Source organism: Paracoccus sp. NSM, from assembly GCF_052379855.1.
Taxonomy (GTDB): Bacteria; Pseudomonadota; Alphaproteobacteria; order Rhodobacterales; family Rhodobacteraceae; genus Paracoccus.
This window is the reverse complement of the sequence record NZ_JBQTCG010000009.1, coordinates 54156-110704: the sequence shown is the minus strand read 5'-3', so window position 1 is coordinate 110704 and position 56549 is coordinate 54156. Positions and strand designations below refer to the sequence as shown.

General features: G+C 68.0%; 51 protein-coding genes, 1 tRNA gene and 1 pseudogene (2 of these 53 cut by a window edge). 29 read left to right on the top strand and 24 right to left on the bottom strand.

Features of this window, described 5'->3' with window-relative positions; translation table 11 throughout:
- The 3 genes from ACTZWU_RS13205 to ACTZWU_RS13195 all read left to right on the top strand — a co-directional run.
- On the top strand, positions 1-324 hold the end of the coding sequence (locus ACTZWU_RS13205) for a Ppx/GppA family phosphatase (protein WP_444737824.1). Its footprint begins 1200 nt before the window's first position; 324 of the gene's 1524 nt are visible here — the last part of the coding sequence; its start codon lies beyond the left edge, outside the window; the stop codon is at positions 322-324.
- Positions 325-674: 350 nt separating this feature from the next.
- Positions 675-1916 (top strand): NAD(P)/FAD-dependent oxidoreductase, encoded by a 1242-nt coding sequence (locus ACTZWU_RS13200; protein ID WP_444737823.1) that lies wholly within the window; start codon positions 675-677, stop codon positions 1914-1916.
- A gap of 10 nt (positions 1917-1926) precedes the next feature.
- The gene (locus ACTZWU_RS13195) at positions 1927-2289 is read left to right on the top strand and encodes a DUF5368 domain-containing protein (RefSeq protein WP_444737822.1); all 363 of its coding nucleotides are present in this window, start codon (positions 1927-1929) and stop codon (positions 2287-2289) included.
- Positions 2290-2418: 129 nt separating this feature from the next.
- Here the strand turns inward: ACTZWU_RS13195 and groL are convergent, their stop codons facing one another.
- Positions 2419-4059, bottom strand: a complete 1641-nt coding sequence (groL, locus tag ACTZWU_RS13190; protein ID WP_444737821.1) for a chaperonin GroEL — start codon at positions 4057-4059, stop codon at positions 2419-2421.
- 41 nt (positions 4060-4100) lie between these two features.
- On the bottom strand, positions 4101-4388 hold the full coding sequence (groES, locus tag ACTZWU_RS13185) for a co-chaperone GroES (RefSeq protein ID WP_444737833.1): 288 nt from the start codon (positions 4386-4388) through the stop codon (positions 4101-4103).
- A 184-nt stretch (positions 4389-4572) separates the two neighbouring features.
- Between groES and ACTZWU_RS13180 the strand changes: the two genes are divergently transcribed.
- Entirely contained in the window at positions 4573-5598 is a 1026-nt protein-coding gene (locus ACTZWU_RS13180; RefSeq protein ID WP_444737820.1) for a TraB/GumN family protein, read from the top strand.
- A gap of 5 nt (positions 5599-5603) precedes the next feature.
- Here the strand turns inward: ACTZWU_RS13180 and ACTZWU_RS13175 are convergent, their stop codons facing one another.
- Positions 5604-8549: a hypothetical protein gene (locus tag ACTZWU_RS13175; RefSeq protein ID WP_444737819.1), complete on the bottom strand. Its 2946-nt coding sequence runs from the start codon at positions 8547-8549 to the stop codon at positions 5604-5606.
- Positions 8550-8751: 202 nt separating this feature from the next.
- Here ACTZWU_RS13175 and ACTZWU_RS13170 point away from each other — a divergent pair, with 202 nt between their 5' ends.
- Entirely contained in the window at positions 8752-9510 is a 759-nt protein-coding gene (locus ACTZWU_RS13170) for an SIMPL domain-containing protein (protein WP_444737818.1), read from the top strand.
- A 48-nt stretch (positions 9511-9558) separates the two neighbouring features.
- On the opposite strand, the gene ACTZWU_RS13165 is transcribed toward ACTZWU_RS13170, so the two are convergent.
- Both ACTZWU_RS13165 and ACTZWU_RS13160 read right to left on the bottom strand, forming a co-directional pair.
- Positions 9559-10845: an O-acetylhomoserine aminocarboxypropyltransferase/cysteine synthase family protein gene (locus ACTZWU_RS13165; protein ID WP_444737817.1), complete on the bottom strand. Its 1287-nt coding sequence runs from the start codon at positions 10843-10845 to the stop codon at positions 9559-9561.
- 127 nt (positions 10846-10972) lie between these two features.
- Entirely contained in the window at positions 10973-11815 is an 843-nt protein-coding gene (locus ACTZWU_RS13160; RefSeq protein WP_444737816.1) for an AAA family ATPase, read from the bottom strand.
- 172 nt (positions 11816-11987) lie between these two features.
- On the opposite strand from ACTZWU_RS13160, the gene dksA reads away from it, so the two are divergent.
- Positions 11988-12410, top strand: a complete 423-nt coding sequence (dksA, locus tag ACTZWU_RS13155; protein ID WP_444737815.1) for an RNA polymerase-binding protein DksA — start codon at positions 11988-11990, stop codon at positions 12408-12410.
- A gap of 43 nt (positions 12411-12453) precedes the next feature.
- Positions 12454-13581 carry an FAD-dependent oxidoreductase gene (locus ACTZWU_RS13150; protein ID WP_444737814.1) on the top strand — a complete coding sequence of 376 codons (1128 nt, stop codon included), beginning with the start codon at positions 12454-12456 and terminating at the stop codon, positions 13579-13581.
- A gap of 69 nt (positions 13582-13650) precedes the next feature.
- Here the strand turns inward: ACTZWU_RS13150 and glmM are convergent, their stop codons facing one another.
- The 7 genes from glmM to ACTZWU_RS13115 form a co-directional block, all read right to left on the bottom strand.
- Positions 13651-14994 carry a phosphoglucosamine mutase gene (glmM, locus tag ACTZWU_RS13145; protein ID WP_444737813.1) on the bottom strand — a complete coding sequence of 448 codons (1344 nt, stop codon included), beginning with the start codon at positions 14992-14994 and terminating at the stop codon, positions 13651-13653.
- Entirely contained in the window at positions 14991-15977 is a 987-nt protein-coding gene (folP, locus tag ACTZWU_RS13140) for a dihydropteroate synthase (protein ID WP_444737812.1), read from the bottom strand. The genes glmM and folP overlap by 4 nt, the downstream gene beginning before the upstream one ends.
- Positions 15978-15989: 12 nt before the next feature.
- On the bottom strand, positions 15990-16811 hold the full coding sequence (locus ACTZWU_RS13135; protein ID WP_444737811.1) for a dihydroneopterin aldolase: 822 nt from the start codon (positions 16809-16811) through the stop codon (positions 15990-15992).
- Between the two features lie 45 nt (positions 16812-16856).
- Positions 16857-17387, bottom strand: a complete 531-nt coding sequence (locus ACTZWU_RS13130; protein ID WP_444737810.1) for a cell wall hydrolase — start codon at positions 17385-17387, stop codon at positions 16857-16859.
- A gap of 414 nt (positions 17388-17801) precedes the next feature.
- Positions 17802-20345 carry a putative PEP-binding protein gene (locus tag ACTZWU_RS13125; RefSeq protein WP_444737809.1) on the bottom strand — a complete coding sequence of 848 codons (2544 nt, stop codon included), beginning with the start codon at positions 20343-20345 and terminating at the stop codon, positions 17802-17804.
- A gap of 92 nt (positions 20346-20437) precedes the next feature.
- A complete protein-coding gene (locus ACTZWU_RS13120; protein ID WP_444737808.1) occupies positions 20438-21049 on the bottom strand; it encodes a peptidylprolyl isomerase in 612 nt (203 codons plus the stop codon).
- A complete protein-coding gene (locus ACTZWU_RS13115) occupies positions 21042-21548 on the bottom strand; it encodes a peptidylprolyl isomerase (protein ID WP_444737807.1) in 507 nt (168 codons plus the stop codon). Before ACTZWU_RS13115 ends, ACTZWU_RS13120 begins: the two co-directional genes overlap by 8 nt.
- Positions 21549-21730: 182 nt before the next feature.
- On the opposite strand from ACTZWU_RS13115, the gene ACTZWU_RS13110 reads away from it, so the two are divergent.
- Complete coding sequence (locus ACTZWU_RS13110) at positions 21731-22933, top strand: phosphoglycerate kinase (RefSeq protein ID WP_444737806.1); 1203 nt, start codon at positions 21731-21733, stop codon at positions 22931-22933.
- Between the two features lie 59 nt (positions 22934-22992).
- On the opposite strand, the gene ACTZWU_RS13105 is transcribed toward ACTZWU_RS13110, so the two are convergent.
- The gene (locus ACTZWU_RS13105; protein ID WP_444737805.1) at positions 22993-23469 is read right to left on the bottom strand and encodes a hypothetical protein; all 477 of its coding nucleotides are present in this window, start codon (positions 23467-23469) and stop codon (positions 22993-22995) included.
- 226 nt (positions 23470-23695) lie between these two features.
- On the opposite strand from ACTZWU_RS13105, the gene ACTZWU_RS13100 reads away from it, so the two are divergent.
- Positions 23696-24622 carry a class I fructose-bisphosphate aldolase gene (locus tag ACTZWU_RS13100; protein ID WP_444737804.1) on the top strand — a complete coding sequence of 309 codons (927 nt, stop codon included), beginning with the start codon at positions 23696-23698 and terminating at the stop codon, positions 24620-24622.
- A 73-nt stretch (positions 24623-24695) separates the two neighbouring features.
- Here ACTZWU_RS13100 and purN read toward each other — a convergent pair whose 3' ends face one another.
- Together purN and purM are read right to left on the bottom strand one after the other, a co-directional pair.
- A complete protein-coding gene (gene purN / locus ACTZWU_RS13095) occupies positions 24696-25289 on the bottom strand; it encodes a phosphoribosylglycinamide formyltransferase (protein ID WP_444737803.1) in 594 nt (197 codons plus the stop codon).
- Positions 25286-26326 (bottom strand): phosphoribosylformylglycinamidine cyclo-ligase, encoded by a 1041-nt coding sequence (purM, locus tag ACTZWU_RS13090; protein ID WP_444737802.1) that lies wholly within the window; start codon positions 26324-26326, stop codon positions 25286-25288. The genes purN and purM overlap by 4 nt, the downstream gene beginning before the upstream one ends.
- A gap of 107 nt (positions 26327-26433) precedes the next feature.
- Here purM and ACTZWU_RS13085 point away from each other — a divergent pair.
- A tRNA-Ile gene (locus tag ACTZWU_RS13085) sits at positions 26434-26510 on the top strand.
- Between the two features lie 139 nt (positions 26511-26649).
- On the opposite strand, the gene glyS is transcribed toward ACTZWU_RS13085, so the two are convergent.
- From glyS to ACTZWU_RS13070, 3 genes are read right to left on the bottom strand one after another with little or no spacing between them, the layout of a single operon-like run.
- Entirely contained in the window at positions 26650-28881 is a 2232-nt protein-coding gene (glyS, locus tag ACTZWU_RS13080; RefSeq protein ID WP_444737801.1) for a glycine--tRNA ligase subunit beta, read from the bottom strand.
- Positions 28881-29357 carry a DUF6446 family protein gene (locus ACTZWU_RS13075; RefSeq protein WP_444737800.1) on the bottom strand — a complete coding sequence of 159 codons (477 nt, stop codon included), beginning with the start codon at positions 29355-29357 and terminating at the stop codon, positions 28881-28883. Before ACTZWU_RS13075 ends, glyS begins: the two co-directional genes overlap by 1 nt.
- Positions 29354-30274, bottom strand: a complete 921-nt coding sequence (locus ACTZWU_RS13070) for a glycine--tRNA ligase subunit alpha (protein ID WP_444737799.1) — start codon at positions 30272-30274, stop codon at positions 29354-29356. The genes ACTZWU_RS13075 and ACTZWU_RS13070 overlap by 4 nt, the downstream gene beginning before the upstream one ends.
- A 120-nt stretch (positions 30275-30394) precedes the next feature.
- Between ACTZWU_RS13070 and ACTZWU_RS13065 the strand changes: the two genes are divergently transcribed.
- On the top strand, positions 30395-31789 hold the full coding sequence (locus ACTZWU_RS13065) for a peptidoglycan-binding domain-containing protein (protein ID WP_444737798.1): 1395 nt from the start codon (positions 30395-30397) through the stop codon (positions 31787-31789).
- Between the two features lie 4 nt (positions 31790-31793).
- On the opposite strand, the gene ACTZWU_RS13060 is transcribed toward ACTZWU_RS13065, so the two are convergent.
- Complete coding sequence (locus tag ACTZWU_RS13060; protein ID WP_444737797.1) at positions 31794-33245, bottom strand: TrkH family potassium uptake protein; 1452 nt, start codon at positions 33243-33245, stop codon at positions 31794-31796.
- 121 nt (positions 33246-33366) lie between these two features.
- Between ACTZWU_RS13060 and ACTZWU_RS13055 the strand changes: the two genes are divergently transcribed.
- The 4 genes from ACTZWU_RS13055 to ACTZWU_RS13040 are packed head-to-tail and all read left to right on the top strand — an operon-like array spanning position 33367 to position 38008.
- Positions 33367-34272 (top strand): MBL fold metallo-hydrolase, encoded by a 906-nt coding sequence (locus tag ACTZWU_RS13055; RefSeq protein ID WP_444737796.1) that lies wholly within the window; start codon positions 33367-33369, stop codon positions 34270-34272.
- A 16-nt stretch (positions 34273-34288) separates the two neighbouring features.
- Complete coding sequence (locus ACTZWU_RS13050) at positions 34289-36076, top strand: SulP family inorganic anion transporter (RefSeq protein ID WP_444737795.1); 1788 nt, start codon at positions 34289-34291, stop codon at positions 36074-36076.
- Between the two features lie 55 nt (positions 36077-36131).
- A complete protein-coding gene (locus ACTZWU_RS13045; protein WP_444737794.1) occupies positions 36132-37253 on the top strand; it encodes a Ppx/GppA phosphatase family protein in 1122 nt (373 codons plus the stop codon).
- A complete protein-coding gene (locus ACTZWU_RS13040; RefSeq protein WP_444737793.1) occupies positions 37253-38008 on the top strand; it encodes an RlmE family RNA methyltransferase in 756 nt (251 codons plus the stop codon). The genes ACTZWU_RS13045 and ACTZWU_RS13040 overlap by 1 nt, the downstream gene beginning before the upstream one ends.
- Before the next feature lie 167 nt (positions 38009-38175).
- On the opposite strand, the gene ACTZWU_RS13035 is transcribed toward ACTZWU_RS13040, so the two are convergent.
- Complete coding sequence (locus ACTZWU_RS13035) at positions 38176-39267, bottom strand: AraC family transcriptional regulator (RefSeq protein ID WP_444737792.1); 1092 nt, start codon at positions 39265-39267, stop codon at positions 38176-38178.
- Between the two features lie 85 nt (positions 39268-39352).
- A complete protein-coding gene (gene miaA, locus ACTZWU_RS13030) occupies positions 39353-40258 on the bottom strand; it encodes a tRNA (adenosine(37)-N6)-dimethylallyltransferase MiaA (RefSeq protein WP_444737791.1) in 906 nt (301 codons plus the stop codon).
- An 81-nt stretch (positions 40259-40339) separates the two neighbouring features.
- Here miaA and pyrH point away from each other — a divergent pair, with 81 nt between their 5' ends.
- The 9 genes from pyrH (at position 40340) to ACTZWU_RS12985 (ending at position 49677) form a co-directional block, all read left to right on the top strand.
- Complete coding sequence (gene pyrH, locus ACTZWU_RS13025; protein ID WP_444737790.1) at positions 40340-41065, top strand: UMP kinase; 726 nt, start codon at positions 40340-40342, stop codon at positions 41063-41065.
- Between the two features lie 28 nt (positions 41066-41093).
- Positions 41094-41870, top strand: a complete 777-nt coding sequence (locus tag ACTZWU_RS13020) for an ion transporter (RefSeq protein WP_444737832.1) — start codon at positions 41094-41096, stop codon at positions 41868-41870.
- A 93-nt stretch (positions 41871-41963) separates the two neighbouring features.
- Entirely contained in the window at positions 41964-42527 is a 564-nt protein-coding gene (gene frr, locus ACTZWU_RS13015; protein WP_304615945.1) for a ribosome recycling factor, read from the top strand.
- Positions 42528-42534: 7 nt separating this feature from the next.
- Positions 42535-43272, top strand: a complete 738-nt coding sequence (gene uppS, locus ACTZWU_RS13010) for a polyprenyl diphosphate synthase (RefSeq protein WP_444737789.1) — start codon at positions 42535-42537, stop codon at positions 43270-43272.
- Positions 43269-44117: a phosphatidate cytidylyltransferase gene (locus ACTZWU_RS13005; protein WP_444737788.1), complete on the top strand. Its 849-nt coding sequence runs from the start codon at positions 43269-43271 to the stop codon at positions 44115-44117. Before uppS ends, ACTZWU_RS13005 begins: the two co-directional genes overlap by 4 nt.
- Before the next feature lies 1 nt (position 44118).
- Entirely contained in the window at positions 44119-45273 is a 1155-nt protein-coding gene (gene dxr, locus ACTZWU_RS13000) for a 1-deoxy-D-xylulose-5-phosphate reductoisomerase (RefSeq protein ID WP_444737787.1), read from the top strand.
- On the top strand, positions 45270-46601 hold the full coding sequence (rseP, locus tag ACTZWU_RS12995; RefSeq protein ID WP_444737786.1) for an RIP metalloprotease RseP: 1332 nt from the start codon (positions 45270-45272) through the stop codon (positions 46599-46601). Before dxr ends, rseP begins: the two co-directional genes overlap by 4 nt.
- 90 nt (positions 46602-46691) lie before the next feature.
- Positions 46692-48986, top strand: coding sequence for an outer membrane protein assembly factor BamA (gene bamA, locus ACTZWU_RS12990; RefSeq protein WP_444737785.1), 2295 nt, complete (start codon positions 46692-46694; stop codon positions 48984-48986).
- Between the two features lies 1 nt (position 48987).
- Entirely contained in the window at positions 48988-49677 is a 690-nt protein-coding gene (locus ACTZWU_RS12985; protein WP_444737784.1) for an OmpH family outer membrane protein, read from the top strand.
- Here the strand turns inward: ACTZWU_RS12985 and ACTZWU_RS12980 are convergent.
- Both ACTZWU_RS12980 and ACTZWU_RS12975 read right to left on the bottom strand, forming a co-directional pair.
- The gene (locus ACTZWU_RS12980) at positions 49674-50612 is read right to left on the bottom strand and encodes a nucleoside hydrolase (RefSeq protein ID WP_444737783.1); all 939 of its coding nucleotides are present in this window, start codon (positions 50610-50612) and stop codon (positions 49674-49676) included. The genes ACTZWU_RS12985 and ACTZWU_RS12980 overlap by 4 nt on opposite strands.
- 132 nt (positions 50613-50744) lie before the next feature.
- On the bottom strand, positions 50745-51743 hold the full coding sequence (locus ACTZWU_RS12975; protein ID WP_444737782.1) for a Fe(3+) ABC transporter substrate-binding protein: 999 nt from the start codon (positions 51741-51743) through the stop codon (positions 50745-50747).
- Between the two features lie 138 nt (positions 51744-51881).
- On the opposite strand from ACTZWU_RS12975, the gene ACTZWU_RS12970 reads away from it, so the two are divergent.
- Positions 51882-53702 (top strand): ABC-F family ATP-binding cassette domain-containing protein, encoded by a 1821-nt coding sequence (locus ACTZWU_RS12970; protein WP_444737781.1) that lies wholly within the window; start codon positions 51882-51884, stop codon positions 53700-53702.
- A 5-nt stretch (positions 53703-53707) separates the two neighbouring features.
- Here the strand turns inward: ACTZWU_RS12970 and ACTZWU_RS12965 are convergent, their stop codons facing one another.
- Positions 53708-54685, bottom strand: coding sequence for a zinc-binding metallopeptidase family protein (locus ACTZWU_RS12965; protein ID WP_444737780.1), 978 nt, complete (start codon positions 54683-54685; stop codon positions 53708-53710).
- Between the two features lie 300 nt (positions 54686-54985).
- Between ACTZWU_RS12965 and rplU the strand changes: the two are divergent.
- The 4 genes and pseudogenes from rplU to ACTZWU_RS12945 form a co-directional block, all read left to right on the top strand.
- Positions 54986-55345, top strand: a pseudogene (rplU, locus tag ACTZWU_RS12960) (50S ribosomal protein L21); the annotation flags it as partial.
- A gap of 21 nt (positions 55346-55366) precedes the next feature.
- Entirely contained in the window at positions 55367-55639 is a 273-nt protein-coding gene (gene rpmA / locus ACTZWU_RS12955; RefSeq protein ID WP_444737779.1) for a 50S ribosomal protein L27, read from the top strand.
- A gap of 136 nt (positions 55640-55775) precedes the next feature.
- The gene (locus ACTZWU_RS12950) at positions 55776-56330 is read left to right on the top strand and encodes a GNAT family N-acetyltransferase (RefSeq protein WP_444737778.1); all 555 of its coding nucleotides are present in this window, start codon (positions 55776-55778) and stop codon (positions 56328-56330) included.
- Positions 56331-56480: 150 nt separating this feature from the next.
- On the top strand, positions 56481-56549 hold the beginning of the coding sequence (locus ACTZWU_RS12945; protein WP_444737831.1) for an LLM class flavin-dependent oxidoreductase. It continues 930 nt past the right edge of the window; the window shows 69 of its 999 coding nt (coding positions 1-69); the start codon lies at positions 56481-56483; its stop codon lies beyond the right edge, outside the window.

The following is a 56549-nucleotide window of genomic DNA, read 5'->3' as shown; positions in this document are numbered from 1 at the left end:
CTCAGCCACCCCGAGCGGGTCTTTCTGGGCGTCGCGCTGCTGCACCGCTACAAGAACAGCCGCGCGAAATCGCCCATGGCGCCGCTGTTCGATCTGCTGGACAAGAACCACCTGCGCGAGGCCGAAATCCTGGGCAAGGCCATGCGCTTTGGCGCGATGTTCGCCATCGACGACCCCTCGGATGCGGGCAAGCTGGTCCATGTGCCGGGCAAGCGGATCGAACTGAAGCTGACCGCGACGGGCCGCGACCTGATGGGCGAGGTCGCGCGCAGCCGCTTCCGGTCGCTTGGCGAAGCGATGGGCGCCGAGGCGGTGATCTCGTGACGCGCGCGCCCGCGCAAAACACATTCAGTTCTTGATATAGATCAAGGAGGCACGCGCCGTTCGGCTGGTATACATTCCGATCAAGGAATGTCTGACGCGCGAAATTCGGACCCCGAGCAGGGTCCGCAAGCTGGTCCTGATCGGTCCGATCCCTGTGATCGGGCGTGAAGGGGCAGGCATTTCCCTGAAAAATCAATCCTGCCCGCCATGCGGGCGCGGTCCTTGGGGGGAATCCTGACGTGAAGAAAACCAATCCATTCTTGTCAAGCCGTCGCGGCTTTTTCGGGCTTGCCGCTGCGGGGCTTGCTGCTGCCGCGACTGCGCAGGCCGCGCGACCGGCGCGCGCGTCGGTGGCGACCAATGCACGGATCGTGATCATCGGGGCGGGCGCGGCGGGGACGGCGCTGGCCAACCGGCTGGTGCAGCGCCTTGACGGTGCGCAGATCACCATCATCGACGGGCGTGCGGAACATCATTACCAGCCCGGCCTGTCGCTGGTCGCGGCGGGGCTGAAGCCCGCCTCATATACCGTCTCGCGCACGACCGACTGGCTGCCGCGCGGCGTGACGCTGCTGGCGGAACGTGCCGCCCTGATCGACCCCGAGGCGCGCCGCGTCGAGACCGAGGGCGGCACGCGGCTGGATTACGATTTCTTGATCGTGGCTCCGGGACTGGTGCTGGATCATGACGCGATCCCCGGCTTCTCGCTGGACATGGTGGGTCAGAACGGCATCGGCGCGCTTTATGCCGGGCCGGAATACGCCGCCCGCACCTGGCAGGCCGCCAGCCATTTCATCGACAATGGCGGCGTCGGCGTCTTCACCCGCCCCGCGACCGAGATGAAATGCGCGGGGGCGCCCCTGAAGCATACCTTCCTGCTTGAGGACATCGCCAGCCGCGGCCCCGCCGCCGGGCGCCATTCGTTCCAGTATACCGCCCCGCAGGCCGCGCTGTTCTCGGTGCCGATCGTGGCGGAAAAGGTGCGGATGCTTTACGGCGAGCGCGGCATCGACACGCATCTGCGCCACAAGCTGATCTCGATCGAGCCGGGGCAAAAGCGCGCCCGATTCGAGGCGACCAGCATCGACCCCGTGACCCGCGCCGAAAGCGTGTCGCAGGTGGATATGGATTACGATTACCTGCATGTCATCCCGCCGATGCGGGCGCCGCAGGTGATCCGGGACTCGGGCCTGTCCTGGGCCGATAAATGGACCGATCAGGGTTGGGTCGAATGCGACCAGCAGACGCTGCGTCATCTGCGCTATCCCGAGGTCTTTGCCCTTGGCGATGTCGCCGGCGTGCCAAAGGGCAAGACCGCCGCATCGGTCAAGTGGCAGGTCCCCGTGGTCGAGGATCACCTTGTCGCCGCCATCGAGGGCCATGAGGGAACCGAGACTTTCAACGGCTACACCTCTTGCCCGCTGATCACGCGGGTCGGTCGCGCGATGCTGGTCGAGTTCGACTACAAGGACAATCTGGTCCCGTCCTTCCCCGGCCTCATCGCGCCCCTGGAAGAATTGTGGATCAGCTGGCTGATGAAGGAGGTGGCGCTGAAGGCCACCTATAACGCGATGCTGCGCGGCAAGGCCTGAGGAGGGCGCCATGAAGGAACTGACATTCGAAACCCTGCTGGCCGTCTTTCAGGAGATGTTCGGCGCAACCCTGTTCTGGGTGATGCTGGCCGCCGCCGTGGTGGTCACGCTGGCTTATCTTTTCGTGCTGGTCCGCGACCGTTCGCTGTCGGTGCGCAAGTTTCTCTGGGCGCAGCTTTCCATGCCCCTTGGTGCTGTGGCGGCAGTCCTGTTTACGCAGGGCGTCACCAATTCCCATTTCCGCGACATTGGCGGGCCGGTCGATGTGATCGTTCTGCTAGGCGTGGCGGCGGTGGGCGCTGTGGGCATGGCGATCCTGGTCTACACGGTCCAGTCGCTGCTGCGCCGCCCCGGTGGGGCGCAGTCGAGATAAGCGCAGGACGACACCACTAGTGGCGGGGCCACGCGGCCCGGCCTCTTGGCTGTCGGGTCTGATCCCGGATGCAAAAAGGGCGCCCGAGGGGGCGCCCTTTCCGTCTGCCAAAGGGGCAGGGGGGTATGATTACATCATGCCGCCCATGCCGCCCATGTCGGGCATCCCGCCGCCAGCCGCGGCCTTGGGCTCGGGCTTTTCGGCGATCATGGCTTCGGTCGTGATCAGCAGACCGGCCACCGAAGCGGCGTCTTCCAGCGCGGTGCGGACGACCTTTGCCGGGTCGATGACGCCGAACTTGAACATGTCGCCATATTCTTCGGTCTGGGCGTTGAAGCCAAAGGCCTTGTCGGTCGATTCACGGACCTTGCCGGCCACGACGGCGCCATCGACGCCAGCGTTTTCAGCGATCTGGCGCATCGGAGCTTCCAGCGCGCGGCGGATGATGGCGATGCCCGCATCCTGATCGCTGTTCGCGCCGGTGACGCCGTCCAGAGCCTTGCCGCCCTGAACCAGAGCCACGCCGCCGCCGACGACCACACCCTCTTGCACGGCCGCGCGGGTCGCGTTCAGGGCATCGTCAACGCGGTCCTTGCGCTCTTTCACTTCGATTTCCGACATGCCGCCGACGCGGATCACGGCAACACCGCCAGCCAGCTTGGCCACGCGCTCTTGCAGTTTTTCCTTGTCGTAGTCCGAGGTGGTTTCCTCGATCTGCTGACGGATCTGCGACACGCGGGCTTCGATCTCGGCCTTCTCACCGGCGCCATCGACGATGGTGGTGTTGTCCTTGTTGATCGAAACCTTCTTGGCGCGGCCCAGCATGTCGATGCCGACATTTTCCAGCTTCATGCCCAGGTCTTCGCTGATGACCTGACCGCCGGTCAGGATGGCGATGTCCTGCAGCATGGCCTTGCGGCGATCGCCGAAGCCCGGAGCCTTGACGGCAGCAATCTTCAGACCGCCGCGCAGCTTGTTGACGACCAGCGTGGCCAGAGCCTCGCCTTCGACGTCCTCGGCCACGATGACCAGCGGCTTGCCCGACTGGATGACGGCTTCCAGCAGCGGAACCATCGGCTGCAGCGACGACAGTTTCTTCTCGTGCAGCAGGATGTAGGCGTCTTCCAGATCCGCGACCATCTTGTCGGGGTTGGTGACGAAGTAGGGCGACAGGTAGCCGCGGTCGAACTGCATGCCTTCGACGACTTCGACCTCGGTCTCCATCCCCTTGTTCTCTTCGACGGTGATGACACCCTCGTTGCCGACCTTCTGCATCGCGTCAGCGATGAAGCGGCCGATCTGGGCTTCGCCATTGGCCGAGATGGTGCCGACCTGGGCGACTTCGTCGCTGTCGTTCACCGGGCGGGCGGCGGCCTTGATGGCCTCGACGACCTTCGAGGTGGCCAGGTCGATGCCGCGCTTCAGATCCATCGGGTTCATGCCGGCGGCGACCGCCTTCATGCCCTCTTTCACGATGGCCTGGGCCAGAACGGTGGCGGTGGTGGTGCCGTCGCCGGCCTCATCGTTGGTGCGCGAAGCGACTTCGCGGACCATCTGGGCGCCCATGTTCTCGAACTTGTCGGACAGTTCGATTTCCTTGGCGACCGAGACGCCGTCCTTGGTGATGCGCGGGGCGCCGAAGGACTTGTCGATCACGACGTTGCGGCCTTTCGGGCCAAGCGTCACCTTCACGGCGTCGGCAAGGATGTTCACGCCTTTCAGCATCCGGTCGCGGGCGTCGGTGCTGAACTTGACTTCTTTCGCAGCCATTTGAATCTCCTGAATTTATCGTTGAAGGAAGGGTCGGACGATCAGGCGATGATGCCCAGGATGTCGCTTTCCTTCATGATCAGCAGCTCTTCGCCATCGACCGTGACTTCGGTGCCGGACCATTTGCCGAACAGCACGCGGTCGCCAGCCTTGACGGCGGGGGCGATCAGTTCGCCCGAATCCTTGCGCGCGCCTTCGCCGACGGCGATCACTTCGCCCTCGGCCGGTTTTTCCTTGGCGCTGTCGGGGATGATCAGACCGCCCTTGGTCTTTTCTTCCGACTGGACGCGGCGGACGAGCACGCGGTCATGCAGCGGTTTGAATGCCATTGTTGAACACTCCGATGTTTCAGGTTGCAGTGTTTCGCTGTTGGCACTCACCGAATGCGAGTGCCAATGACGGTGATCTAGGCAAGTCTCGCGCTTCTGTCAACGGGCAGCCCGCGCGCTGAACTGGCATCCGGGCGGCGGTCATGTCAGGGTTGCGGCGCAAACGGATCGAGGGGGGGGCGCCATGGCGGGCAGGATCACATGGGCACTGGCATTCCTGGCCGGGATGGGCCTGTCGGCGCAGGCCGCCACCGTCTGCGAAGGGCGGAACCTCTTCGAGACGATGCCCGCCGATCATGCCGCCGCCATCGAGGCCGCGACCGCTGGCGTTCCCTTCCGGCGGGGTCTGGTCTTTGACGCCACGCGCGACGATCTGCGGATCGTGCTGGTCGGGACCTATCACTTCGAGGACCCGCGCCACGCCGCCACGCTGGATCTGGTGCGCCCCGAGTTTCAGGGCGCGACCACGCTACTGGTCGAATCGGGCCCCGAGGAACAGGCCCGTCTGGCCGAGGCGCTGGCCACGGACCCCGCGTTGACGGTCGATGCCACCGGCCCGACCCTGCCCGAGCGGCTGTCGCCCGAGGAATGGGCCGCGCTGTCAGCCGCCCTGTCGGATCGCGGAATCCCGGCGATCATGGCGTCGCGGATGCGGCCCTGGTATCTGTCGATGATGCTGGGCCTGTCACCCTGCATGCTGCGTCAGGTAGCGGAATCGGGCGGGGTGGTGCGGGGGCTCGACCACATGATGATGGACGAGGCCCAGGCCCGTGGCCTGCCGGTCCTGTCGCTTGAGCCGTGGGATACGATCTTCACGCTTTTCGAGAACCTCACCCCCGAGCAGGAGCTGGACATGATCCGCGCCAACCTGCCCGCCGCAGCCTTGGCCGATGATTACGCCGTCACCCTGACGGATAGCTATTTCGAGGGCGATGTCTGGAAGATCTGGGAACTGGCCCGGCACGACGCCTATGCCCATTCGGGGATGGACGCCGCCGTGATCGACGCGCAGATCGCGCTGATGCAGGACCGCCTGATGGACCGCCGCAACCGCGCCTGGATCGCGCCGCTGCTTGAGGCCGCGACCGAAGCCGCAGGTCAAGGCAGCCATGTCGTCGCGGCCTTCGGCGCGCTGCACCTGCCGGGCGAGGCGGGTGTGCTGAACCTGCTGGCCGCCGAAGGGTTCGCGATCACGCGCCTTGACGACTGACCGGGCTATTGCCCGTTCAGCACGCCAAGCGCCTGGATCTGGCCATTGCGGTTATACAGGATGCGGCTGTCGCGGATCTCGGTGATGGTGCCGCCATTCACGCGGTCTCCGATCCGCAGCGTCAGGATGCGCCCGTTCGACAGGCGCACCAGCGCGCGGCTGGCCTGACCCGCGCCGATCGTGCCGATGATCTGGGTGCTGTTCAGCCGGATGCCGTCCTTCACCGTGGCTGTCGCGGCGGCATTGCCGATGGCGCCTTGCGGGATCGAGGCGACGACATCGGGTTCGTTGTCGATCTCTTGCGGCTTGTATTGCTGGTTGCGGGCGGCGGCCTGGCGGGCCTCGGCCTCGGCCTGCGCGCGGGCGCGGGCTTCGGCCTGGGCGCGGGCCTCGGCCTCGGCGCGGGCATCGGCGGCGGCCTGCGCGCGGGCACGGGCCTCGGCCTGGGCCTGCAATTCGTCGTCAAGGCGGCGCTGTTCGGCCATCGCCGCGTCGGCTGCCTGCGCCTCGGCTGCGGCGCGCAATTCGGCCGCCGAGGGCACCGTGGCCGCGCTGGCCGCCGCAACGGGCGCGGCCAGCGCCGCGGTCGAGGCCGCCATGGCGTTGCTGGTCACGGTCGAGGCGATGGCGCCGGGCCGCGCGGCCCCGCTGCGGCGCGGCGGCAGCGGGGACGATGTCAGCCCGGTCAGCGCAACCGCCCCCGGCGAGACGGGAGACGAGGCCACGGCAGCGGCAATCGCCTGTTCCACCGCGGCGGGGCTGAGCGAGGCGCCGCCATTCCGGGGCTTGGCGGGCGGACGGGTCGAGCGCGCCAGCACGCTCGACGCCGCGCTGTTGGTCGTGGGGGCGGGCGTCTCGGCGGTGCTGCGGGTCTGGGGACGGTCGCTGCTGACGGCCTCGGACAGGGCCGAGCGGACGGCATCCTGGCTGGGGCCGCGCACCGAAACGGGTCTGCGTGCGGGCCGCGCATCCGCGATCTGAAAGACCAGGTCGCGCTCCTCCTGTGAAAAGCCCGCGCCCCCGGCCTGGGCGGTCCGCAGGTCACGCAGCTGGCGGCGCAGGTCCTCGATCTCGGCCTCGGTCAGGCGGCGAGGGGCCTCTTCGACGGCACTGCCTTCGTCCATCATCGACAGATTGGCAGGCCGGGCGGGCGGGCGCGCCGAGGCAGGCGCGCTTTGCGTCGTCGGCGCGGCGGTCGTTGGCGCGGCGGCGGGGCGCGGTTCGGGCGTGGCGGCGGCGGGTGCCGGGCTGGCGGAAGCGGTCGGGCGCGGGGTGGCTGCGGGGCGCGCGGGCGGGCGCACACTGGCGGCAGGGCGCGCGGGCGCGGCGATCGCGGCGGGCGGTTGGGTCGAAACCGCCGGGCTGGGATCGGGGCTGGACGGCGGCGCCGCACGAGCCGGCGCGGCACGCGGCGGGCGCTGCGAGCTGTTCAGCGGGGACGGCGCGGCGCTGACACGCGGGACGGCGGGCGCGGTTTGGGGCCGGTCGGTCGCTGCTGCGACGCTGTCCGTTTCGGGCGTGGGGCGAGGCGCTGCCGGCGGGGGAGCCGCCGTCACGGTCGGGCTTTCCGGCGCGGTGGGCTCGGCAGCCGTCGTCGAGGCGGGCGCTGCGGATGCCGGGGCCTGTGGCGCAGTGGCCGCAGGCGCGGCGGCCTGACCGGTGGTTTCGCGCGCGGAGGCATTGGCAATCGCATCCACCGCCGCCAGAGCGGCCTCGGAGGGACCGGGCTGCGCAGGCGCGGGCGCCTCGGCGGAAGCGAGGGCTTCGTTCAGCGCGCGGCTCAGCGCGTCTGCTTCGGGCGCTTCCGGCGCGGCCGACGCAGTGGCCTCGGCAGGCGCTTCGGTTTCGGGCAGTGCCGGGGCCGGTTCGGGCAGGGTTTCGACTGCGACTGTCTCGGGCAGGGGCGCGGCTGGTGCGGGTTCGGGTGCCGGCTGCGGCGCGGGCTGCGCCTCGGCGATCTGGCGTGGATCGTTCGCCCCGGTGTCGCGGCCCAGAACCCACAGACCCAGCAGGATCGCCACCAGAAGCAGCCCCACCATCACCGGCAGGCGCGTCATGTCCAGACGCCCAAGGTCAAGCCGGGGCAGAGCCGCCATCCAGGTCCGGGCCGCTTCTGCCGGTTGCGCCGCGGTATCCGCGCGCAATGTGCGCGCGCGTGCGGCGCGTTCATGCACGGCCTGCGCGCGGGGCGACAGGGCGGCATCCTTCTGGCCGTGACGGATGACCGGCGGGGTGCGGACCGCAGGGCGTGCATCGGGAATCTCGGCAACCTTTTGCACGGTAGGTGCCGGGACAGGGGCAGGAGACAGAGCGGGCAGGACGACATGCGGCGTCACGCGCGAAATCGTCACCGCAACCGGTGCGGGCTCGTCGGTCAGTTCGATCACCGGGGCGGTGATGCGGGCCTGCGTCAGGTCGGGCGCGCTGAAGGGGCGGCGGTCGAACTGTTCCTCGGCCAGCCGCGAGGGGCCGAAATCGGGATTGCCGTCGAAACGGTCATCGCCCGGACGTGCCTGAAAGCCCGAGGGGCGGAACCCCTGAGCGCGGGCGAAATCCTCGGCCTCGTCCAGGGTGCGGCGCGTCACGGCGGCCACCCGCAGCGTCTCGATGTCGCCATTGGCGGCGGGGCACCAGTCAAAGGCCAGGTCCTCGGCGGGGTAGGGGGTCATCCCCTCCAGCGCGCGGGCGATCGTGGCTTGCGTGTCCGATCCGAAGGGAACCGTCAGCGTGGTATAGAGGATCTGGTCGTCGGGAATGACCAGCACGGTGTCCAGCTCGCCCGCCTGCCCGCCCGCCTGATCGCGCAGCGCGTTCAGGACAAAGGCCAGATCGCCCCCGGTGAAGCGCGCCTGCCCGAGGGGCCGCCAGTCACGCCCCTCGCGCTTTTCCAGCGTCACGGCCTCTTCCGTGAAGCTCATGGCGAATTCCGGTGCGGCGGCGTGCTGGTTCATCGTCTGTTTCGCTGCTCATCTGCGGGGCGCCTCGATGGACGCACCCGTCGTTTCTGTCTTTCATGAGTAGCCGAATTCCACCTTTGGGGAAAGCGGAACTGCCGTATCCGTGATGGCATTTCCCGGTTCCGTGATTGGCCTGCCCCGAGGCAATGCGCCAGAGTGTCGCCATTCTTGCCTGTGACCAGAAAGGGAATAATCCATGTCGCAGTTCTTCCGGTCTCTGCCCCTGTCCGTCGCGGCGCTTGCGCTTTCGCTGGCCGCCCCGGCACTGGCCCAGTCGCCCGCCCAAGTCTGCGGTGCCGATCACGGACCGTCCCGGCTTGTCGTATCGGGCGAGGGGCAGGCCCGCATCGCGCCCGATCTGGCGACGATCCAGCTGGGCGTGACGACGCAGGCCGACAGCGCCGCCGATGCAATGCGCCAGAACGCAACCCGGCAGAGCGCGGTGATCGAGGCCCTGCGCGGCGCGGGGCTGGCGGACGCCGACATCCAGACCTCGGGGCTGAACCTCAGCCCGCTGATGGATTACAGCGATGGTCAGGCCCCGCGCGTGACGGGCTATCAGGCCAGCAACATGGTGGCGATCCGCGTGACCGACATGGCGGGTCTGGGCGGCGCCTTGGACGCCATCGTCGAGGCGGGCGCGAACGAGATCCGGGGCATCGATTTCACCCGCGAGAATGGCCTTGACGCCGTGGATCAGGCGCGCCGCGACGCAGTCGCCGATGCCCGCCGCAAGGCCGAGGTCCTGGCCGAGGCCGCAGGCCTGACCCTCGGGCCGGTCCTGTCGCTGCGCGACCAGCCGCGTGGCAATGAGGGCCCCCGCCCGATGATGCGGATGGAGGCCGCGATGGCAGATGCATCAACCCCCGTCCAGCCGGGCGAACTGACCATGCAGGCCGCGGTCGAGATCGAGTACGCGCTGATTGGCGACGGCGCCTGCACGCCGCAAAACTGACCTGCCGCACCCGAGGGGCGCGCGGATTACCCCGCGCGCCCCGCCGGTTCACGCAGTCGCGGCGGCCAGCGCCTGATCCAGATCCGCGATCAGATCCGCGACATCCTCGATGCCGACCGACAGGCGCAGGATCTCGGGCGCGGCCCCTGCGGCGCGCTGCTGCGCCTCGGTCAGCTGGCGGTGCGTGGTCGAGGCCGAATGGATCACCAGCGACCGCGCATCGCCCAGATTGGCGACATGGCTGAAAAGCTTCAGCGCGCCCACGACCTTGACCGCGGCGTCATAGCCACCCTTCACGGCAAAGGTGAACAGCGCCCCCGCCCCGCGCGGATAGAGCCGCTTCGCCGTCGCATTCCAGGGCGAGCTTTCCAGCCCGGCATAGGTCACATGCTCGACCCTCGGGTCCTTTTCCAGCCATTCGGCCACGGCGCGGGCATTGGCGACGTGCCGCTCCATCCGAAGGCCAAGCGTCTCGATCCCCATCAGCGTGTAATGCGCGCCCTGCGGGTTCATCGTCATGCCCAGATCGCGCAGGCCGACGGCGATGCTGTGGAAGGTGAAGGCCAGCGCGCCGAAGGTCTGGTGAAAGACCAGCCCGTGATAGGCGGGTTCCGGCGCGGACAGGCTGGGAAACTTGTCGCTGGCCGACCAGTCGAACTTGCCGCTGTCCACGACGACCCCGCCGGTGACGGTGCCGTTGCCGGTCATGTATTTGGTCAGGCTGTGGACGACCAGCGTCGCGCCCATCTCGATCGGGCGGCAGAGCCAGGGCGTGGCCAGCGTGTTATCCACGATCAGCGGAATCCCCGCCGCGTCGGCGATCGCCGCCACGGCCGGAATATCGGTGACATAGCCGCCCGGATTGCTGATCGATTCGCAGAAGATCGCGCGCGTATCCTCGTCGATGGCGGCGCGCAGCGCGTCCGGGTCGTCGAAATCGACGAAGGTCGCCGACCAGCCGAAGCGCCGGATCGTCTGGCTGAACTGCGTGACCGTGCCACCGTAAAGCCGGGTCGAGGCGACGATGTTGCGCCCCGGCGCCATCAGCGGGAACAGCGCCATGATCTGCGCCGCATGGCCCGAGGAACAGCAGACCGCACCCGCGCCCCCCTCCAGCGCCGCGATCCGCGCCTGCAGGGCGGAAACCGTGGGATTGGTCAGCCGCGAATAAATATAGCCCACTTCCTGAAGGTTGAAGAGCCGCGCGGCGTGATCGGCATCGCGGAACGCATAGGCGGTGGTCTGGTAGATCGGCACCTGCCGGGCACCGGTGGCGGGATCGGCCGCAGCCCCCGCATGGATCGCCAAAGTGTCGAAACCCTGTCTGTCGCTCATCTCGTTCTCCTCCCGAAAACTGCCCGACCCTAGTCCGCACTCCGCCGGACGGGCAACCGGCAAAGCCCCTTCTTCTTCACGAAAATATCCCGGGGGGAGTCCGCAAGGACGGGGGGCAGCGCCCCCCTCAGCGACCTTGCCGTCGTGCCATGAAGGCCAGCTTCTCGAACAATCCTACATCCTGTTCGTTCTTCAGCAGCGCTCCATACAGGCGCGGCAGCATCGTGGCCGGATCGCGGGCCAGATCCTCGGGCGCCAGATCCTCGGCCAGGATCAGCTTCAGCCAGTCCAGGAATTCGCTGGTCGAGGGCTTCTTCTTCAGCCCCGGCACTTCTCGCAACTCGACGAACTGCCGCAATGCCTCGTCCAGCAGACGCGGCTTCACGCCGGGATGATGCACCTCGACGATGGCGCGCAGGGTCTCGGCATCGGGAAAGCGGATGAAGTGGAAGAAGCAGCGCCGCAGGAACGCATCGGGCAACTCCTTCTCATTGTTCGAGGTGATGATGACCACGGGCCGGTGGCGCGCCCGCACGGTCTGGCCGGTCTCGTAGACATGGAACTCCATCCGGTCCAGTTCCTGAAGCAGGTCGTTGGGAAACTCGATATCGGCCTTGTCCACCTCGTCGATCAGCAGGACGACCTTGCTTTCGGCCTCGAAGGCCTGCCACAGCTTGCCCTTGCGGATGTAGTTCGCGACGTCATGAACCCGCGCATCCCCCAGCTGGCTGTCGCGCAACCGGCTGACGGCGTCATATTCGTAAAGCCCCTGCTGTGCGCGCGTCGTCGATTTCACGTGCCATTCGATCAGCGGCAGGCCCAGACCCTCGGCGACCTGGCGGGCAAGCTCGGTCTTGCCGGTGCCCGGCTCGCCCTTGACCAGCAGCGGGCGTTCCAGCGTGACGGCGGCATTCACGGCCATGGCCAGTTCCGGCGGGGCGACATAGCGGGCGGTGCCTGCAAACTGCATCCAATCTCTCCTCTGCGGACCGGGTTCTGCCTGGGGCGCGTGCGCGACCGAAACAGGTTTGCACAATACGCATCATCGCGACCCCCAGCCTAGTGACAAGCAGCACGTCATACTTTATGGGGGCGCGCAAGGTGCCGGAATTTCTGATCCGCCCGGCGCCGCCGGAGGACGTATGAAAGCCCAGACCTTCCTTCCCCAGGACTATCGTCCCGCCGAGGACGAGCCCTTCATGAACGAGCGTCATCTCGAATATTTCCGGCGCAAGCTGGAAGCCTGGAAACAGGAATTGCTGGACCTCTCGGCCGAGACCCTGGAAGGCCTTCAAGACAGCGCCCGCGCCGTGCCGGACCTGGCGGATCGCGCCAGCGAGGAAACCGACCGTGCCATCGAATTGCGCACCCGCGACCGCCAGCGCAAGCTGGTCTCCAAGATCGACGCGGCGCTGCGCCGGATCGAGACCGGCGAATACGGCTATTGCGAGATGACCGGAGAGCCGATCAGCCTGCGCCGTCTCGACGCCCGGCCCATCGCCACCATGACGCTCGAGGCGCAAGAGCGTCACGAACGCAAGGAACGCGTCCACCGCGACGATTGACCGAAAGCCGCCCCTTGGCGGCCGCTGCGACGGAGGGCGGAGCATGGGCCATCTGGCGGGGCAACGGATCACCGTGATCGGGGCGGGCATCGGCGGCCTCACCGCCGCCATCGCCCTTGCCCGACGCGGCGCCGAGGTAACGATCCTCGAACGCGCCCCGGAACTGACCGAGATCGGCGCCGGCATCCAGCTTTCCCCGAACGGCATGCGCGTCATCGACGCGCTCGGCCTCGGCCAGGCGGTCCGCGCCGCCTCGCTGCCAAGCCTTGGCGTCGAACTGAACGACCAATGGGCCCGCCCGGTCATCCGCCTGAATTTCCGGGCCCGCAGGCCGGACGCGGATTTCCGCGTCATCCACCGCGCCCGGCTGATCGAATGCCTCGCCAGCGCCGCAGGGCAGGCGGGCATCACCCTGAAACTCGGCCAACCCACCAGCGCGCCCCCGGCCGAAGGGCTCGTGATCGGCGCCGATGGACTGCACAGTCCGACCCGTCAGGCCCTGAACGGCCGCGAGGTCCCCTTCTTCACCGGTCACACGGCCTGGCGCGCGGTCATCCCCGACGACGGCACCGGCCCGACGACGGCGCGGCTTTACATGGCGCCGGGACGGCATCTCGTCAGCTACCGGCTGGCCCATGGGCTCAGAAACATCGTCGCAGTCCTCGAATGCCGCGACTGGCAGGATGAGGGCTGGTCCCAGCCCGGCAACCCGCAGGCCATGCGCAGCGCCTTCGCCGCCCTGAAAGGCCCGGTCCCCGACTGGCTCGCACGCGTCGAAACCGCGCATCTCTGGGGCCTCTTCCGCCACGATGTCGCGCGGATCTGGCAGGATGGCCGTGTCGCGCTTGTCGGAGACGCCGCCCACCCCACGCTGCCCTTCCTCGCCCAGGGCGGCGTGATGGCGATCGAGGATGCCTGGACCATCGCCGCCTGCCTCGATGCCGACCCCGACCCCGCCACGGCCTTGGCCCGCTATCAGGCGCTGCGCGACCCGCGCTGCCGTCGCATCGTCGAAGCCGCCAATGCGAATGCCGCGAACTATCACCTCTCGGGCGCGCGCCGCCTCATCGGCCATAACGCCCTCAGGACGATCGGCCGCCTCGCACCGAACCTGATGCCATCGCGCTTCGACTGGCTCTACGACCACGACCCGACCGCCGAGACCCCCTGACACCTTTGCCTTGGTCCAAATATCCCGGGGGTCCGGGGGCTGGCCCCCGGCGCCCTCGGCAGGGCGATATCAGGCCACGGCCTCGACCGCCGCCACGATCCCGTCCACGACCTCGCGCAGGGTCGCCTCGTTCTCGGCCTCGGCCATGACGCGGATCAGGGGCTCGGTCCCCGATCGCCGGATCAGCACCCGCCCCGTTCCAGCCAGCCGCGCCTCGGCATCCGCGATCGCCCGGCGCACCGGAGCGGCGGCCAGCGGATCGGCCCCGGCGGCGTATCGCACGTTCTTCAGCATCTGTGGCACCGGATCGAACTGCCGCACCAGCGTCGCGGCATCCGTGCCGGTCTCGGCCATCGCGCCCAGAACCTGCATCGCGGCCATCAGCCCGTCGCCGGTCGTGGCGTGATCGGTCATTACGATGTGCCCCGATTGCTCGCCGCCCAGATTGAAGCCGCCCCGGCGCATCCGCTCGACCACGTAGCGGTCGCCGACCTTGGTGCGCTCCAGCCGCAGGCCGCGCCCGGTCAGGAACCGCTCGAGCCCCAGGTTGGACATGACGGTGGCGACCAGGGTGCTACGGGCCAGCCGCTCCTGTTCGGCCCACCGCCCGGCCAGGAGCGCCATGATCTGGTCGCCATCGGCCACCGCGCCATGCTGGTCCACGATCACCACCCGGTCGGCATCGCCATCGAGGCTGATCCCCAGATCGGCGCCATGTTCGCGCACCGCCGCGGCGCAGGCCTCGGGATGGGTGCTGCCCACGCCGTCATTGATGTTGAACCCGTCCGGCTTGACGCCCAGAGGGATCACGTCAGCGCCCAGTTCCCACAGCACTTCGGGGGCGGCGCGATAGGCGGCGCCGTTGGCGCAGTCCAGCACCACCCGCAGCCCGTCCAGCCGCAGCCCGCCGGGCAGGGTGGTCTTGGCGTATTCCATGTAGCGCCCGCGCCCGTCATCGATCCGCCGGGCGCGGCCGATATTCCCCGGCTGGGCGGGCTGGATCTCGCCTGCGACGATGGCCTCGATCTCGGCCTCGGCCTCGTCGGACAGCTTGAAGCCGTCGGGACCGAAGAACTTGATGCCGTTATCCTCGGCCGGATTGTGGCTGGCCGAGATCATGATCCCCAGATCCGCCCGCATCGAGCGCGTCAGGAACCCCACCGCAGGCGTGGGCACCGGCCCCAGCAGCAGCACGTTCATGCCCGTGCTGGTCAGCCCCGCCGTCAGCGCATTTTCCAGCATGTAGCCCGACAGGCGCGTATCCTTGCCGATCACGACCCGGTGGCGGTTGCGCCCGTCGCGGCGGAAATAGCGCCCGGCGGCGGCACCAAGGCGCAAGGCCATCTCGGCGGTCATCGGATGGCTGTTCGCCCGCCCGCGCACCCCGTCGGTGCCAAAGAGTTTCCGGCTCATGCGCCCGCTCCTTCTTCGTCGTTGATCGCGGCCCAAAGCCGCAGCGCCTGCACGTGATCGGCCACGTCATGCACCCGGTGCAGCTGGACGCCCTGTTCCAGCGCCATCATCGTCAGGGCCAGCGTGCCCGGCCCGCGATCCTCGGCCCGCGCGGCGCCGCCGATTCTGCCGATGAAGCGTTTGCGCGACACGCCCAGAAGGATCGGGCATCCCAGACCATGATACAGCGAAATCCGCCGCAGGATCGCAAGATTATGCGCCTCGGTCTTGCCGAAGCCGATGCCGGGATCGACCACGATCCGGGCGCGCGGAATGCCCGCCGCCTCGGCCCGCGCGATCCGCGCGGCCAACGTATCATAGACGTCCAGCAGCACGTCGCCATAGCGCGGATCGTCCTGCATCGTCTCGGGTAGGCCCTGCGCGTGCATCAGGCAGAGCGCCGCGCCCCGATCCGCAACCAGAGGCGCGAGGGCCGCATCGAAATCCAGCCCTGAGACGTCATTGACCATCCCCGCGCCCGCCCCAAGCGCGGGTCCGGCGACGGCGGCCTTGCGCGTATCGACCGAGACTGGGGCCAGCGCCGATGCGGCCTCGATGGCGGGCAGGATGCGGGCGACCTCGTCCGGGGCGGGAACTTCGAGGGCGCCGGGGCGGGTCGATTCGCCGCCGATATCCAGGATGTCGGCGCCTGCGCGGGCCAGCGCAAGCGCATGACTGACTGCATCATAGCGCCCGCCATCGGAAAAGCTGTCGGGCGTGGCGTTCACGATGCCCATGATCCGGGGCTGGTCCATCGCCAGCGCCATGACAGGCGGGCGGGGGGCGGTCAGGGTGGCGATCACCTCGGGCGGGGCCTCGTCCACGATCTGCGGCGCCGCGCCACGGCGCAGGCGCTCGAACCGGTCAAAGAAGCTCCAGCCCCCCGCAAGGCGCCAGCGCCCCGTCCGGGGTTGCGGGATCGGGCGGTAATATTCCTGATGCATCAAGGGACGCGCTCAGACCGTGATCCGACCCACGGGCGCCTCGACGCCGTCGGGCAGGGCGGGCAGGCATGTCTCGGGCGGCAGGGCAAAGTCGATCCGCAGCGCCTCGAGCCGACGCGCCAGCCAAAAGCCCAGCTGCGCGGGCGTCAGCCCGGCCTCGGGGGCGTCGGCCGCCAGCCGGGCGGGCGCCCAGACCACGGGCCGCCCGGCATGGATCGCCGCGTCCAGTTCGGTCCGCGTCGCAGCGACCTCAAGCCCCATGCGCCCGGCCAGCGCCCAGGCCGCCTGATCCAGCGCCAGAAGCGCAATCCGGCGCGGACAGCCGCCCTGCGGCAGCGGAAGGCCCGGCGCGTCGGGCACGATCATCGCCGCGTCGCCCTGACGCGGGATCGCCTGAGATCCGGCCTCGGGGGCGGGGGCCAGCCAGACCAGGACGCGCGCGGCCATCGGCGTGCCCGTGGCCCCGACCCGCGCCGCATCGCGCGTGATCGACACACCGAGCGCGCCCGGTCCGCGATCCAGTTTCTCGACCGTCACCTCGATCCGCGCGGCGCGGGGATGGGCCAGGACCTCGGCGGCGATGCGCTCGGCCAGCGTCTCGACGAGATTGTAGCGCTGATCGGCCAGAGCCGTTGCGACCGCCTGGGTCAGCACGTCATAGGACAGGACGGCGTCAACATGGTCGTCTGCCCCGCTGACCGAATGGCGCAGATCGACGATGACGTTGAAGCGCAGCCGCTGCTGGCAGCCGCGCTCGGACTGAAAGGCGCCGATCTCGGCCGAAACCACGTGATCGCGCAGAAAGATGCGGTCGGGATGTTCCATATCCGCCATTCACAGCAAATCCGGCGCAACGGCAAGCCCCGTCGCGCCGAAGCCTCAATTCGAGGCCAGGCGCGTGTTGTCGCGGTAGAAGATGTGACGGCCGATCTGGGTGGTCCGCTCGAACCGGCGCGACCAGGCGGGGCGCACGGCGGGGGTGTGGAAATAGGTCGCGCCGCCGGTCAGGGTGCGGGGCTGGCCGGTCAGGGCGGCCTCGGCGATGGCGCGGGCGCGCTGATAGGCGCTGCGGTTGTTCATCGCGGGAACGCCGCGATTGCGATAGCTGAACTGGCTGGGCTGGCGCACTACGCCGCAGACCGACGAGGGGAAGGCGCGGCTGTCCACGCGGTTCAGGATCACCTCGGCCACGGCCTGCTGGCCGCGCGCACCTTCGCCGCGCGCCTCGTGGTAAAGCGCCTCGGCCATGCAATCCAGATCGTCCTGCGAGACCGTCCTGACGGTGGTCCCGGCGCTGGCCAGAGAAAGTGTCTCGGGATTGGCGGGCGGCGTGGTTTCCACCTTCACAGCATCGCTGCTGGCGTATAGGAGCGGAGAATGGGCCGAGGCCTCGAGTCGGATCGCGGCCATCGTGGCCGACCCGGAAGACCCAAAGAGCGCGGCATCGGATGTGAAGAGCGAGCCGCTTCCCCCTGCGGCGGCGTTTCCGGTCGTAAGTGGCGAGGCGGCAGCGGCACATAAAAGCGCGGAAGCCAGCCGGTGAAGCAGCTTTGGCATGGTCAGTCCTGTATAGTGTCAACCTGTTGACAGGGCGTGAACACGTCCCCGGAACGAGCAGAGCCCCGGCACCGTATCGACAGACTGACTAGTTTCTTTGCCGAGGCATGGGCTATCCCACATTGGCTTGAGCCCGTCCAAAGCGGGCATTTCCCCGGAAACCGGCGGGAATCCGCCAAGCATTTTAAGTGAAAAGGGCGGGATTCGGCCTGTCGGCCCTCTCGAACGGCCCGTTTCGGACCTATTTTCAGCGCCTTGCAGCGAGAATCAGTCGAAATCGCCCGTCAACCGGCCCCTGATGGCGGATTGCGCAGCCGCCAGTCGGGCGATCGGCACGCGGAAGGGCGAGCAGGACACATAATCGAAGCCCGCGTCATGGCAAAAGGCGATGGATTCGGGGTTGCCGCCATGCTCGCCGCAGACCGAGATGGTGATGTGCGGCGATTGCCGGCGGGCGCGCTGCGCGCCGGTCAGCAGCAATTCCCCGACCCCGTCCTGATCCAGAACGTGGAACGGATCCTCGGAATAGACGCCCTGACTGACATAGGTTCCCATGAAGCGCCCGGCATCGTCGCGCGACAGGCCATAGGTCATCTGCGTCAGGTCGTTCGTGCCGAAGGACAGAAACGCCGAATGGGCAGCGATGTCGCCCGCGCGCAGCGCCGCGCGCGGTGTCTCGACCATCACGCCCAGCTTGTAGGTGAATTCGGTGCGGCGTTCGTTTCGCACCGCCGAGGCCACCGCGTCGATCCGGGTCTTGACCAGTTCCACCTCGCGCATGGCGCTCACCAGCGGGATCATGATCTCGGGGACGACCGGATCGCCCTTGCGGCTGGCATCGACCGTGGCCTCGAAAATGGCGCGGGCCTGCATGTCGTAGATCTCGGGCATGGTGATACCCAGACGGACGCCGCGCATCCCCAGCATCGGGTTGAATTCCGACAGGGCATCGACCCGGCGGGTGACGTCCGACAGCGGCATGTCCATCGATTCGGCCAGCTCGCGCAGCCCCTCGCGGTCATGGGGCAGGAACTCGTGCAGGGGCGGGTCGAACAGGCGGATCGTGACCGGCAGCCCGGCCATGATCTCGAAGAGGCGCGTGAAATCCTCGCGCTGCATGGGCAGGATGCGCGCCAGCGCCAGCCGCCGGTCGTCGGGGCTGTCGGCAAAGATCATCTCGCGCATGGCGGGCAGGCGTTCGCCGTCAAAGAACATGTGTTCGGTCCGGCAGAGGCCGATGCCCTGCGCCTCGAACCGGCGGGCGACCAGCGCATCCTCGGGGGTGTCGGCATTGGCGCGCACGCCGATCCCGCCCGCCTCGTCGGCCCAGGCCAGAAGCTGGGTGAAATTGTCGTCCAGAGCGGGGGGTAGCAGGGCGGCCGCGCCGGCCAGAACCTCGCCCGAGCTGCCGTCGATGGTGATCTCGTCGCCCTCGCGCAGTTCGCGGCCTCCTGCGATCAGGGTCCGGTTGCGCAGATCGATGCGGATGCCGTTCGCGCCCACGATGCAGGGCAGACCAAGGCCGCGCGCGATCACGGCGGCGTGGCTGGTCGTGCCGCCGCGTTCGGTCAGGACCGCGACCGAGGCATGCATGCCGCGGATATCCTCGGGGACGGTCTCGCGGCGCACCAAGATGCAGGGCTCGCCGCGCGCATTGGCGGCCTGCGCGGCGGCAGCGGTCAGCACGATCCGGCCGGTCGCGGCGCCGGGGCTGGCATTGATGCCGCGCGTGATCAGGTCGCGGGGCGCGCGTGGATCGACCTGATGGTGCAGCAGATCGGCCAGCGCGCGGGGTTCGACCCGCATCAGCGCCTCTTCGGGCGGGATCACGCCGTCGCGGGCCAGGCTGACCGCGATCCGCACGCCCGCGCGAGAGGTGCGCGCCAGCCGCGTCGCGTCGATGACCGAAACCTGGCCATCCGTCACGACGAATTCGATCAGCATCTCCTCGCGCAGCCTTTCGCGGGCAGCGATGCCGAAGCGGATCAGGTCGGCAAAGGTCTCGGGCGAGACATCCTCGAGCGAAGGGCCGCGTTCGTCGCGCGTCAGATACAGCGTCTCGGCCCCGGCGCCGACCGCCGTTCCATGACTTTGCCCCCGGAAGCGGCCCGTGACGCGGGGCGTGCCGGTCACCGGATCGGCGAACTGGATCGTGCCCGAACCGCAGAGACCCGGCCCGAGGCCCAGGGCCATCTCCTGGATCACCAACCCGAGGGGGGCATCCGCGGGGGCACCCTTGGCCTGACGCAGAAGCCGCGCGGTCGGCCCGTCCCAGGCCCGCGCCATCGAGCGCAGGACCTCGGCCAGTTGCCGGGCGGGGTCCTGGGGGAAGGGCTCGTCCATCTCGGCCTCAAAGGCGGCAAGGGCGCGGCTCAGCGCGCCGTCGCCCTCGTGATGGAACATGTCGGGGTCAAGCCGCGCGATGTTGATCGCGTAGGACTGGACGAAGGCCAGATAGATCGCATCGGCATTGGCCGCACCCATCCGTGCCGACAACTCGGCGTGCAGCGCGTCGTTGATGCCCACGTTCAGCACCGTCCCCGGCCCGCCCCATTCCGGCATGACCGCCGAGGGGCGCACGCTGACCAGACCGCTGCCGCCGTCAAAGACCTTGCGCAGATCCTCGACCGGCAAGGGGCGGCCCGCGGCGATGGCGCTGACCGTCTCGCAGGGCAGGGCGAAGCTGCGCGGGACCGGCAGATCCATGCGGATCAGGCGTTGCAGGCATTTCGCCCGCCATCCGTGGCGCGCGCGCAGGATCCCCGCAGAGGGGGTGATAAGGGCGGTCTCGGATGTGATGCGCGTGTCCATGGCCCGGCAGTCTAGCGAAGGGGCCGGTCATGCTGCAACTGCGAAATAAGGGGGCCGCAGCCCCCTCATCCCTGTCTTTTCAGCAGCCTGCCTTACTCGGCGCTTTCCGCGACCGTCACGCTGGCCATGTAGTCGGGCGAATCGACCCGGCCATTGCCCGCGCGGGACGGATCGCCCAGACGGATCTGGTCCAGCACGTCCCAGCCTTCGACCAGCTGGCCGACGACGGTGTATTCCCCGTCAAGGAACGGCGTGCGGTCGAAGTTGATGAAGAACTGGCTGTTCGCGCTGTTGGGGTCCATCGAACGCGCCATGCCCACCGTGCCGCGCTGGAAGGGGCGGTCGCTGAACTCTGCCGGAAGGTCCGGCAGGTCCGAGCCGCCGGTACCCGCCATCGCGATGTCACCATCCTGACGGCCATTCTCGACATCGCCGGTCTGGGCCATGAAGCCCTCGATCACGCGGTGGAACACGACGCCGTCATATGCGCCCGAACGGGCCAGTTCGACCAGACGTTCGGTATGGGCGGGGGCCACGTCCTCGAAGAGGTCCAGCACCATCGTGCCCTTAGCATTGCCCTCGGCATCGGCCAGCTCGATCACGAGGTTCGGGCCGGGGCCGTCCTCGACCTCGGGGCTCGTCTGGGCCAGCGCCATTCCGGCGGACAGGGCCAGCGCGGCGGGGATCAGGGCGATCTTACGCATCGGCGGCCACCTTGACGCTGATCATGCGGTCAGGGTTCGCGGGCGGCTCGCCGCGGGCGATCTTGTCCACATGCTCCATCCCCTCGATCACGCGGCCATAGACGGTGTATTGGCCGTTGAGGAAATGGTTGTCCTTGAAGTTGATGAAGAATTGGCTGTTCGCGCTGTTGGGGTTCTGCGAGCGCGCGGCGCCGAGCGTGCCGCGATCATGCGGCAGCTTCGAGAACTCTGCCGGCAGGTCCGGCAGGTCCGACCCGCCGGTGCCGGCGCGGCGGATGTCGAAGTTCTTTTCCATGTTGGCATGGGCCACGTCGCCGGTCTGGGCCATGAAACCCTCGATCACGCGGTGGAAGGCCACGTTGTCATAGGCGCCGGCGCGGGCCAGTTCCTTCATCCGCTCGGCATGTTTGGGCGCCACATCGGCCAGCAGCTCGATGACGACGGGGCCGTCCTTGAGCGTGATGATGATGGTGTTTTCCGGGTCCTTGATCTCGGCCATGCGGCCCTCCTTTGCCTGGTTCGCCCCATGATCTAGGCGCTGGCGCGCCCAAGGGCAACGCGCGAAACCGTGACGCGCGTCCTGTTCGGGCCGTCCGGCAGGCTTTCGCCGCTGTTGACGCGCCGCCCGCCATGCGGGACAAGCCATCCGACAACGCCCCCCATTGCCCGGAAGGATGCGACATGGCCAAGTTCAACACCATCGACGACATGGAACTTCACGGTAAGGTCGTGCTGACCCGCGTGGACGTGAACGTCCCGGTCGAGAACGGCCAGGTGACCGACACGACCCGGATCGACAAGATCGTCCCCACCGTCAAGGACATCCAGGCGGCAGGCGGCATTCCGGTCCTGCTGGCGCATTTCGACCGCCCCAAGGGCCAGCGCGTCGATTCGATGAGCCTGCGCCAGATCGTCCCCGCGCTGGAGGCCGCCCTGGGCCAGAGCGTGACCTTCGCCGATGATTGCATCGGCGGCACCGCAAAGCGCGCCGTGGCCGCGCTGCAACCGGGCGATGTGGCGCTGCTGGAGAACACGCGTTTCCATGCGGGCGAAGAAAAGAACGATGCGACCTTTGCGGCCTCGATGGCGGCTCTGGGCGGGGCCTATGTGAACGACGCCTTTTCGGCCGCACACCGGGCGCATGCCTCGACCGAGGCGCTGGCACGGCTTCTCCCCGCAGGCGCCGGGCGGCTGATGGAGGCCGAACTCAAGGCGCTGGACGCGGCCCTTGGCAATCCGCAGCGCCCGGTCATGGCGGTGGTCGGCGGGGCCAAGGTCTCGACCAAGCTGGACCTGCTGATGAACCTGGTGGACAAGGTCGATCATCTGGTGATCGGCGGCGGCATGGCCAACACCTTCCTGGTGGCGCAGGGCGTCGAGGTCGGCAAGTCGCTGGCCGAACGCGACATGGCCGACACGGCGCGCGCGATCCTGGACAAGGCCAAGGCGACCGGCTGCCAGATCCACCTGCCTGTCGATATCGTCGTCGCGCGCGAGTTCAAGGCGGGCGCCGAGAACCAGACCCTGCCGGTCGCGGAATGCCCCGAGGATGCGATGATCCTCGATGCCGGTCCCGCCACGGTCGAGGCGCTGCGTCAGGCCATGACCGCCTGCAAGACGCTGATCTGGAACGGCCCGCTTGGCGCGTTCGAGATCGACCCTTTCGACGCTGCCACCAATGCCGCCGCGAAATCCGCCGCCGATCTGACGATGGCCGGGGCGCTGGTCTCGGTCGCGGGGGGCGGCGATACGGTCGCGGCGCTGAACAAGGCGGGCGTGGCCGGTGACTTCACCTTCATCTCGACGGCGGGCGGTGCCTTTCTGGAGTGGATGGAGGGCAAGGTCCTGCCCGGCGTCGCCGCGCTGGAAGCCGCGCGCCGCTGAGACCGCGTGCCCGGGGGCCAATGTCAGAGGGGGCGGGCACAGACCCGCCCCCTTTGTGTTCAGAAGCGGATGATCCCGCCCAGAAGGCCGCCCTGACCCTGGGTCGATCCGCCGGTGCCGGCGCTCTGCGTGCCGCCTGGTCCGGGGGCGGCATCATCGGGCGCAGATTGGGGGGCGGCGGGTTCGGGATCGCCGGTCATGGCCAGATCCGCCCCATCATCCTGCGCGTCCGCCTGTCCGTCGGCGGGTGTCGCCGCCGTGGCGGCGTCAGCGGGCTGATGCCAATCGGCCGGTTTCCGTGCGCCGTCCTCGTAGCGTTGCAGCGATTCCATCCACTTGCGGAACTCCATCGGCGGGGTGGTCTTTTCCACGCCCGGAACGACCTCGGCCCCCGCCAGTTCGGTCATCGACCCGACCGAGGTGATCGGGCGCAGGAACAGGCTGCGCTGATCCGCGCCGATCTCGGTCTGAAGCGCCGACGACGCAGCGCCGAACAGCGGAAACTGGTAATGGGCGAGGGTGGTGGTCATGAACATGATATCTCCTTTCTCGAATATGGCCCTCCCGGCAGATATGTTAAGAAATCGCGAATTATCCTATCGTCGTTTGATTAGGACTTTAGCGATAACGCCCCGGCAGGTCCGCGCACGCCCGCAGGGCAATCACGCAACATTGGTCAATCCTCTGATTCTGTTAGCGTAACCAGCATTGCCGCAGGGGACGCGCATGCTATCCAGCCGCCATCATCAGAGGAGAGGTTTCATGCAGATGACCGACACGGTGCGCCGCATTCTGGCCAATTACGAGGGCGAGACGCCGGGCGTGAAGGCGCAGCTTGCGCGGATGCTGATGACCGGCAAGCTGGCGGGCACCGGCAAGATGATCATCCTGCCCGTCGATCAGGGCTTCGAACATGGCCCGGCGCGGTCCTTCGCCCCGAACCCGGCGGGCTACGACCCCCATTACCATTACCAACTGGCCATCGATGCGGGCCTGAACGCCTATGCCGCCCCCCTGGGCATGATCGAGGCGGGTGCCGACACCTTCGCGGGCCAGATCCCGACGATCCTCAAGGTCAACAGCGCCAACAGCCTGATGTCAGGCACGGCGGGCAAGAACCAGGCGATCACGGCCTCGGTGGATGACGCGCTGCGTCTGGGCTGCGCGGCCATCGGTTTCACGATCTATCCGGGCTCGGACATGGCGCTGGACATGTTCGAAGAGATCGTCGAGATGCGCAAGGAAGCCGCCGCCAAGGGCGTGGCGACCGTCATCTGGTCCTATCCGCGCGGCGAGGCGATCACCAAGGACGGCGAGACGGCGATCGATGTCGCCGCCTATGCCGCCCAGATCGCGGCCCTGATTGGCGCGCATATCATCAAGATCAAGCTGTCCACCGACCACCTGATGCTGCCCGAGGCCAAGAAGGTCTATGAGGACAAGGGCATCGACATCGCCACCCAGGCCGCCCGCGTGCGTCACTGCATGGAGGCCAGCTTCGGCGGCCGCCGCATCGTGGTCTTTTCGGGCGGGGCGGCCAAGGGCGCGGATGCGGTCTATGACGATGCGCGCGCGATCCGCGACGGCGGCGGCAACGGCTCGATCATCGGCCGCAACAGCTTCCAGCGCTCGCGCGAGGATGCGCTGGAGATGCTGCAGAAGCTGGTCGATATCTATAAAGGCGCCTGATCGGGGGCGCCTTCGGGCGCCATCCGGCACCGTGATGCGAACCGCCCGCCCGAAAAGGCGGGCGGTTTCGCGTTCAGGGGCCTGTCAGGACGGGCGTGCGGTCCCCGGCGGCAAAGCGGCGCAGCACGGCGGGATAGAGCCGGTGTTCCTCGACCAGCACGCGCGCGGCAAGGCTGGCCGCATCGTCACCCGGCAGGATACGAACGCGGGCCTGCCCGAGGATCGGGCCGGCATCCAGTTCGGGAATGACCTCGTGGACGCTGCATCCGGCCTCGGCATCGCCGGCGGCGATGGCGCGGGCATGGGTGTCGAGGCCCGGATATTTTGGCAGAAGTGAGGGATGGATGTTCAGCATCCGCCCCGCGAATCGCTGCACGAAGCCCGGCGTCAGGATCCGCATGAACCCTGCCAGACAGATGATGTCGGGCTCGGCCTCGAGCAGGGGGCCAAGGATCGCGCGCTCGAACCCCTCTCGGTCGCGGGGAAAGTCGCGGTGATCGACAGCGGCGGTCGGCACGCCCAGATCGCGCGCGCGGGCCAGCCCGCCCGCGTGGGGATCATTCGACAGGACAAGGACCGGGCGCGCGGGATGGGCGCCGTTCATGTCCTCGATCAGGCGCAGCATGTTCGAGCCGCCCCCCGAGATCATGATCGCGACGCGTTTCACGCAAGGCGGCCCGAATAGCGGATGCCCGCGCCCAGGGTCACATGGCCAATGCGATGCACGCTTTCGCCCGCCTCGGCCAGCACCGCGGCCAGCGCCTCGGCGCGGTCGGGGCTGACGACGAGGATCATGCCGATGCCGCTGTTGAAGGTCTTGAGCATCTCGGCCTGTTCGATTCCGCCCGCCTGCGCGAGCCAGGCAAAGACCGGTGGCAGCGACCAGGCGCCAAGGTCGATATCGGCGCCCAGATCCTTGGGCAGGACGCGGGGCAGGTTCTCGGTCAGGCCACCGCCGGTGATATGGGCCAGCGCATGCACGCCGCCCGCGCGGATCGCCGCCAGGGCGGGGCGGACGTAAAGGCGGGTCGGAACCAGCAGCGCCTCGCCCAGAGAAGTGTCGGCAAAGGGCGCCTTGTCCGCCCAGCCAAGCCCGGCATGTTCCGCAACCTTGCGGACCAGCGAATAGCCGTTCGAATGCACCCCGTCCGAGGCGAGGCCCAGCAGCACATCGCCCGCAGCCACACCCGAGGGCAGCGCCGCGCCCCGGTTCATCGCGCCGACGGCAAAGCCCGCCAGGTCGAAATCGCCGTCGTGATACATGCCGGGCATCTCGGCCGTCTCGCCGCCGATCAGCGCGCAGCCCGCCGCCTTGCAGCCGCGTGCGATGCCTTCGACGACGCGGGCGCCCTCATCGACCGACAGCTTGCCGGTGGCGAAATAGTCCAGGAAGAACAGCGGTTCGGCCCCCTGGCAGACCAGATCGTTGACGCACATGGCGACCAGATCCTGCCCCAGACCGTCCAGATGGCCGGTGTCGATGCCGATACGCAGCTTGGTGCCCACGCCGTCGGTCGCGGCGACAAGGATCGGATCGTCATAGCCCGCCGCCTTGAGGTCAAAGAGCGCCCCAAAGCCGCCAAGCGCGTCCATCACGCCGGGCCGCTGCGTCGCGGCGGCGGCGGGTTTGATCCGTTCGACCAGCGCGTTCCCCGCGTCGATATCGACGCCTGCATCGCGATAGCTGATCCCGTTCTTCGTCATGGCGGCCCCCGGCTGAGTTTCGCACGCGATAGCCCAAGCAGGGCGGCGGGGCAACGCCCGAGGTGCTTGACCCGCCTGCCTTGCGGGATTAACCCGGCATGGCTGGCGGGCCTGTAGCTCAATTGGTCAGAGCAGGGCGCTCATAACGCCTTGGTTGGGGGTTCAAGTCCCTCCGGGCCTACCATCCGCCGTCTGTTTCCGCAGGTTCTGCGCGCCCGGCATCCGGCCCTGCGGCCGCTCGCCAGCCTCTGTTCAGGTAGTCACGGTGCGCCGGGGGATGCCCGCCGATTCGGAGGTCCGGACCGGCGGGGCAGGGGCTTTCGTCAGCCCTCGATCCGGGTGAAGTCGGCGATCTGGCGGCCGGCCTCGCGGATGCGCGACAGCAGGTTCAGGCGGTTGCGCCGCACGATCTGGTTGTCGGTATTCACCTGAACGGCCTCGAAGAAGGCGTCGATGGGCGCGCGCAGGGCCGCGATGGCGGTCATGGCGGCTGGGTAATCCTCGGCCTCCATCGCGGCGCGGATCGCGGGATCGGCGCGGTCGAGTGCGGCGAAAAGCGCACGTTCGGCCTCGGTTTCCGCGAATTTCGGGTCGGCGCCAAAGCTGTATTCGACGCCGTCCTTGTCCTCGGCCTGGGTCAGGATGTTGCCTGCGCGTTTCAGGCCCTGGGTCAGGTTCCGCCCGTCATCCGTCGCCAGCATGTCGTTCAGCGCCGTCGCCCGCGCCACCACGCGCACGAGGTCGTCATTGCCGTCCTGCGCCAGCACGGCGTCGATGATGTCGTGCCGGATGCCCTGGTCGCGGAGATAGACCTTGAGGCGGTCGTGGAGGAAGGAGAGGAGGTCGGCGCTACCCATGAAGGAAACTTGCGCGAGTTCTTCAAGGTTTTCCTCGGCGGCGAAACCGTCAAGGGTGGATAGCTCGAACTTGGTTAGGACATCTGCAATCTCGACATATCCCGCGCCGATGAAGGCGTCTTTTGCGTGAGCCAATGGCGCGGCGAAATCGTCAACTGCGATGCGCGAAATATGCGCTCCGATCCTAACGGGAAGAAATTTCAACAGCGGGAGCAAGGAGCCATTCTGAAGGATGAGCCTGATCACCCCCAAAGCCGCCCGCCGCAAGGCGAACGGGTCCTTCGACCCGGTGGGCTTTTCACCGATCGCCCAGAACCCCGTCAGCGTGTCGATCTTGTCGGCCAGCGCCACGGCGACCGAGACGGGCGCGGTCGGCACCGCGTCCGAGGGGCCAAGCGGCGAGTAATGGTCGCGCGCCGCGTCGGCGATGGCGGCAGGCTCGCCGGCCTCCAGCGCGTAGTAGCGGCCCATGATGCCTTGCAGTTCGGGGAACTCGCCCACCATCGCGGACCGCAGGTCCAGCTTGGCCAGACGCGCGGCGCGTTCGGCCTGGGTCGCGTCGGCGCCGACCAGCGGCGCGATCTCGCGCGCCAGCGCCGCGATGCGGGCCACGCGGTCGGCCTGCGAGCCCAGCTTGTTGTGGAATGTGACCGAGGCCAGGCCATCGGTCCAGGCGGTCATCTCCGATTCCGCCTCGCGCAGGTCGTTTTCCCAGAAGAAGGCGGCGTCCGACAGGCGGGCGGCCAGAACGCGCTGGTTGCCCGCAAGGATCGTGGCGCCGTCGTCGGGGGTCTCGATATTGGCGACGGTAACAAAACCCTCGATCCGGCCGGTGGCGGGGTTCAGGGCGGAAAAGAACTTCTGGTGTTCCTTCATCGAGGTTTGCAGAACCTCGGGGGGCAGGGACAGAAAGCGGTCCTCGATCACGCCCATCAGGGGAACGGGCCATTCGACAAGGCCCGCGACCTCGGCCAGAAGCCCGTCATCGGGGACGATCTGCCAGCCGCGCGCAAAGGCCAGGTTCTCGGCCTGTGCGCGGATCTCGCTGGCGCGTTCCTCGGCATCCAGCATCACCTTGGCGCGGCGCAGTTTCGCGGCGTAATCGTCAAAGCCCGTCACCGCAAAGGCATCCGGCGCCATGAAGCGATGCCCGCGCGTCGTGTTGCCCGAGACGATGCCGTCCACCTCCAGCGGCACGACCGAGGCGCCCGCCTCGTCGCTCAGGATGCACAGGATCGAATGAAGCGGCCGCACCCAACGCAAGGACCCCGCGCCCCAACGCATGGATTTGGGCCAGGGGAAGTTGCGGATCGTGGCATCCAGAACCTCGGCCACGATCTCGGCGGCGGGGCGGCCGGGCTTGGTGATCGTGGCGAACCAGACCTGACCCTTCTTGTCGTCGCGCGCTTCCAGCTGGTCGCGCGTCAGGCCGGTCGAGCGCAGGAAGCCTTCCAGCGCGGCCTCGGGGGCGTCGGTGCGGGGGCCCTTGCGTTCCTCGCGCGTGGTGGGGCTGGCGGCGCTCAGCCCCTCGACGGTCAGCGCAAGGCGGCGCGGCGTGCTGAAGGCGCCGGCGCTGGCATAGGTCAGACCGGCCTCGACCAGGCCGTCGGTGATCAGGCGCTTGAGGTCCTCGCGCGCGCGGGCCTGCATCCGGGCGGGGATCTCTTCCGAGAAAAGCTCGATCAGAAGGTCGGGCATCAGTCCATCACTCCGCGTTCCGGGTTCTTTTCGTTGTATTCATGCCAGCCAAAGACGCGGCCATCCGGGTAGGTCACGAGGATGCGGTCCACGTCAGGGCGCACCTCGGATTGGGCCAGCCATGCGGTGGCTGTGCCCGATTGCAGGTCCGCGCCGATCTGCGGGGCGTCATAGCAGGAAAACCAGCGCGGCCCGTTCAGGGGCAGCGAATTCGGGGCCGGGATCATGCCTTCGGGCAGCGTCTCGGCCCGCGCGCAGATGCGCCAGCGGATGGGCGAGCTGTCGGCGTTGATCCCCTCGAACGCGGTCAGGGTCAGGGGGACAGGGCCGGTCGCGGTCTCGACGCTGATCTCGGCCTCGGGCGAGGCCGGGTCGATGCGGTCGAAGAAGGCGTATTCCTGCGTGTACCAGACGCCCGCGCCCGCAGCGATGCCGCCACCCAACAGGGTGACGATCGCGATCTTGCCCCAGTTCATGCCGCCCCCGCCGCGTCGGTCGTCAGGAACAGATCGGCGCAGCCCTTGGCCAGCGCGCGGACCCGGCCGATATAGGCCTGACGCTCGGTCACGCTGATGACGCCGCGCGCATCCAGCAGGTTGAACAGATGGCTGGCCTTGATCGCCTGATCATAGGCCGGATGCGCCATCGGGATACGGCGCCCGGCGCTGTCGGTCTCGGCGGCGGACAGGATGCGGGCGCATTCGGCCTCGGCATCCTTGAAGTGCTGGAACAGCATCTCGGTATCGGCCTGATCGAAGTTCCAGCGGCTGTATTCCTGTTCGGTCTGGCGGAAGATGTCGCCATAGCTCAGCGGGATGGGCGCGTCGGGGTCGTTGAAGGGCATGTCCATCACATGCTCGACCCCCAGCACATACATCGCCAGCCGTTCCAGACCATAGGTCAGCTCGCCCGAGACGGGGCGGCAATCATGCCCGCCGACCTGCTGGAAATAGGTGAACTGGCTGACCTCCATTCCGTCGCACCAGACCTCCCAGCCCAGACCCCATGCGCCGAGGGTGGGGGATTCCCAGTCATCCTCGACGAAGCGGACGTCATGGACCATCGGGTCCAGCCCGATGGCGCGCAGGCTGCCCAGATACAGGTCCTGCAGATCGGGGGGCGAGGGTTTGATGATGACCTGATACTGGTAATAATGCTGCAACCGGTTCGGGTTCTCGCCATAGCGGCCGTCGGTCGGGCGGCGCGAGGGCTGGACGTATGCCGCGGCCCATGCCCGCTGGCCCAGGGCGCGCAAGGTGGTTGCCGGGTGGAAGGTGCCCGCGCCGACCTCCATGTCGTAGGGTTGCAGCACGGCGCAACCCTGCTGCGCCCAGTAGCCTTGCAGGCGCAGGATAATCTCCTGAAAGCTGCGGGGACGGTTGGGGCTGGTCATGGGGGCGTCCTTTTGGGTAGATCGGGCCTGCCCGCGCCTTCTAGGCGCCGGGCGGGGCAGGGTCAATAAAGGCTGGCGGGCCAACGCGCCGCAGCCGGGCAACAGATGGGGACAGCGGGCATGCGGCACTTGGGTGTGATCGTTCTGGCAGGGATGCTGCCGATGCAGGCCATGGCCGAGGGCGCGGTGATCCGGCTGGAGGCCAAGCGCAGCCAGGCCGCCGCCGCCGAAGCCGCCGCAGGCTGGGCGGAGCGCTTCGACAATGTGGTGACGCTGCCCTTGCCGGGGGGCTGGACCGGGATCGCGCTTGGGCCGCTGGACCGGGCTGAGGCCGAGGCGCTGCTGGCCGATCTGCGTGCTGCGCGCGAGGTGCCGGGCGATGCCTTCGTCAGCCAGCCGCCTGCCAGCACCGTGCTGCAACCTGTGGGCGTTGCCCCTGTCGGCGAGCCTGCGTCCGCGATTGTGTCCGAGACTGCTGTCGAGCCCGCACCCGAGGCGGTCGCAGAAGCGGAACCCATTGCTGAGCCAGAAGCCGTCGCAGAGGCAGAACCCGAACCCGAACCCGAGGCCGCGCCCGAACCGGTGCTGCCCGAGGGGCGCTTTATTCGCCTCGAAGCCTTCGAGACCGAAGCCGAGGCCCGCGAGGCGCTGGCGCGCTGGCAGGCCGAGTTCGGCGACGCCTGGCTCTGGGACTTGCCCGATGGCTGGTTCGCGCTGGCGCTTGGCCCCCTGTCGCCCGAGGTCGCCGAGGCCTGGGCGCCGGTTCTGAAAACCGCCGAGATGATCCCCTCGGACGCGGTCGTGACGGGTGCGGACAGCCTTGGCGCGCCGCTGGTCGAGGCGGGCGCCCCGGACCTGCCCGCGCCGGGCGCCCCCGAGCCTCTGCCGCCGCTTGAGGATGTGCAGCGCGCGCTGCGTTGGGCGGGCCATTACACCGGTGCCATCGACGGCAAGGACGGCCCGATGACGCAGGCCGCCATCCGCGCCGAGATCGCCACCGCCCGCCGCGCCACCGATCCCGGCACCGCCATGCGCCTTTTGACCGAGGCGCGGGCCGAATGGCGCGACCGCATGGGGCTGGCCGAATTGCGCGACGAGGCGACGGGCCTGTCCGTCACGGCGCCCCTGTCGGCGCTGGTCTTCGACCGGGCGGAACGTGCGCTGTCGATCTATGGCCCGGCTAATGATTCCGGGGCGGCGCTGATCCTCTTCAGCCAGAAGGGAGGTCAGCAGGAATTGCTGGATCTGGCCGGGCTTGTGACCGCGCTTGGCTGGGTGCCCAGCCCCGAGCGCGTGATCCGGCAGGGCCATGTCCATCTGCGCGGCGAGAACGAGGCCCATCGCGGCGAGGCCGAGGGCCGCGTCCGCGACGGCCGGGCCGAGGGCTGGGTGCTGATCTGGCCCGCATCGGACCCCGAGACGCAGACCCGGATCGCGGCGGAACTGTCCGACAGCCTTGACCGCTTTGCCCCTGCCGCGGGCGAGGATGCCCCCGCCGCGCCGGTCACGCCCTGACGCCTCAGCCGCGCCAGAAGCGCGGCATCAGCAGGACCAGGACCGAGACCAGCTCCAGCCGGCCCAGATACATGCCGATGATCATCAGGATCTTGGCCGGTTCGGGAAATTCCGCGACGGACCCGTTGCGCGTGATCTCGGGCCCCCAGACCGGGCCGATATTGGCGATCGCCGTCCAAGCGGCGGTCAGCGCGGTGCGCGGATGCAGCCCGGTGAGCGACAGGCCCACGATCAGCAGGCCGAAGGTCAGCATGAACAGCGTGAAGAAGGCCATGACCGAATTGACGACATCGCGGTCCAGCGGGCGACCCTCGTAACGCAGAGGATAGACGCGGTGCGGCGAATGCATCCGCCGAATCTGGGCGCGCACCGCCTGTAGCAGGATCAGGTAGCGGAACACCTTGACCGAACAGCCCGTCGAACCCGTGCAGCCCCCGATCAGCCCGACGATGATCAGCAGCGCCAGCGGCAGATGCCCCCAGGCCAGCACATCGGTCGAGGCATAGCCCGTCCCCGAAAAGATCGTGATCGTGTTGAAGACGGTCTCTCGCAGCACTTCCTCGACGGGGACGCCGCGATGGACGTAAAGCAGCCGATAGAGGATGATGATCACGCAGGCATAGGTGATCCAGCGCAGATAGGCGCGGATCTGGCTGTCGCGCCAGATCGGGTCAAGATCGCCGCGCATCGCCTGCACCATGCGGATGAACGGGATCGAGGCCAGGATCATGAAGACCGAGGCCGCCCATTCCGGCCCGCCCAGATAGGCCCCGAAACTGGCATCGTAATTCGAGAACCCCCCGGTCGAGGTCGTGGTCAGCGCATGGACCGCCGCGTCGAACCCGGTCATCCCAAGCGCCAGATAGGTCAGCGCGCAGGCCCCGGTCAGGGCCAGATAGACGGCGGTCATCTCTCCGGCGATGGTGCGGGCGCGGGGCAGGACCTTGCCAAGCGTGTCGAAGCCTTCGGACCGGAAGAACTGCATCCCGCCGACCCGCATGACGGGCAGAAAGACCATCGCCACCACGACGATCCCCAGACCGCCCATCCATTGCAGCAGCGCCCGCCACAGATGCGTGCCGCGCGGCAGCCCGTCCAGCGCCGGAAAGGCCGTGGTGCCGGTGGTGGTGACGCCCGACATCGCCTCGAAGAAGGCGTCGGTGAAACTCGCGCGCGGCTCGCCCAGCACGAAAGGCAGGGCGCCGAAGATCGGGATGACCAGCCACAGCCCCGAGGTCAGCAGAAAGGCCTGTTGCAGTTTCAGCGAGGTGTATTCCCCGCGCGTCGCCACCGTGATCAAAGCCCCTGCGACCATGGTAATGACCGCGCATTCCAGAAAGACCTGCCAATGCGGGTTCCCCTGCCACAGATCGACCAGCATCGGTGCCAGCATCGCCGCGCCCAGCACGACGACGATCTTTCCAATCGGGTGGGCTACGGGGCGCAGGTCGATCATGGCAGACTGCTTGCCTCTGCCGGTTGCGCGCGTCAAGCGCGGCCGAAGGGCCCACCTTGAATTCATTTTTTGGAATACGTATATGGGTGCAACAGGATGATGACCGCAGCAGGAGAGCCCCATGACCACGCCCGCCCCCCTCAAGCCGTTGCCCGCCGTCGACCTTGGTCTGCGTCCCGACGTGTCGGCCCATTTCGACCCGCAGACGAACACGATCAGCTACATCGTCAAGGACCCGGCCTCGAATGCCTGCGCCATCGTCGATTCCGTCATGGACATCGACTATGCGGCCGGGCGGATCACCTATGACCACGCCGACGCCCTGATCGCCGAGATCGAGGCCCGCGGCCTGTCGCTGGAATGGATCATCGAGACCCATGTCCATGCCGACCACCTGTCCGCCGCGCCCTATATCCAGCAGAAGCTGGGCGGCAAGATCGGGATCGGCGCGAATATCCTGATCGTGCAGGACGTTTTCGGAAAGATTTTCAACGAAGGCACCGAATTTCAGCGCGACGGCAGCCAGTTCGACCGCCTGTTCGAGGATGGTGACGAATACCAGGTCGGCCAGATGCGCTGTTTCGCCTTTCACACGCCCGGCCACACGCCTGCCTGCATGACCCATGTGATGGGCGACGCGGCCTTTGTGGGCGACACGCTGTTCATGCCGGACGGAGGCTCTGCCCGCGCCGATTTCCCCGGCGGCGATGCGGGGGTGCTGTATGACAGCATCCAACGCGTCCTGTCGCTGCCCGACGAGACGCGGCTGTTCATGTGCCACGATTACGGCCCGAACGGGCGCGACATCCAGTGGGAGACGACCGTTGCCGAGGAAAAGGCCCACAACATCCATGTCGGCGAGGGCAAGACGCGCGAGGATTTCATCGCCTTCCGCACCGAACGCGACGCGCAGCTTGACGTCCCGCGGCTGATCATCCCGTCCTTGCAGGTGAACATGCGCGCGGGCGAGATCCCCAGGGACGCCGACGGGCGCCCCATGCTGAAAGTCCCTGTGAACGGCCTCTGACGCGAAAGACCCCATCATGCGCTCATCGCTGAACCGTGCCCTGCCGATCCTCGACTGGGGACGGCGCTATGACCGTGCGGCGCTGCAAAGCGACCTGCTGGCGGCGGTGATCGTGACGATCATGCTGATCCCGCAATCGCTGGCCTATGCGATGCTGGCGGGGCTGCCGCCCGAGGCGGGGATCTATGCCTCGATCCTGCCGATCATCCTATATGCGATCTTCGGCTCTTCGCGGGCGCTGGCGGTGGGGCCGGTCGCGGTCGTCTCGCTGATGACGGCGGCGGCGGTGGGGCAGGTCGCGGCGCAGGGAACGGCGGGCTATGCGGCGGCGGCGCTGACGCTGGCAGTGCTGTCAGGGGGCATCTTGATCCTGATGGGCGTGTTCCGGCTGGGCTTTCTGGCCAATTTCCTGTCGCATCCGGTGATTGCGGGCTTCATCACGGCCTCGGGCCTGCTGATCGCGCTGAGCCAGTTCCGCCATATTCTGGGCGTGCAGGCGGGTGGCGATACGCTGCCGCAGATGCTGGCCTCGCTGGCAGGGGCGGTGGGCGGGACGAACCCGATCACGCTGGCGCTTGGGGTGACGACGACGGCGTTCCTGTTCTGGCAACGCAAGGCGCTGGCGCCCTTGCTGCGCCGTCTGGGGCTGTCGCCCAGGGCGGCGACGATGGTCGCGCGGGCCGGGCCGGTTCTGGCGGTGCTGGTGACGACGCTGCTGGTCTGGGGCCTTGGCCTTGACGAACGCGGTGTCGCCATCGTGGGTGCGGTGCCGCAGGGCCTGCCGCCGCTGACCCTGCCCGCCTTTTCCGGTGATCTGGTCAGCGCATTGCTGGTGCCGGCGCTGCTGATCTCGGTCATCGGCTTTGTCGAATCCGTCAGCGTGGGCCAGACCCTGGCCGCCAAGCGCCGCGAGCGCATCGACCCCGATCAGGAACTGATCGGCCTGGGCGCGGCCAATATCGGCGCGGGCTTCACCGGCGGGATGCCGGTCACCGGGGGCTTTGCGCGGTCGGTCGTGAATGCCGATGCGGGGGCCGAGACGCCCGCCGCGGGCGCCTTCACCGCCATCGGGCTGGCCATCGCGGCCTTTGCGCTGACGCCGCTGATCCATTACCTGCCCACCGCCACGCTGGCGGCAACGATCATCGTCGCGGTGCTGTCGCTGGTCGATCTGAAGATCCTTCGCCACGCCTGGGATTACAGCCGCGCCGATTTCGCCGCCGTCGCCGTGACCATCGCGCTGACCCTGCTGAAGGGCGTGGAAACCGGCGTCAGCGCGGGCGTGATCCTGTCGGTGCTGCTGCATCTGTGGAACACCTCGCGGCCCCATATCGCCGAGGTGGGGCTGGTTCCCGGCACCCAGCATTTCCGCAACATCCTGCGCCACGAGGTGCTGACCGATCCCTGCCTGCTGACCGTGCGGATCGACGAGAGCCTCTATTTCGCCAATGCCCGGATGCTCGAGGACCGTGTGCTGGACCGCGTCGCCGCCGAGCCGCGCATCCGCGACGTGGTGCTGATGTTCTCGGCCGTGAACAGCGTGGACCTGTCGGCGGTCGAAAGCCTGCAGGCGTTGAACCTGCGGCTGTCGGGCATGGGCGTGACGCTGCACCTCTCCGAGGTCAAGGGCCCGGTCATGGACCGCCTGCGCCGCAGCCATCTGCTGCACGAATTGTCGGGGCGGGTGTTCCTGTCGCAATGGGACGCGGTCGCCGCGCTGACACCCGCGCTTTGCGGAGAAACCGTGCCGAACGGCGCCGCGCCTCTCCTGCGCGGCGATGATGGCAGCGCCGCCACCCCTTGAACGCGACCCCCGCGCGGGTTACGTTTTCAGCAACTTGTCATCGGAGGGCGTGATCATGACGCCCAAGCGTCCTGCGGGTGCGGACGCGTTCCCGAGAAATACGGTCGAGCCGTCAGGCACCCGACACCCCGAGGATGGGGGGCTATACGCGGCCCTCGACCTTGGGACCAATTCGTGCCGGATGCTGATTGCCCGACCGTCGGGCAGTCAGTTTCAGGTCGTGGACAGCTTTTCCAAGCCTGTCCAGCTGGGGCAGGGGCTTGAAGCCTCGGGCCGGTTGTCGCGCAGTTCCATGGCGCGGACCGTGCATGCGCTGCAGGTCTGCAAGCGCAAGCTGGAACAGCACAAGGTCCGCAAGATGCGCATGGTCGCGACCGAGGCCTGCCGCCGCGCCCGCAACAGCCGCGACTTCATGCGCACCATCCGCCGCGAGACCGGCCTGCCGGTCGAGATCATCGGCGCCGAGGAAGAGGCACGGCTTGCCGTCATCTCTTGCGCGCCGCTGGTCAGCCACAAGACCGAGACACTGATGGTCGTCGATATCGGCGGCGGCTCGACCGAGCTTGTCTGGATCGACCTCGAGGATGTCGAACCCAAGGAACGGCCGCGCGCGATCATGCGCCTGTCGGACGGCTTCGGAAATCCGCAGCCCGGTGGCGCGCGGGTGGTGGACTGGATCAGCGTGCCCTTGGGCGTGGCGACGCTGCGCGACCAGTTCGCCGATGTCGAGGATGATCAGGGCCGCTTCGCGCTGATGTCGTGGTTCTTTGAAGAGGCGCTGGCCAATTTCACCCCATATGCCGATGGCTCGCCGGACGAAGGCTTCCAGATCATCGGCACCTCCGGGACGGTGACCACCGTGGCGGCCAGCTTTCTGGGCCTGCGCCGCTATGACCGGACCAAGGTGGACGGGCTCGAGATGACCAGCGAACAGATCGACCGGGTGATCCATTCGTATCTTCAGCTTGGCCCCGACGGGCGCAGGGCCGATCCGCGCATCGGGCGCGAGCGGCACGCCCTGATCATGTCGGGCGCCGCGATCCTGCAGACGCTGATGCGCGTCTGGCCCACGACACGGCTGTCGGTGGCCGACCGGGGCCTGCGCGAGGGGTTGCTTTATGCCCAGATGGTGCGCGATGGGGTGCTGAGGCCCGAAGGACTGAACGGAGTGGCATGATGACGAAGCAACCAGGCAGCCGCGCGGGCAAATCCAGCGGACGCGGCGCGCGCGATCTGAAGGTGCGGGTCAAGACCGCCAAGGGACGCAAGCTGTCCTCGAAACTGTGGCTGGAACGGCAGCTGAACGACCCCTATGTCGCCCGCGCCCGCCGCGAGGGCTATCGGGGCCGCGCCGCCTACAAGATCCTGGAACTGGACGACAAGTACCGCTTTCTGGTGCCGGGTGCGCGGGTCGTCGATCTGGGCTGCGCGCCGGGCGGCTGGTGTCAGGTGGCCGTGGCCCGCGTCAACGCCCTGGGCGAGCGCGCCGACAAGAAGCAGGGCCGCGTTCTTGGCCTCGACCTGCAAGAGGTGGACCCGATCGCCGGGGCCGAGATCCATCAGCTGGACTTCCTGTCCGACGGGGCGGATGATCAGGTCAAGGCCTGGCTGGGCGGGCCTGCGGATGTGGTGATGTCGGACATGGCCGCCGCCTCGTCCGGCCACAAGGGCACCGACCACCTGCGCATCGTGGCGCTGGTCGAGGCGGCGGCCCAACTGGCCTTTGACGTGCTGGAACCGGGCGGCACCTTTGTCGCCAAGGTGCTGGCGGGTGGCGCCGAGGCCGAGATGCAGGCCATGCTCAAGCGCAATTTCGAAAAGGTCGTGAACGTGAAGCCCCCGGCCAGCCGCAGCGACAGTTCCGAAAAGTTCGTCGTCGCCACCGGCTTTCGCGGTCGCGCGGCCGAAGGCGGCTTGCCGTCCGAGGTCTGAGCGGCTGAGTGACGAGCCTCGCATTCATGCTGAGGCGCGCATCTGCTTTGGGCGGTAGCGCACCGGTCCCGAAGGCTCGCGCTGGTTCGATGGCCGCGATCTTCGCGCGGTTCGGTCCCTTGCATCGCCGTCGCCCGGCAATGCGCCGCCCTGATCCGGACCAGATGTCATCCATCGCCGCGCCATTCGCTGCCCCGCCTGATCTGCATGCGAAAGGCGTCGGGCGGTCGCCCGGTCGCCGCGACGAAGGCGCGGGTGAAATGGGCGAGGCCGGAATAGCCCAGCATCTGCGCGATGCGATGCGCGGGCAGGTCGCTGTGGCGCAGCATCTCGGCCGCGCGGTCCAGCCGCAACCCGTTCAGCAGATCGATCGCGCGCCGCCCCCTGGCCCCGAGGCAGGCACGGTCCAGCGCGGTCAGGCTCGTCCCCATCTGCCCCGCCAGTTCCGCCAGCGTCACGGGCCGCCCCGGATCGGGCGCGACCTCGGCCAGAAATCGCTCGACCAGGGCGTGATCGGCCGACAAGGGGCCGGGCGGAGTGTCTGCCTCGGCCGGTGGGCCCAGCCTTTGCAGCCGCAGGGCCAGCAGCGACAGGTGATGACGCAGCGCCTTGCGGTGCGATGCCGGATCGCCGCCGCGCGCCTCCTCGGCCATCAGGTCGCGCAGCGCGAATGACAGCGGCTCGGCCTGATGCCCGACCGTTCCGGCCAGTGCCTGACCCGGAAGGGCAGGGTCCAGCCCGCGCACCAGTTCGGGCGGCAGCAGCAGGACATGCCCCTGCGTGTCGGCCCCCGGCAGGGCGGCAAAGGCCGTGCCCGCCGGGATGTAGCGCAGATCGCCCGCACACAATGTCGCGCGCGCGCCCGGCCAACGCAACGACAGGCCGCCCTGCGTGACCCAGATCAGCACATGTTCGGGGCGCGTCCTTGGCTGCGGCGGGCTGGCATGATTGCCCCAGAGAAACGCGCCAAGTGGCAGCAGCCGCAGGCTCGCATGACGCGGAACGAAGCGCCGCATCCCCGCGTGACGCACGGGTCCGAGCGGATCAGGCGCCAGAGCCAGCGCCTCGGGCGGGGTCTTGCCGCACGGGGGTTGCGGAGGGGCGAGGTCAGGGGGTGCGGCTGGCCGGTCGATAGGCCGCCCCTCGTCAGGGATCGCTGGCGCGGTCACCCCGGACCCTGCGCCTGCGCGTCTGGTCCGCAGAAGGCTTGCGGTGAAGGGAAAGCCCTTGCCCCAGTCGCTGCCGCCCAGAACCGCCATTTGCGCGCGTTTCCTCCTGCCTCATGCAAGGATCATCGCGCAAACCCGTTAAAACACCATGAAGGAAATGTGTGTTCTGCGAACCTCACGCAGAACGTGTGTCCTGAAACAGCGTCTCAGCCGCCCGGATCTGCCAGTCCCGCATCCGCCCCCGGAACCAGATCCGCTGCGTCTTGGCATATTGGCGGGTGGCGATCACCGCCAGTTCGATCGCCTCGGGCAGGCTGCTCTGGCCACGCAGATGCGCGACCAGTTCCGGTGCCCCGATGGCACGCGCCCATTGGCGGTCGGGATGCCATTCGGGCAGCATCGCCGCGACCTCGTCCAGCGCACCGTCGCGGATCATCGCGTGAAAGCGCGTCTGGATCCGGCGGGCCAGCCAGTCGCGGTCGGCCTCGATCAGGATGCGCTGGCACTGGTCGGGGGCGATCAGGGGCGGCGGCGTCTCGTCCTGCCACGAGGACAGGCCCCGCCCGGTGGCGCGCAGCACCTCCCATGCGCGCTGGACGCGGGCGGGGTTGCGGCGGTCGATCCGGGCGGCGGTGGGCGCGTCGAGATCCGCCAGCAGCCGCGCCAGACCGTCTGGTCCGCGCAGGATCGCGTCGGCCTCGGCCCGCAGGGCGGGGGGCGTGGCGGGGATCTGCGCCAGACCCCGCGTCAGCGCGGTCAGGTAAAGGCCCGTCCCGCCCGTCACGATCAGTCGCTGGCCGACCAGCCCCGCCAGATCGCGCAGCCAGTCGCCCACCGAATAGCTCTGGTCAGGCGTCACATGGCCATAGAGCGCATGGGGCGCGCGGGCCTCGTCGGCGGCGTCGGGGCGCGCGGTCAGGACGCGCCAGCACGACCAGACCTGCAGCGCATCCGCGTTCACGATCACGCCACCCTGCGCCTGCGCGACGGCCACCGCCAGCGCCGATTTGCCGCTGGCGGTGGGGCCCGCGATCAGCAGATGGCGCGATGGGTCGATTTCTGACAGGGTAGGCGCGGGCATGGGCGATCCGGGCAGTTGAACCTGCGCGCCTTTTGCGACATTTAGCGCCCCGATGAAAGCGACCGGCGACAGGAGCCCCAGATGACCACCGAGACACCCAAGCACTATGGCCGCGTGATGCTGAAGATCTCGGGCGAGGCGCTGATGGGCGACCAGGGCTACGGGCTGCATCCGCCCACCGTCTCGCGCATCGCCGACGAGGTCGAATCGGTCCAGAAGATGGGCGTCGAGGTCTGCATGGTCATCGGCGGCGGCAACATCTTCCGTGGCCTGCAGGGCAGCGCCCAGGGGATGGAGCGCACGACCGCCGACTACATGGGCATGTTGGCCACCGTGATGAACGCGCTTGCCATGCAGGCCGCGCTGGAGGCCAAGGGCCTGCATTGCCGCGTCATCAGCGCGATCCGCATGGACGAGGTCTGCGAGCCCTATATCCGCCGCCGCGCGATCCGCCATCTGGAAAAAAAGCGCATCGTGATCTTTGCGGCGGGCACCGGGAACCCCTATTTCACCACCGACACGGCAGCGACCCTGCGCGCGTCCGAGATGAACTGCGAAGCGATCTTCAAGGGGACCAAGGTGGATGGCGTCTATGACAAGGACCCGGTCAAGCATGCCGATGCGAAACGCTACGGCGAGGTCAGCTATGACGACGTGCTGCAACAGCATCTGGGCGTGATGGACGCCTCGGCCATCGCGCTGGCACGCGACAACCGCCTGCCGATCATCGTGTTCTCGCTGGATGCGCCCGGCGGCTTCCGCAGCATTCTTGAAGGTCGGGGGACCTACACCCGTGTCCATAACTGAGCAGGGCTCGTTTTCCCCGCGCGCGCGCATAGACGCGCTGATCCACGGGCGCGGGGCCCAGACCTTCATCACCACGGTGATCCTGTTCAATGCCATGATCCTGGGGATGGAAACATCGCCCCGGATCATGGCCTTCGCGGGGCCTCTGATCCTTTTTCTGGACCGCCTGTGCCTGACGATCTTCGTGATCGAACTGGCGCTGAAGCTCTATGCCCGCCGGCTGCGTTTCTTCCGCGACGGCTGGAACGTGTTCGATTTCGCCATCGTGGCCATCGCGCTGATGCCCGCGACGCAGGGGCTGTCGGTGCTGCGCGCGCTGCGGATCCTGCGGCTTTTGCGCATCGTCTCGGTCACGCCGCGCCTGCGCCGCGTGGTCGAGGGGTTCCTGTCGGCGCTGCCCGGCATGGCCAGCGTGTTCCTGCTGATGGGGATCATCTTCTACATCTTCGCGGTCATGGCGACCAAGCTCTTTGCGGGCAGCTTCCCCGACTGGTTCGGCGATCTGGGCAATTCGGCCTATTCGCTCTTTCAGATCATGACGCTGGAAAGCTGGTCGATGGGCATCGTGCGGCCGGTGATGGATGTCTATCCCCAGGCCTGGCTGTTTTTCGTGCCCTTCATCCTTGTCACGACCTTCGCGGTGATGAACCTTGTCGTCGGTCTGATCGTGAACTCGATGCAGGAGGCGCATGCCGAGGAATCCAACGTCGCCACCGAGGCCTATCGCGATGAGGTGCTGTCGCGCCTGAGCGCAATCGAAGAACGGCTGGCGCAGGCTGAACGGGACAAGCGCGAAGCCCCGTAAGGCGGCGCGCTGCCCATCCGGGGGGCAAAGGCTTTGCCAATCCCGGGCAATCTGGTTACAAGCGGAAAAACTTCAATTCAGAGGCGGTCCGGCATGGCTGAGGACATCGAAATCGACATCGACGATCTGGAACGGCGCATGAAAGGCGCGATGGAGGCCCTGCGCGGCGAATTCGCCAGCCTTCGCACGGGCCGGGCCTCGGCCTCGATGATCGACCCCGTGCAGGTCGAGGCCTATGGCCAGATGACCCCGATCAACCAGCTTGGCACGGTGAACGTCCCCGAGCCGCGCATGGTCACGATCAACATCTGGGACAAGGCCATGGTCGGCAAGGTCGAGAAGGCGCTGCGCGAAAGCGGGCTGGGGATCAATCCGCAGCTGAACGGCACCATCATCATGCTGCCCATCCCCGAACTGAACGAGGAACGCCGCCGTGAGCTGACCAAGGTGGCCGCGCAATATGCCGAGCACGCCCGCGTCGCGATCCGCAATGTGCGCCGCGACGGCATGGATCAGGTCAAGAAGGGCAAGGCCAATGGCATGCCCGAGGATGACCAGAAGCTCTATGAAAACGAGATCCAGTCGCTGACCGACCGCATGATCGCGTCGGTGGACGAGGCTCTGACGGCCAAGCAGGCCGAAATCATGCAGGTCTGACAAGGCGATGGCTTTTGCCTGGGGCGCAGCGACCGCGGTGACGGCAGGGGGGACGACGCGTCCCCGCCATGTCGCCATCATCATGGACGGCAATGGCCGTTGGGCGACCGAACGTGGCTGGCCGCGTCTGGTCGGGCACCGTCGCGGCGCCGAGCGCGTCAAGCAGATCGTGCGCGCCTGCCCCGATCTGGGGGTGGACTGGCTGACCGTCTACGCCTTCTCGACCGAGAACTGGAAACGCTCGACCGAGGAAGTGCTGGGCCTGATGAAGATCTTCCGCCGTTATATCGAGCGCGAGGCCGAAAGCATGTCGGCCGAGGGCGTTCGGATGCGCTTCATCGGCGGGCGCGAGCGGCTGGACCAGAAGCTGCAGGACCTCATGGCCTCGATCGAGGCGCGGACGGCGGGCAATACCCGACTGAACCTGACCGTGGCGATCAATTACGGCGGCAGGGACGAATTGCTGCGCGCCTCGCGGCGTCTGGCGGACAAGGTCGCGCGCGGCGAGGTGGACCAGCCCTGCGAGGCCGATCTGGAAGCCTGCCTCGACACGGCCGGCCAGCCCGATCCCGATCTGGTGATCCGCACCTCGGGCGAGACGCGGATCTCGAACTTCCTGCCCTGGCAGGCGGCCTATTCAGAATACGAATTCACCCCGACGCTGTGGCCCGATTTCACGCCGCAGCACCTGTCGGACATCCTTGACCGCTTCGGCCTGCGCGAGCGGCGCTTTGGCGGCGCATGAAGGCCGGGTCGCGGATAGGCAGCGCCTCCGCCTCGGCGGGCAAATGGTCTGACCTGTCGCGGCGGATCGCCTCGACGCTGGTGCTGCTGGCGATCGGTGTGCTGCTGGCCACCGCGCAAGGCGTCTGGCTGCGGCTGGGCATGGCGGTGATCTCGGCCATCACTTTCTGGGAACTGGCGGCGATGACCGGCTGGCGCAAGCCTGCCCGCCATGTCACCCGGTTCGGCCGTTCGCGCGCCGTGGCGCTTGCGGCGCTGGCGGGCGTCGCGCAGGCCGTCGCCCTGACCGAGGCGCATCCGCTGATCTGGCTGGCCCTTGCCGTGCCGCTGATCGCGGGCGTTCCGGGCGCGGCGCGGCGCGACCGGCTGACCTATGTTCTGTTCGGCGCGGCGATCCTGCTGGTCGCCTATGGCCTTGTCGGCTTCCGCGAGGCATACGGCCTGCCCTTCGTGCTGTGGCTCATGGGCATCGTGATCGTCTCGGACACGGCGGGTTACTTCTTTGGCCGGATGATCGGGGGGCCAAAATTCTGGCCCTCACTCAGCCCGAAAAAGACCTGGTCCGGGACCATCGCGGGCTGGGTCGGCGCCACGGCTCTGGGTCTGGTTCTGTGGCTGACCGATCATGGCGACGCGGCGCTGATCTGGGTGTCTCCTCTGGTTTGCTTTGCCGGGCAACTGGGCGATATCGCCGAAAGCTGGCTGAAGCGGCGGGCGGGCGTCAAGGACAGCTCGAACCTGATCCCCGGCCATGGCGGCTTCATGGATCGTTTTGACGCAGTGACGGGGGCGGTGCTGGCCACGATGCTGATCGGGCTGCTGACCAGCCTGCCGGTGGTGAACTGACGTGACGCGACGCATCTCGATCTTTGGCGCGACCGGCTCGGTCGGGATCAGCGGCGTCGATCTGATCCGCCGCGACCCGGACCGTTTTCACGTGGTGGCGCTGACGGGCGGGCGCAACATCGCGCGTCTGGCGCAGCAGGCGCGCGACCTGAGTGCCGAGATCGCCGTGACCGCCCATGACGACCTGCTGGACGACCTGCGCACCGCGCTTGAGGGCAGCGGCACCATCGCCGCCGCAGGCCGCGAGGCGCTGATCGAGGCCGCCGCGCGTCCCGCCGATTGGGTCCTGTCGGCCATCGTCGGCGCTGCGGGTCTGGCGCCGGGGCTGACGGCGCTGGCACAGGGCGGCGTTCTGGCGCTGGCCAACAAGGAATCGCTGGTCTGTGCGGGTGCGTTGCTGCGGCAGGCGGGCCGGGCGGGCGGCGCCACGATCCTGCCGGTGGACAGCGAACATTCCGCGCTGTTTCAGGCGCTTCAGGGCGAAACCCTCGACAGCGTCAAGGATGTCACCATCACCGCATCGGGCGGGGCCTTCCGCGACTGGCCGCTGGAGCGGCTGGCGGCGGCAACTGTGGCCGAGGCCTCGACCCATCCGAACTGGGCGATGGGCCAGCGCATCACCATCGACAGCGCATCCATGTTCAACAAGGCGATGGAGGTGATCGAGGCCAAGGAGTTCTTCGGCCTCGGCGCGGATCGCATCAAGGTGCTGGTCCACCCGGAATCGATCATTCACGCGATGGTCAGCCACCATGACGGCGGCAGCATCGCGCATCTGGGCGCGCCCGACATGCGCCACGCCATCGGCTATGCGCTGAACTGGCCCGACCGCAGGCCGCTGCCCGTCGCGCCCCTTGATCTGGCCGCGCTTGGCAGCCTGACCTTCCGCCAGCCCGACGAGCGCCGCTGGCCGGCCCTGCGCCTTGCGCGCGAGGTGATGGCGGCGGGGGGCGCGGCGGGGGCGGTCTTCAACGCGGCCAAGGAACAGGCGCTGGACGATTTCATCGCCGGGCGCATCCGCTTCACCGACATGGCCCCGCGCGTCGAGGCCACGCTGACTGATCTGGCCGGGCTGGGGGGCTTCGGCACCGACCCCGCCACCCTTGACGAGGTGCATCACTGGGACGCGCTGTCCCGCGAAAGGACCGCCGCATGACCGAGATCCTGACCGGCACGCTTGGCACTTTGTGGACGCTGGCGGCCTTTGTGGTCGCGCTGGCGGTGATCGTGACGGTGCATGAATACGGCCATTACATCGTGGGCCGCTGGTCCGGCATCCGCGCCGAGGTGTTCAGCGTGGGCTTCGGCCCGCGTCTGGCCGCCCGGCGCGACCGGCGCGGCACCGTCTGGCAGGTCGCAGCGATCCCGCTTGGCGGCTATGTGCGCTTCATGGGTGATGACAACATCGCAAGTGCCGGGCCGGGCCGCGCGGTCGATCCCGCGCTGCGGCGCCAGACGCTGGACGGCGCGCCGCTCTGGGCGCGCTTTGCCACGCTGCTGGCCGGGCCGGTCTTCAACTTCATCCTGTCGATCCTGATCTTCGGCGGCTTTGCGGTGGTGCAGGGCGTGGCCCAGCCCGAGGTGCGCGTGGGCACGATCTCGGCCTCGCCGCCTGCGGTGCAGAACCAGCTGCAACCGGGCGATCTGGTGCTGGCGGTGGGTGATCTGCCCGTCGAGAGCTGGGCCGATCTGGGCCGCGCCTCCGAGGCGCTGCCCCATCAGCCCGTCCAGACCTGGACCATCGAACGCGAGGGCCGCCGCCTGACCCTCCCCGGCCCCGACCCGATGCCCGCCCGCATTTCCGGCGTGGCGCCCCGCAGCGCCGCCGCCGAGGCGGGCCTGCGCGCGGGCGACGTGATCCTGGCCATCGATGGCGAGACGGTCGCGCGCTTCACCGATCTGCGCGCCGCCGTCGAGGCGGCTCAGGGCGAGCCCCTTGCCCTGCGCCTCTGGCGCCCCGGCGCGGGCGAACGCGAGGTCACGCTGCGCCCGAAACTGTCGGACCTGCCCGCAGAGGGCGGCGGCTTTGAACAGCGCTGGCTGATCGGCGTCACCGGCGGCGAGAGCTTCTTCACCCCCGCCACCCGCCGCGCCGGCCCGCTTGAGGCGCTGGCACTGGGCGCGGGGCAGACCTGGGCGATCATCGCATCCTCTGTGACCGGGCTCTGGGCGATGATCACCGGCCAGATCGGCACCTGCAATCTGGGCGGCGCGATCAGCATAGCCGAAAGCACGGGGCAGGCGGCCAGCGCGGGGGGCGGCAACTTCCTCTGGTGGATCGCGGTCCTATCGGCGGCGATCGGTTTCCTGAACCTCCTGCCGATCCCGGTTCTGGATGGCGGCCACCTGATGTTCTACAGCTACGAGGCGATCACCCGGCGCAAACCGTCCGAGCGGGTGCTGAACATGCTGACCTCAATCGGCCTGTTCGCGGTGCTGGCGCTGATGATATTCGGGCTGACGAACGATCTTTTCTGCCCCTGACGCGGCAGGGCTTTTGACAGGCCCGCCCCGTTGGCGCTAGAGAACCAGAAAAAGATCGCCGTCGCGGTCGCCGACACAAGAGGGGCAGTCATGACACGGAAACTGGGCAAGGGCGCTGTGGCGCTGATGACGGCTCTGGCAATTGCCGCACCGGCGGGCGTGGCGCCTTGGCAGGCCAGCGCGCAGACCATCTCGGCCATCCGGGTCGAAGGGAACCAGCGCGTCGAGGAAGGGACGATCCGCTCCTTCATGAACCTGCCCGCCGGGAACGCCTCGCCGGGCGAGATCAACGACGCCCTGCAACGCCTGCAGAATTCGGGCCTGTTCGAGACGGTCGAGATCGTCCAGCAGGGCGGCACGCTTGTCGTGCGGGTGCGCGAGTATCCCACGATCAGCCGGATCAACTTCGAGGGCAACCGCCGCCTCAACAACGAGCGCCTGTCCGAGATCATCCGCAGTCAGGAACGCCGCATCTACCAGCCCAGCCAGGCGATCCAGGACGCGCAGGCCATCGCCGAGGTCTATGCCGCCGAGGGCCGTCTGGCCGCCCGCGTCGATCCGCGCATCATCCGCCGCAGCGACAACCGCGTCGATCTGGTCTTCGAGGTCCGCGAAGGCAATGTCACCGAGATCGAACGCCTCAGCTTCACCGGCAACCGCGCCTTTTCCGACCGCCGCCTGCGGAACGTGCTGCAGACCAAGCAAGCCGGCCTTCTGCGGACCTTCATCCGCCGCGACGCCTTCTCGCCCGAGCGCATCCCGCTGGACGAGCAGCTTCTGACCGATTTCTACCGCTCGCGCGGCTATGCCGATTTCCGCGTGCAGGCCGTGACCCCTGAAATCGCGCGCGAACGCGACGCCTTCTTCATCACCTTCAACATCCAGGAAGGCCCGCGCTACCGCTTCGGGCGCATCGACACCGTGTCCGAGGTCCCGGGCGTCGATGCCGCGGCCTTTGCCGCGCAGAACCGCGTCCGCCGGGGCGAGGTCTACAACCCCGCCGTCATCGACAACACGATCCGCCGGATGGAAACCATCGCCATCCAGCAGGGCCTGAACTTCGTCAATATCGAGCCCCGCGTCACCCGGAACCCGGAAAACCAGACGCTGGACCTGACCTTCGCGCTGGTGCGCGGCCAGCGCGTCTTTGTCGAGCGCATCGACATCGAGGGCAATACGACCACGCTGGATGAAGTGATCCGCCGCCAGTTCTCGGCCGTCGAGGGCGACCCCTTCAACCCGCGCGAGATCCGCAATTCGGCTGAACGGATCCGCGCGCTTGGCTATTTCGCGGATGCCCAGGTCGAGACCCGGCAGGGCAGCGGCCCCGATCAGGTCATCGTCGGCGTCAACGTCGAGGAACAGCCGACCGGCTCCCTGTCCTTTGGTGCCTCTTACGGCGTCAATGCCGGGATCGGCCTGAATGCCGGTCTGAGCGAGGAGAACTTCCTCGGGCGCGGCCAGTCGGTCGGGCTGCAGATATCGACCGCCAGCGGCGACCGCACGGCATCGGTCAACTTCTCGGAACCGTTCTTCCTGGGCCGTAACCTGCGCTTCAGCATCGCGGCGAACTACAACGAGACCGAGAGCCTCAATTCCGATTACGACACCCGCACGCTTGGCCTGCGCCCTTCGATCGAATTCCCGGTCTCGCAGAATGCCCGGCTGGAACTGCGCTACCGCGCATCCAAGGATACGCTGCGCAACGTGGACGAGGACAGCTCGGTCCAGCTGCGCAACGAAGAGGGCAGCCGCGTCACCTCGGCCCTGGGCTACACCTATAACTGGGACAGCCGCCGCACGGGGCTGGACCCGCTGACCTCGTATCGCTTCAGCTTCGGTCAGGACATTTCAGGCTTCGGCGGCGATGCGAAGGCCGTGACCACGACGGTTTCGGCGGGCGTCGAAAGCAATGCCTGGCGTGAAGAGATCACGCTGCGCGCCCAGGTCGAGGCCGGCGCCATCGAGGGCTATGACGGCTACCAGCCCTGGATTCTCGACCGCTTCCGCAGTGGCAGCCGCATCCGCGGCTTCGAGCCGAACGGCCTTGGCCCGCGCGATCTGGGCGCAGGCAATCAGGACGCGCTCGGTGGCAAGTATTTCTGGGCCGCCCGCGCCGAGGCGCAGTTCCCCATCGGCCTGCCCGAGGAATACGGTATCAGCGGCGGCCTCTTTGCCGATGTCGGCTCGCTCTGGGGTCTGGACGACGTGGCGGGGACGACGGGCACGATCAACGACAGCATGCAGGTGCGGTCCTCGGTGGGCGCCTCGATCTTCTGGACGACGCCCATCGGGCCCTTGCGGTTCAATTTCTCCAAGGCGCTGAGCAAGGAAGATTTCGACCGCACGCAGAATTTCGACCTGACGATCCAGACCCAGTTCTGAGATGCGCGGCGCGGGTCTCATCGCGGCGCTGGTCGCGGCGCTGGCCCTGCCCGGCGCCGCGCTGGCGCAGGCCGAAGGTGCGCCTCCGGGCGGCGTCTCGGCCGATGCCGACCTGCCCACGCCCAGGATGCCCACCCCGGACATGCCCGCCGCGGCCGGCGATCTGCCCGCGCGGGTGATCGCCCAGCCCGACCTGTCGGGTCTTCCGGCATCGGCCATCCTGACCATCGACCAGAACCGGCTCTATACCCAATCCGCCTGGGGACGCCGCGCCCAGACCCTGCTCGAGGCCGAAGGCAGCAAGATCGTCGCCGAGAACGAGCGTCTGACCCAGCTTCTCTCCTCGGAAGAGGCCACGCTGACCGAACAGCGCGCGACCTTGCCGCCTGACGAATTCCGCAGCCTGGCCGAAGCCTTCGACCAGCGCGCCACCCGGATCCGGCGCGAACGCGCCCAGGCGGTGCAGGCGCTGAACGATTGGGCCGATGCGGATCGGGACGCCTTCGTCCGCGCGGCGCTGCCGCATATGGGTGACATGATGTCCGAACGCGGCGCGGTGGCGGTGCTGGACTATCGCACGGTCTTCGTCTCGCTGGACGCGATCGACATCACCGAGGCGCTGACCGACCGCCTCGACCGCGAGATCGGCGACGGGGCAGGGGCCGTCCCCCTGCCCGACGCTCCGCGTTAGGGCAGCGTCGCCAGCCGCTCGGTCAACAGCGCAAACATCCCGTCGCGGTCCAGATCGCGGATGAACAGCGCATTCGGGGCCCGCCCGCTGACACGCCACCAATCGGCGACCGTCATGCCGGTGGTGAACTTCCCCTCGGTCTCGACCTCGACATTGATCTCGCGGCCATGGAACAGATCGGGGCGGATCAGCCAGGCGATTGTGCAGGGGTCGTGCAGGGGCGCGCCGCTGCTGCCGTATTTTTCGCGGTCGTAACGCTCGAAGAAATCGGTCCAGCTTGCCACGGCGGGGCCGCAGCGCCCCGGCAGGGCCCGCATCCCCTCGACCCAATCGCGCGAGGTCAGCGCCTTGTGCGTCACATCCAGCGGCATCATCACGATCGGCACACCCGAGGCAAAGACCTCGGCGGCGGCCTCCGGATCGACATAGATGTTGAACTCGGCGGCCGGCGTGATGTTGCCCACCTCGAAATAGGCCCCGCCCATCAGCACGATGCGCTGCACCCGGCCGATGATGTCGGGCGCACGGCGGAACGCCTCGGCAATGTTGGTCAAAGGCCCGATGGGCACCAGCGTCACGCTGCCCGCCGCCTCCCGGCGCAACGCCTCGATGATGAACTCGACCCCGTGCTGCGCCTGCAAGGGCAGGCCGGGCGCGGGCAGGTCGATGCCGTCAAGCCCGGTCTTGCCATGCACATGCTCGGCCGTCACAAGATCCCGCGCCAGCGGCCTGTCGCAACCCGCAAAGACCGGCACATCCGTTCGACCCGCCAGTTCCACGATCTTGCGGGCATTCACCTCGGTCAGCGCCAGCGGCACGTTCCCCGCGACCGCCACGACGCCCAGAACCTCGATCTCGGGCGAGGCCAGAGCCAGCAGGATGGCCACGGCATCGTCCTGGCCCGGATCGGTATCGATGATGATCTTCTGCGCCATCTCTCACTCCAATGTCAGGCCGAAACCTGCGCCAGACATGCAAAAGGCGCAAGCCCCCGCCTGCGCCTTTGCCTTGGTTCAAATATCCCGGGGGTGTGGGGGCTGGCCCCCACTCTCCGCCCCCGGCAAGGATCAGCCGTCGAAGTTGACGCGCTCGATCAGGTCCAGCGCGCGCGGGCGCAGATCCGAGATCTCGGACAGGGCCAGATCGTCGGCCTCGAACTCGCCCCAGCTGGCGACCAGCTCGGACAGGGCCACGCCTTCCTTGACGGGGAATTCGTGGTTCGTCTCGGCATAGATGCGCTGCGCTTCGTCACCGACCAGGAATTCCACCAGCTTCAGCGCGTTGTCGCGGTTCGGCGCGGCCGAGGTCATGGCGACGCCCGAGATGTTCAGATGGGTGCCGCCATTCTCGAAGGTCGGGAATTCGATGCGCACCGACTCGGCCCAGGCCTTCTGCTCCTCATCGGCCAGCATGCCGCCCATGTAATAGGTGTTGCCGATGGCGATGTCGCATTCCCCGGCCCAGATCGCCTTGACCTGGTCGCGGTCTCCGCCTTCGGGCTTGCGGGCGAGGTTCGCCTTGATGCCTTCCAGCCAGGCGACGGTGGCCTCTTCGCCGTGATGCGCCAGATGGGCGGCGGTCAGGGCGACGTTGTAATCATGGGTAAAGACGCGGGTGCAGATGCGGCCCTGCCATTTCGGATCGGCCAGATCCTCATAGGTGGTGATTTCGCCATCCGCCACACGGTCCTTGTGGGCATAGATGATGCGGGCGCGGGTGGTCAGGGCGAACCACTGATTTTCGTCGTCGCGCAGGGTCGCGGGGATGACCGAAAGCGCCTCGGCGTCCATCGGCTGGGTGACACCGGCCTCTTCGACCTCGCCCAGACGGGCCACGTCAACGGTCAGGATCAGGTCGGCGGGCGAACGCGCGCCCTCGGCCTGCAGGCGCTCGACCATGCCCTTGTCCACAAAGGACGAATTGACCGTGATGCCGGTTTCGGCCGTGAAGGCGTCGAACAGCGGCTGGATCAGCTCGGGCTGACGGTGCGAATAGACGTTCACCTCTTCGGCGAAGGCCGGGATCGCGGTGGCGCCGAGAACGGCGACGGTGGTCAGGAGACGCATGTTGACCTCTTTTGTCAGATTTCCCGGCGCTCTTGCCATAATCCGACGAAAGCTGTCAAGAAAATCTGCGCGCTGCGACATGTCGTCCCCCGCGCGTGACGGATTGACCAGATCGGGGTCGCGCGATAGGCCCCGCGCATGGCACGCGCACCCCTTCTGCAACTGAACGAGATCTCGCTGACCTTCGGCGGCGATCCGGTATTCGACGGCCTTTCGCTGACCATCCAGCCCGGTGACCGTGTCGCGCTGGTGGGGCGTAACGGCTCGGGCAAATCAACGCTGATGAAGGTCATGGCCGGCCTTGTCGAGCCTGACCGGGGCGATGTCGTCCTCTCGGCCGGCGTCACCGTCGGCTATATGGAGCAGGACCCCGATCTGGCGGGCTTCGACACGCTTGGCGCCTTCGCCCGCGCGGGCCTGCCCGAGGACGAGGGGTATCGCGTGGACATGGCCGCCGAGGGGCTGAAGTTCGACCCCGAGCGCCCCGTCGCCACGGCCTCGGGCGGGGAACGCAGGCGCGCGGCGCTGGCGCGGCTTCTGGCGCAGGCGCCAGAGCTGATGCTGCTGGACGAGCCGACCAACCATCTGGACATCGAGGCCATCGGCTGGCTGGAGGAACACCTGTCCCAGACCCGCGCCGGGTTCGTGCTGATCAGCCACGACCGCGCCTTTCTGCGCCGCCTGACGCGCGCGACGCTGTGGGTGGACCGGGGCGAGGTGCGCCGTCAGGAAAAGGGCTTCGAGGCCTTCGAGGATTGGCGCGAGGCCGTCTGGTCCGCCGAGGATGATGCCCGCCACAAGCTGGACCGCAAGATCAAGGCCGAGGCCCGTTGGGCGGTCGAGGGGATCAGCGCCCGGCGCAAGCGCAATCAGGGCCGCCTGCGCGCGCTGGCCGCGATGCGCGCCGAACGCGGCGCCCAGATCCGCCGTCAGGGCACGGCGGCGATGGCGCTGGATTCGGGTCCGGTCTCGGGCAAGAAGGTGATCGAGGCGCAGGGCATCGCCAAGGCCTTCGGCGACCGCGTGATCCTGCGGCCCTTCGATCTGCGCGTGAACCGGGGCGACCGGATCGCCTTTGTCGGCCCGAACGGGGCGGGCAAGACGACGCTGATCAAGATGCTGACCGGCGAGATCGCGCCCGATCAGGGGCAGATCTCGCTTGGCACCAATCTGGAAATCGCTGTTTTCGATCAGGCCCGCGCGGCGCTGAACCCCGACCAGACGCTGTGGGAATCGCTGACCGGGGACCCGGACATGCGCGTCTCGGGCCGGGCCGATCAGGTCATGGTGCGCGGCCAGCCCCGACATGTTGTCGCCTATCTCAAGGATTTCCTGTTCGACGACGCGCAGGCCCGCGCGCCCGTCCGCAGCCTGTCGGGCGGCGAGAAGGCGCGTCTGCTGCTGGCGCGGCTGATGGCGCGGCCCTCGAACCTGCTGGTTCTGGACGAGCCGACCAACGATCTGGATGTCGAGACGCTGGATCTGCTGCAGGACCTGCTGGGTGAATATGACGGCACCGTGCTGCTGGTCAGCCACGACCGCGACTTCATCGACCGCGTGGCCTACACGACCATCGCGATGGAGGGCGACGGCCGCGCTACGATCTATGCAGGCGGCTACAGCGATTACCGCGCCCAACGCGCCGAGGCGCAGCCAGCCGCCGCCGCCCCGGTGCGCGAGGCCCCGAAGGACGCAGCCCCCGCGCCCGAGGCGCCGAAGCAGGCCGCCCGCCCCGGCCTCAGCTTCAGCGAGAAGCACCGGCTGGACGCGCTGCCCGCCATCATCGCCCGGCTCGAGGCCGAGATCGCCAAGCTGACCGAATTCCTGTCGGACCCGGCCCTGTTTCAGACCGCGCCCGCCAAGTTCCAGAAAGCCTCGGACGCGCTGGTCGAACGCCAGCAGGCCCTGGCCCAGGCCGAGGAGGAATGGCTGACCCTTGAGGAACGCGCCGGGGCCTGACGCGCTCAGGCGCCACGGCTGCGATGCCGCGTCAGCCAGTGATGGGCGAAACGCAGCTTGTGGCGCACGCCCGGCGTCAGCACGAAGGGATAGAGGTCGTCATTGTCCAGCGCGCGGTTGATGTCATTGACCGCAATGGCGATCTCGGTGCCGACGCTCAGCAGCAGGTCGGTATCGATTTCCTCGTAGGGGTGGAAATCCGGCTTCATGCCCGGCAGGATCAGGCCCGCGCTTGAGAAACTGTCGGTGAAATCGACCAGATGCAGCAGGTGGGCGACCGTCTCTGCCCAATCCTCGTGCGGGTGGGCGGTCGCATAGGCGGTGATGAAATCCTCGCCCGGATCGCGCGGGTCTGCGTAGTGGCGCGCCAGCGCGGCCGCGTAATCCTGACGCTCGTCGCCGAAGCACGCGCGAAAGGCGGGCAGGAAACCCGGAGCCACGGCCAGCCGGTCAAAGAGGAAATGCGCCAGTTCATGGCGGAAATGCCCCACCATGGAGCGGTATTGCTCGCCCAGATCGCGCTGGCGCTGCAGGCGGATCAGGGCGTCGGCCTCGGTGATGTTTATGGTGATCTCGCCCGCCGCATGGCCCATCGTGATCTGCTCGGTCCGGCCTTCGACATGTTCGGACAGCATCAGGAAATGCGGCCGGCGCCCCGGATCGGCCGCGGTGAACCATCCCCAGTTCGACAGATTCGCCAGAACCCACCGCTTCGCGCGCTCGGCCCGGTCGAACAGGGCCCGGTTGTCGCCGATGCCCGGATCGGGGATCACCCGCGACATGGCGCAGGACTGGCAAAGCCCCGCCGCAGAGCCCGCATCCGCCACCCAGTTGCAGCCGATCAGGTCGCGGTTCGCGCAGGCGGGGCCGTCCGCGACCATCGCGCGGGCCTCGGGGTCATAGGCCAGCCTTGTCCCGCAGAGGCAGGTCAGGTTGTGGAAATAGGCGCGGGCCCCGCATCGGGGGCAGGCAAAGCGTTGCAAAGGGTTCCCTCTCGCGTGGCAGGGGGAAAGCCGCGCCGAAGCCCTGCGGTTCCCGACGCGCAGGCGCGGGCTTGGACAAAGTTTCGGCGGGGTTTTCTTGACACGGGGCGCGCGCTCGTCCATATGCGCGTGATCCGGTCGGGCCGCAGGCTCATGGCCGGCATGTTTTATTGATGACACCCGGATGATGGGTGCGCTGTCCGAAGGCGGGGCCTTGCCCCTGAACTCTGACGGTGACGGGCGCTAGGCGCCACGGAACCGGCGGGGCCGCAGGACGCGGCAGAAAAGGGAAGTGAAGCGATGTTCGCGGTTCTGAAGACAGGCGGCAAGCAATACAAGGTGCAGGCGGGCGATGTCCTGCGTGTCGAGAAGCTGGCCGCCGCCGCTGGCGAGAAAGTCCAGTTCAACGACGTGCTGATGGTCGGTTCGACCCTTGGCGCGCCTCTGGTCGCCGGTGCCTGCGTGCAGGCCGAAGTGATCGACCAGATCAAGGCCGACAAGGTGATCACCTACGTCAAGCGCCGCCGCAAGCACAGCTCGCAGCGCACCCGCGGCCATCGCCAGCAGCTGACCCTGCTGCGCGTGACCGACGTGCTGGAAACCGGCGCCGACAAGACCGGCGTCAAGGCCGCAATCGGTGCTTCCACCAAAGCCACCGTCGAAGCGTAAGGAGACTGACCCATGGCACATAAGAAAGCAGGCGGTTCGTCCCGCAACGGTCGCGATTCGGCTGGTCGCCGTCTTGGCGTGAAACTCTATGGCGGGCAGGAAGCCATCGCCGGCAACATCATCGTGCGTCAGCGCGGTACCAAGATGTGGCCGGGCGTCAATGTCGGCATGGGCAAGGATCACACCCTGTTCGCGCTGACCGATGGCCAGGTGACCTTTCGCAAGGGCCTGAAGGGCCGCACCTTCATTTCGGTGATGCCCGCCGCCCTCGACGCTGCCGAGTAACCCGAGCGTAACAATTCGCTGCTAGAGGGGGGATCGGCGGAAGCCGGTCCCCCCGGCCATTTAAATGCTCTGTTTCATGACCGTTTCCGGAGGAGGAAACATGGTGATGTCTGCACCCTTGAGGGAGGGGACAGCTTTGGACGACCTCAACGCGCTGGCGCTTGGCGCCGCCGACCAGATCACGATCGAGACCGAGCGGCTGCTGCTGCGCCCGCTGCGCGTCTCGGATGCCGGGCTGATCGCGCATTACACCGCCGACCGCCGGGTGGCCGAAGGCACGCGCGCCATCCCCCATCCGCTGCCGCCCGGGGCGGCCGAGGGGTTCGTGGCGCGGGCCCTTGCCGCCGACCGGCGCGAGGATGTCTGGGCCATCGACGGCTCTCACAGCCAGCTGGCCGAGCTTCTGGGCGTCGTGTCGCTGACCCGGATGGAGGGCGACCAGTCCGAGCTGGGCTTCTGGGTCGGTGCGGGGTTCTGGAATACGGGCTTTGCGACCGAGGCCGTCGCGGGCCTCGTTGCGGCCAATCCGCATGGCTCGCGCACGCTGTTCGCCGAGGCGTTTCAGGACAATCCCGGCTCGGCTCGGGTGCTGACCAATTGCGGCTTCGTCTATCTGGGCGATGCCGAAAGCTGGTCGGTCGCGCGCAATGCCCGTGTGCCGACCTGGACCTATCTGCGCAAGATGGCCTGACCGGCCCGCGCGCCGAGGGAAGGGGGCGCTCGCGCCCCCTCTTGCCCGTGCCGGGCAATTCACCCCCTGAGGATATTTGCACCAAGGCAAATGCCGGTCGGGGATTGAATCCGGGCGGGGGCGGCTTAGCTTTCGGGGATGAGTGAGCACATTCCCTATTCGCTTCTGGATCTGTCGCCGGTGCCCGAGGGGCAGGATGCGCGGCAGGCGATCCTGAAC

Coding starts and splice junctions, on each gene's coding strand:
- ACTZWU_RS13195 (WP_444737822.1), top strand. CDS start 1,927: ATGAAGGAACTGACATTCGAAACCCTGCTGGCCGTCTTTCAGGAGATG.
- groL (WP_444737821.1), bottom strand. CDS start 4,059: ATGGCTGCGAAAGAAGTCAAGTTCAGCACCGACGCCCGCGACCGGATG.
- groES (WP_444737833.1), bottom strand. CDS start 4,388: ATGGCATTCAAACCGCTGCATGACCGCGTGCTCGTCCGCCGCGTCCAG.
- ACTZWU_RS13180 (WP_444737820.1), top strand. CDS start 4,573: ATGGCGGGCAGGATCACATGGGCACTGGCATTCCTGGCCGGGATGGGC.
- ACTZWU_RS13175 (WP_444737819.1), bottom strand. CDS start 8,549: ATGAACCAGCACGCCGCCGCACCGGAATTCGCCATGAGCTTCACGGAA.
- ACTZWU_RS13170 (WP_444737818.1), top strand. CDS start 8,752: ATGTCGCAGTTCTTCCGGTCTCTGCCCCTGTCCGTCGCGGCGCTTGCG.
- ACTZWU_RS13165 (WP_444737817.1), bottom strand. CDS start 10,845: ATGAGCGACAGACAGGGTTTCGACACTTTGGCGATCCATGCGGGGGCT.
- ACTZWU_RS13160 (WP_444737816.1), bottom strand. CDS start 11,815: ATGCAGTTTGCAGGCACCGCCCGCTATGTCGCCCCGCCGGAACTGGCC.
- dksA (WP_444737815.1), top strand. CDS start 11,988: ATGAAAGCCCAGACCTTCCTTCCCCAGGACTATCGTCCCGCCGAGGAC.
- ACTZWU_RS13150 (WP_444737814.1), top strand. CDS start 12,454: ATGGGCCATCTGGCGGGGCAACGGATCACCGTGATCGGGGCGGGCATC.
- glmM (WP_444737813.1), bottom strand. CDS start 14,994: ATGAGCCGGAAACTCTTTGGCACCGACGGGGTGCGCGGGCGGGCGAAC.
- folP (WP_444737812.1), bottom strand. CDS start 15,977: ATGCATCAGGAATATTACCGCCCGATCCCGCAACCCCGGACGGGGCGC.
- ACTZWU_RS13135 (WP_444737811.1), bottom strand. CDS start 16,811: ATGGCGGATATGGAACATCCCGACCGCATCTTTCTGCGCGATCACGTG.
- ACTZWU_RS13130 (WP_444737810.1), bottom strand. CDS start 17,387: ATGGCCGCGATCCGACTCGAGGCCTCGGCCCATTCTCCGCTCCTATAC.
- ACTZWU_RS13125 (WP_444737809.1), bottom strand. CDS start 20,345: ATGGACACGCGCATCACATCCGAGACCGCCCTTATCACCCCCTCTGCG.
- ACTZWU_RS13120 (WP_444737808.1), bottom strand. CDS start 21,049: ATGCGTAAGATCGCCCTGATCCCCGCCGCGCTGGCCCTGTCCGCCGGA.
- ACTZWU_RS13115 (WP_444737807.1), bottom strand. CDS start 21,548: ATGGCCGAGATCAAGGACCCGGAAAACACCATCATCATCACGCTCAAG.
- ACTZWU_RS13110 (WP_444737806.1), top strand. CDS start 21,731: ATGGCCAAGTTCAACACCATCGACGACATGGAACTTCACGGTAAGGTC.
- ACTZWU_RS13105 (WP_444737805.1), bottom strand. CDS start 23,469: ATGTTCATGACCACCACCCTCGCCCATTACCAGTTTCCGCTGTTCGGC.
- ACTZWU_RS13100 (WP_444737804.1), top strand. CDS start 23,696: ATGCAGATGACCGACACGGTGCGCCGCATTCTGGCCAATTACGAGGGC.
- purM (WP_444737802.1), bottom strand. CDS start 26,326: ATGACGAAGAACGGGATCAGCTATCGCGATGCAGGCGTCGATATCGAC.
- glyS (WP_444737801.1), bottom strand. CDS start 28,881: ATGCCCGACCTTCTGATCGAGCTTTTCTCGGAAGAGATCCCCGCCCGG.
- ACTZWU_RS13075 (WP_444737800.1), bottom strand. CDS start 29,357: ATGAACTGGGGCAAGATCGCGATCGTCACCCTGTTGGGTGGCGGCATC.
- ACTZWU_RS13070 (WP_444737799.1), bottom strand. CDS start 30,274: ATGACCAGCCCCAACCGTCCCCGCAGCTTTCAGGAGATTATCCTGCGC.
- ACTZWU_RS13065 (WP_444737798.1), top strand. CDS start 30,395: ATGCGGCACTTGGGTGTGATCGTTCTGGCAGGGATGCTGCCGATGCAG.
- ACTZWU_RS13060 (WP_444737797.1), bottom strand. CDS start 33,245: ATGATCGACCTGCGCCCCGTAGCCCACCCGATTGGAAAGATCGTCGTC.
- ACTZWU_RS13055 (WP_444737796.1), top strand. CDS start 33,367: ATGACCACGCCCGCCCCCCTCAAGCCGTTGCCCGCCGTCGACCTTGGT.
- ACTZWU_RS13050 (WP_444737795.1), top strand. CDS start 34,289: ATGCGCTCATCGCTGAACCGTGCCCTGCCGATCCTCGACTGGGGACGG.
- ACTZWU_RS13045 (WP_444737794.1), top strand. CDS start 36,132: ATGACGCCCAAGCGTCCTGCGGGTGCGGACGCGTTCCCGAGAAATACG.
- ACTZWU_RS13040 (WP_444737793.1), top strand. CDS start 37,253: ATGACGAAGCAACCAGGCAGCCGCGCGGGCAAATCCAGCGGACGCGGC.
- ACTZWU_RS13035 (WP_444737792.1), bottom strand. CDS start 39,267: ATGGCGGTTCTGGGCGGCAGCGACTGGGGCAAGGGCTTTCCCTTCACC.
- miaA (WP_444737791.1), bottom strand. CDS start 40,258: ATGCCCGCGCCTACCCTGTCAGAAATCGACCCATCGCGCCATCTGCTG.
- pyrH (WP_444737790.1), top strand. CDS start 40,340: ATGACCACCGAGACACCCAAGCACTATGGCCGCGTGATGCTGAAGATC.
- frr (WP_304615945.1), top strand. CDS start 41,964: ATGGCTGAGGACATCGAAATCGACATCGACGATCTGGAACGGCGCATG.
- uppS (WP_444737789.1), top strand. CDS start 42,535: ATGGCTTTTGCCTGGGGCGCAGCGACCGCGGTGACGGCAGGGGGGACG.
- ACTZWU_RS13005 (WP_444737788.1), top strand. CDS start 43,269: ATGAAGGCCGGGTCGCGGATAGGCAGCGCCTCCGCCTCGGCGGGCAAA.
- rseP (WP_444737786.1), top strand. CDS start 45,270: ATGACCGAGATCCTGACCGGCACGCTTGGCACTTTGTGGACGCTGGCG.
- bamA (WP_444737785.1), top strand. CDS start 46,692: ATGACACGGAAACTGGGCAAGGGCGCTGTGGCGCTGATGACGGCTCTG.
- ACTZWU_RS12985 (WP_444737784.1), top strand. CDS start 48,988: ATGCGCGGCGCGGGTCTCATCGCGGCGCTGGTCGCGGCGCTGGCCCTG.
- ACTZWU_RS12980 (WP_444737783.1), bottom strand. CDS start 50,612: ATGGCGCAGAAGATCATCATCGATACCGATCCGGGCCAGGACGATGCC.
- ACTZWU_RS12975 (WP_444737782.1), bottom strand. CDS start 51,743: ATGCGTCTCCTGACCACCGTCGCCGTTCTCGGCGCCACCGCGATCCCG.
- ACTZWU_RS12970 (WP_444737781.1), top strand. CDS start 51,882: ATGGCACGCGCACCCCTTCTGCAACTGAACGAGATCTCGCTGACCTTC.
- rpmA (WP_444737779.1), top strand. CDS start 55,367: ATGGCACATAAGAAAGCAGGCGGTTCGTCCCGCAACGGTCGCGATTCG.